Source organism: Vibrio sp. Vb2960 (assembly GCF_033337665.1).
GTDB classification, from domain to species: domain Bacteria; phylum Pseudomonadota; class Gammaproteobacteria; order Enterobacterales; family Vibrionaceae; genus Vibrio; species Vibrio alginolyticus.
Window position 1 is genome coordinate 1 of record NZ_JAWORD010000016.1, and the last position, 57,671, is coordinate 57,671.

General features: G+C 45.2%; 51 protein-coding genes (1 of these 51 running past the window's edge). 29 read left to right on the top strand and 22 right to left on the bottom strand.

Annotated elements, in window-relative coordinates; all coding sequences use genetic code 11:
- Positions 1-100 precede the first annotated feature (100 nt).
- Positions 101-1,924 carry a DUF3413 domain-containing protein gene (locus R7O03_RS14745; RefSeq protein ID WP_047102631.1) on the bottom strand — a complete coding sequence of 608 codons (1,824 nt, stop codon included), beginning with the start codon at positions 1,922-1,924 and terminating at the stop codon, positions 101-103.
- A 252-nt stretch (positions 1,925-2,176) separates the two neighbouring features.
- Between R7O03_RS14745 and recC the strand changes: the two genes are divergently transcribed.
- The 3 genes from recC to recD all read left to right on the top strand — a co-directional run bounded on the left by recC (position 2,177) and on the right by recD (position 11,817).
- Entirely contained in the window at positions 2,177-5,668 is a 3,492-nt protein-coding gene (gene recC / locus R7O03_RS14750) for an exodeoxyribonuclease V subunit gamma (RefSeq protein WP_047102630.1), read from the top strand.
- Positions 5,669-5,995: 327 nt separating this feature from the next.
- Complete coding sequence (recB, locus tag R7O03_RS14755; RefSeq protein ID WP_047102668.1) at positions 5,996-9,670, top strand: exodeoxyribonuclease V subunit beta; 3,675 nt, start codon at positions 5,996-5,998, stop codon at positions 9,668-9,670.
- Complete coding sequence (recD, locus tag R7O03_RS14760; RefSeq protein ID WP_318131809.1) at positions 9,670-11,817, top strand: exodeoxyribonuclease V subunit alpha; 2,148 nt, start codon at positions 9,670-9,672, stop codon at positions 11,815-11,817. Before recB ends, recD begins: the two co-directional genes overlap by 1 nt.
- A gap of 34 nt (positions 11,818-11,851) precedes the next feature.
- On the opposite strand, the gene R7O03_RS14765 is transcribed toward recD, so the two are convergent.
- Positions 11,852-12,040 carry a hypothetical protein gene (locus R7O03_RS14765; RefSeq protein ID WP_005380230.1) on the bottom strand — a complete coding sequence of 63 codons (189 nt, stop codon included), beginning with the start codon at positions 12,038-12,040 and terminating at the stop codon, positions 11,852-11,854.
- A 417-nt stretch (positions 12,041-12,457) separates the two neighbouring features.
- Positions 12,458-13,795 carry an amino-acid N-acetyltransferase gene (gene argA, locus R7O03_RS14770; protein ID WP_012841478.1) on the bottom strand — a complete coding sequence of 446 codons (1,338 nt, stop codon included), beginning with the start codon at positions 13,793-13,795 and terminating at the stop codon, positions 12,458-12,460.
- A 162-nt stretch (positions 13,796-13,957) separates the two neighbouring features.
- Here argA and R7O03_RS14775 point away from each other — a divergent pair, with 162 nt between their 5' ends.
- The 5 genes from R7O03_RS14775 (at position 13,958) to R7O03_RS14795 (ending at position 18,377) form a co-directional block, all read left to right on the top strand.
- A complete protein-coding gene (locus R7O03_RS14775) occupies positions 13,958-14,413 on the top strand; it encodes a DUF2850 domain-containing protein (protein ID WP_005380234.1) in 456 nt (151 codons plus the stop codon).
- Between the two features lie 273 nt (positions 14,414-14,686).
- On the top strand, positions 14,687-15,790 hold the full coding sequence (mltA, locus tag R7O03_RS14780; protein ID WP_005391723.1) for a murein transglycosylase A: 1,104 nt from the start codon (positions 14,687-14,689) through the stop codon (positions 15,788-15,790).
- 99 nt (positions 15,791-15,889) lie between these two features.
- The gene (gene tcdA / locus R7O03_RS14785; RefSeq protein WP_005380241.1) at positions 15,890-16,699 is read left to right on the top strand and encodes a tRNA cyclic N6-threonylcarbamoyladenosine(37) synthase TcdA; all 810 of its coding nucleotides are present in this window, start codon (positions 15,890-15,892) and stop codon (positions 16,697-16,699) included.
- A 19-nt stretch (positions 16,700-16,718) separates the two neighbouring features.
- Positions 16,719-17,147, top strand: a complete 429-nt coding sequence (gene csdE, locus R7O03_RS14790) for a cysteine desulfurase sulfur acceptor subunit CsdE (RefSeq protein ID WP_047102627.1) — start codon at positions 16,719-16,721, stop codon at positions 17,145-17,147.
- A gap of 309 nt (positions 17,148-17,456) precedes the next feature.
- Positions 17,457-18,377 (top strand): GGDEF domain-containing protein, encoded by a 921-nt coding sequence (locus tag R7O03_RS14795; protein ID WP_042521375.1) that lies wholly within the window; start codon positions 17,457-17,459, stop codon positions 18,375-18,377.
- A gap of 33 nt (positions 18,378-18,410) precedes the next feature.
- Here R7O03_RS14795 and csdA read toward each other — a convergent pair whose 3' ends face one another.
- The 4 genes from csdA to R7O03_RS14815 all read right to left on the bottom strand — a co-directional run bounded on the left by csdA (position 18,411) and on the right by R7O03_RS14815 (position 22,014).
- Positions 18,411-19,622, bottom strand: a complete 1,212-nt coding sequence (gene csdA / locus R7O03_RS14800; protein WP_047102626.1) for a cysteine desulfurase CsdA — start codon at positions 19,620-19,622, stop codon at positions 18,411-18,413.
- Entirely contained in the window at positions 19,622-20,221 is a 600-nt protein-coding gene (locus R7O03_RS14805; RefSeq protein WP_006742560.1) for a DJ-1 family glyoxalase III, read from the bottom strand. Before R7O03_RS14805 ends, csdA begins: the two co-directional genes overlap by 1 nt.
- Positions 20,218-21,108: a 2-dehydropantoate 2-reductase gene (gene panE, locus R7O03_RS14810; protein WP_042521379.1), complete on the bottom strand. Its 891-nt coding sequence runs from the start codon at positions 21,106-21,108 to the stop codon at positions 20,218-20,220. The genes R7O03_RS14805 and panE overlap by 4 nt, the downstream gene beginning before the upstream one ends.
- A 108-nt stretch (positions 21,109-21,216) precedes the next feature.
- Entirely contained in the window at positions 21,217-22,014 is a 798-nt protein-coding gene (locus R7O03_RS14815; protein WP_005380251.1) for an outer membrane protein OmpK, read from the bottom strand.
- 323 nt (positions 22,015-22,337) lie between these two features.
- Between R7O03_RS14815 and R7O03_RS14820 the strand changes: the two genes are divergently transcribed.
- Genes R7O03_RS14820 through R7O03_RS14835 form a run of 4 tightly spaced genes read left to right on the top strand, consistent with a single transcriptional unit; the run spans position 22,338 to position 25,574 of the window.
- Entirely contained in the window at positions 22,338-22,934 is a 597-nt protein-coding gene (locus tag R7O03_RS14820; RefSeq protein WP_017636020.1) for an LON peptidase substrate-binding domain-containing protein, read from the top strand.
- Positions 22,931-24,289 (top strand): DUF4397 domain-containing protein, encoded by a 1,359-nt coding sequence (locus R7O03_RS14825; RefSeq protein ID WP_047102625.1) that lies wholly within the window; start codon positions 22,931-22,933, stop codon positions 24,287-24,289. Before R7O03_RS14820 ends, R7O03_RS14825 begins: the two co-directional genes overlap by 4 nt.
- Positions 24,290-24,333: 44 nt before the next feature.
- Positions 24,334-24,918 carry an RNA polymerase sigma factor gene (locus R7O03_RS14830; RefSeq protein WP_017636022.1) on the top strand — a complete coding sequence of 195 codons (585 nt, stop codon included), beginning with the start codon at positions 24,334-24,336 and terminating at the stop codon, positions 24,916-24,918.
- A complete protein-coding gene (locus tag R7O03_RS14835) occupies positions 24,915-25,574 on the top strand; it encodes a ChrR family anti-sigma-E factor (RefSeq protein WP_005380256.1) in 660 nt (219 codons plus the stop codon). The genes R7O03_RS14830 and R7O03_RS14835 overlap by 4 nt, the downstream gene beginning before the upstream one ends.
- Positions 25,575-25,637: 63 nt before the next feature.
- Here R7O03_RS14835 and R7O03_RS14840 read toward each other — a convergent pair whose 3' ends face one another.
- The 4 genes from R7O03_RS14840 to R7O03_RS14855 form a co-directional block, all read right to left on the bottom strand.
- Positions 25,638-26,990, bottom strand: coding sequence for an AmpG family muropeptide MFS transporter (locus tag R7O03_RS14840; RefSeq protein WP_005380257.1), 1,353 nt, complete (start codon positions 26,988-26,990; stop codon positions 25,638-25,640).
- Between the two features lie 71 nt (positions 26,991-27,061).
- Positions 27,062-27,607: a peptidylprolyl isomerase gene (locus R7O03_RS14845; protein ID WP_005380258.1), complete on the bottom strand. Its 546-nt coding sequence runs from the start codon at positions 27,605-27,607 to the stop codon at positions 27,062-27,064.
- Positions 27,607-28,176 carry a YajG family lipoprotein gene (locus tag R7O03_RS14850; protein ID WP_005380259.1) on the bottom strand — a complete coding sequence of 190 codons (570 nt, stop codon included), beginning with the start codon at positions 28,174-28,176 and terminating at the stop codon, positions 27,607-27,609. The genes R7O03_RS14845 and R7O03_RS14850 overlap by 1 nt, the downstream gene beginning before the upstream one ends.
- A gap of 32 nt (positions 28,177-28,208) precedes the next feature.
- Positions 28,209-29,363, bottom strand: a complete 1,155-nt coding sequence (locus R7O03_RS14855) for a methyltransferase (RefSeq protein ID WP_005385302.1) — start codon at positions 29,361-29,363, stop codon at positions 28,209-28,211.
- A 243-nt stretch (positions 29,364-29,606) separates the two neighbouring features.
- Here R7O03_RS14855 and bolA point away from each other — a divergent pair, with 243 nt between their 5' ends.
- From bolA to nqrM, 9 genes are all read left to right on the top strand, one after another.
- Entirely contained in the window at positions 29,607-29,915 is a 309-nt protein-coding gene (gene bolA, locus R7O03_RS14860) for a transcriptional regulator BolA (RefSeq protein WP_005380262.1), read from the top strand.
- A gap of 473 nt (positions 29,916-30,388) precedes the next feature.
- Complete coding sequence (locus R7O03_RS14865) at positions 30,389-31,729, top strand: Na(+)-translocating NADH-quinone reductase subunit A (protein WP_005380264.1); 1,341 nt, start codon at positions 30,389-30,391, stop codon at positions 31,727-31,729.
- Between the two features lie 5 nt (positions 31,730-31,734).
- Complete coding sequence (locus R7O03_RS14870) at positions 31,735-32,979, top strand: NADH:ubiquinone reductase (Na(+)-transporting) subunit B (protein ID WP_005380265.1); 1,245 nt, start codon at positions 31,735-31,737, stop codon at positions 32,977-32,979.
- Complete coding sequence (locus R7O03_RS14875; protein WP_005380267.1) at positions 32,969-33,739, top strand: Na(+)-translocating NADH-quinone reductase subunit C; 771 nt, start codon at positions 32,969-32,971, stop codon at positions 33,737-33,739. Before R7O03_RS14870 ends, R7O03_RS14875 begins: the two co-directional genes overlap by 11 nt.
- On the top strand, positions 33,739-34,371 hold the full coding sequence (locus R7O03_RS14880) for an NADH:ubiquinone reductase (Na(+)-transporting) subunit D (RefSeq protein WP_005380269.1): 633 nt from the start codon (positions 33,739-33,741) through the stop codon (positions 34,369-34,371). Before R7O03_RS14875 ends, R7O03_RS14880 begins: the two co-directional genes overlap by 1 nt.
- Before the next feature lie 7 nt (positions 34,372-34,378).
- The gene (gene nqrE / locus R7O03_RS14885; protein ID WP_005380270.1) at positions 34,379-34,975 is read left to right on the top strand and encodes an NADH:ubiquinone reductase (Na(+)-transporting) subunit E; all 597 of its coding nucleotides are present in this window, start codon (positions 34,379-34,381) and stop codon (positions 34,973-34,975) included.
- Positions 34,976-35,008: 33 nt separating this feature from the next.
- Positions 35,009-36,232, top strand: a complete 1,224-nt coding sequence (nqrF, locus tag R7O03_RS14890) for an NADH:ubiquinone reductase (Na(+)-transporting) subunit F (RefSeq protein WP_005380271.1) — start codon at positions 35,009-35,011, stop codon at positions 36,230-36,232.
- Between the two features lie 155 nt (positions 36,233-36,387).
- Positions 36,388-37,392, top strand: coding sequence for an FAD:protein FMN transferase (locus R7O03_RS14895; protein ID WP_042521391.1), 1,005 nt, complete (start codon positions 36,388-36,390; stop codon positions 37,390-37,392).
- 22 nt (positions 37,393-37,414) lie between these two features.
- On the top strand, positions 37,415-37,648 hold the full coding sequence (gene nqrM, locus R7O03_RS14900) for a (Na+)-NQR maturation NqrM (protein ID WP_005380273.1): 234 nt from the start codon (positions 37,415-37,417) through the stop codon (positions 37,646-37,648).
- A gap of 158 nt (positions 37,649-37,806) precedes the next feature.
- Here the strand turns inward: nqrM and R7O03_RS14905 are convergent, their stop codons facing one another.
- Complete coding sequence (locus R7O03_RS14905) at positions 37,807-39,024, bottom strand: response regulator (RefSeq protein ID WP_005380276.1); 1,218 nt, start codon at positions 39,022-39,024, stop codon at positions 37,807-37,809.
- 187 nt (positions 39,025-39,211) lie between these two features.
- Here R7O03_RS14905 and R7O03_RS14910 point away from each other — a divergent pair, with 187 nt between their 5' ends.
- On the top strand, positions 39,212-39,445 hold the full coding sequence (locus R7O03_RS14910) for a DUF2789 domain-containing protein (protein ID WP_005380277.1): 234 nt from the start codon (positions 39,212-39,214) through the stop codon (positions 39,443-39,445).
- 76 nt (positions 39,446-39,521) lie between these two features.
- Entirely contained in the window at positions 39,522-40,586 is a 1,065-nt protein-coding gene (dinB, locus tag R7O03_RS14915; protein WP_047102667.1) for a DNA polymerase IV, read from the top strand.
- Here dinB and R7O03_RS14920 read toward each other — a convergent pair.
- A complete protein-coding gene (locus tag R7O03_RS14920) occupies positions 40,583-42,508 on the bottom strand; it encodes a RecQ family ATP-dependent DNA helicase (protein ID WP_318131810.1) in 1,926 nt (641 codons plus the stop codon). The genes dinB and R7O03_RS14920 overlap by 4 nt on opposite strands.
- 76 nt (positions 42,509-42,584) lie before the next feature.
- Here R7O03_RS14920 and R7O03_RS14925 point away from each other — a divergent pair, with 76 nt between their 5' ends.
- On the top strand, positions 42,585-43,064 hold the full coding sequence (locus R7O03_RS14925) for a GreA/GreB family elongation factor (protein WP_318131811.1): 480 nt from the start codon (positions 42,585-42,587) through the stop codon (positions 43,062-43,064).
- A gap of 61 nt (positions 43,065-43,125) precedes the next feature.
- Positions 43,126-43,869, top strand: coding sequence for a YggN family protein (locus tag R7O03_RS14930; protein WP_005385316.1), 744 nt, complete (start codon positions 43,126-43,128; stop codon positions 43,867-43,869).
- Positions 43,870-44,005: 136 nt separating this feature from the next.
- On the opposite strand, the gene R7O03_RS14935 is transcribed toward R7O03_RS14930, so the two are convergent.
- Positions 44,006-46,552: an Ig-like domain-containing protein gene (locus R7O03_RS14935; RefSeq protein ID WP_171346134.1), complete on the bottom strand. Its 2,547-nt coding sequence runs from the start codon at positions 46,550-46,552 to the stop codon at positions 44,006-44,008.
- A 378-nt stretch (positions 46,553-46,930) separates the two neighbouring features.
- Here R7O03_RS14935 and R7O03_RS14940 point away from each other — a divergent pair, with 378 nt between their 5' ends.
- On the top strand, positions 46,931-48,295 hold the full coding sequence (locus tag R7O03_RS14940) for a sodium-dependent transporter (RefSeq protein ID WP_171346133.1): 1,365 nt from the start codon (positions 46,931-46,933) through the stop codon (positions 48,293-48,295).
- A gap of 104 nt (positions 48,296-48,399) precedes the next feature.
- Here the strand turns inward: R7O03_RS14940 and R7O03_RS14945 are convergent, their stop codons facing one another.
- The 5 genes from R7O03_RS14945 to tsaA all read right to left on the bottom strand — a co-directional run bounded on the left by R7O03_RS14945 (position 48,400) and on the right by tsaA (position 52,278).
- Complete coding sequence (locus R7O03_RS14945) at positions 48,400-48,591, bottom strand: DUF4250 domain-containing protein (protein WP_005380289.1); 192 nt, start codon at positions 48,589-48,591, stop codon at positions 48,400-48,402.
- A complete protein-coding gene (locus tag R7O03_RS14950; protein ID WP_005391765.1) occupies positions 48,591-48,797 on the bottom strand; it encodes a YaeP family protein in 207 nt (68 codons plus the stop codon). The genes R7O03_RS14945 and R7O03_RS14950 overlap by 1 nt, the downstream gene beginning before the upstream one ends.
- 111 nt (positions 48,798-48,908) lie before the next feature.
- Positions 48,909-49,577, bottom strand: coding sequence for a tellurite resistance TerB family protein (locus R7O03_RS14955; RefSeq protein WP_005380291.1), 669 nt, complete (start codon positions 49,575-49,577; stop codon positions 48,909-48,911).
- 178 nt (positions 49,578-49,755) lie between these two features.
- Entirely contained in the window at positions 49,756-51,471 is a 1,716-nt protein-coding gene (locus tag R7O03_RS14960) for a proline--tRNA ligase (protein ID WP_005380292.1), read from the bottom strand.
- A gap of 111 nt (positions 51,472-51,582) precedes the next feature.
- Positions 51,583-52,278 (bottom strand): tRNA (N6-threonylcarbamoyladenosine(37)-N6)-methyltransferase TrmO, encoded by a 696-nt coding sequence (tsaA, locus tag R7O03_RS14965; protein WP_005380294.1) that lies wholly within the window; start codon positions 52,276-52,278, stop codon positions 51,583-51,585.
- 123 nt (positions 52,279-52,401) lie between these two features.
- On the opposite strand from tsaA, the gene R7O03_RS14970 reads away from it, so the two are divergent.
- From R7O03_RS14970 to R7O03_RS14980, 3 genes are all read left to right on the top strand, one after another.
- Positions 52,402-52,662 (top strand): type B 50S ribosomal protein L31, encoded by a 261-nt coding sequence (locus R7O03_RS14970; RefSeq protein WP_005380295.1) that lies wholly within the window; start codon positions 52,402-52,404, stop codon positions 52,660-52,662.
- Positions 52,663-52,665: 3 nt separating this feature from the next.
- Positions 52,666-52,791, top strand: a complete 126-nt coding sequence (gene ykgO, locus R7O03_RS14975) for a type B 50S ribosomal protein L36 (RefSeq protein WP_005380299.1) — start codon at positions 52,666-52,668, stop codon at positions 52,789-52,791.
- A gap of 229 nt (positions 52,792-53,020) precedes the next feature.
- The gene (locus R7O03_RS14980; RefSeq protein WP_005380301.1) at positions 53,021-54,607 is read left to right on the top strand and encodes an AbgT family transporter; all 1,587 of its coding nucleotides are present in this window, start codon (positions 53,021-53,023) and stop codon (positions 54,605-54,607) included.
- A gap of 106 nt (positions 54,608-54,713) precedes the next feature.
- Here the strand turns inward: R7O03_RS14980 and R7O03_RS14985 are convergent, their stop codons facing one another.
- The 3 genes in view from R7O03_RS14985 to R7O03_RS14995 are tightly spaced (each overlapping or abutting the next) and all read right to left on the bottom strand, a layout consistent with a single transcriptional unit that may run on beyond the window.
- Complete coding sequence (locus R7O03_RS14985; RefSeq protein WP_318131812.1) at positions 54,714-55,787, bottom strand: hypothetical protein; 1,074 nt, start codon at positions 55,785-55,787, stop codon at positions 54,714-54,716.
- A complete protein-coding gene (locus R7O03_RS14990) occupies positions 55,784-56,896 on the bottom strand; it encodes an ATP-grasp domain-containing protein (protein ID WP_005380305.1) in 1,113 nt (370 codons plus the stop codon). Before R7O03_RS14990 ends, R7O03_RS14985 begins: the two co-directional genes overlap by 4 nt.
- On the bottom strand, positions 56,884-57,671 hold the 3' portion of the coding sequence (locus R7O03_RS14995) for a F390 synthetase-related protein (RefSeq protein WP_373921612.1). Its footprint extends 481 nt past the window's final position; the window shows 788 of its 1,269 coding nt (coding positions 482-1,269); its start codon lies off the right edge, out of view; it ends in the stop codon at positions 56,884-56,886. Before R7O03_RS14995 ends, R7O03_RS14990 begins: the two co-directional genes overlap by 13 nt.

Here is a 57,671-nt window from a genome sequence, read left to right on the forward strand (position 1 = left end):
TTGGCGCTGGACTAAACAAAGGCCCCCTTTTAGGGGGCTCACACAAAGCCACCTTCTTTAGAAGGTGGTAATTTACTTCAATCGGCGTCGATGTTGGACACTAGCCTTTTTTGTAAAATCGCGACATCTCATCCAGAGAATGACGAATGATATCGACAGGAACTTTCTGTTCTTTCTCGACTTTTAACTGACGATTCAGTTGCTGAGAGTGCCCGCCAGGGTTGACCACAAGCATCAGTTCTTTGCCGACCAATGCATAGTTGTAGTAGCTGCCTGCAATATACCAATCGCGAGAGGCAGAGCTATCAAACAAGTTATGACCAACACTGTATGAACTCGTTGTGCCTTGAACGTCAAACAGCGTATTCATCATGGTTGGCACGACGTCAAAATGGGTCGTGCGGTAATCAACTTGCTCTGGCTGACGATTTGGCATGTACACGTAAAGAGGCACATGTACTTGAACGTCACTGTAGTTACCCGTGTGGCCCCAATAGTTCATCTTATGGTCGTTAAACTCTTCACCATGATCTGATGAAATCACCACAATGGTGTTGTCTAAGTCGACATTTTTCAGCACATCACCAATCAAGCTGTCGATGTAGTACAACGAGTTCTTGTATCGATTGTGGTAAAGCGAAGCGTCAAAATCGTTGTTGAGCAAAATGTGGTCAACGCGTTCCCAGTATGGTTTGAATTTCGCAAATTCAGGTTCGGGAAATACTGTGCCGTGGGCGGCATCGTAGAACAGAAAACCAAAGTACGGCTTGTCGCTATCCTGCTTTTGGAACTCGATGAACTTGTCTGTTATCTGCTGATCGCGCTCGACAGCTGTTTCCCCAGTTTGTTTCAGGGTCAAGTCCGACACTTTTTTGAATACCGTGCGAGAAAGTGGCGGGCTGGTGAGCGGTGCCGAGCCAAAAATGCCCATGCGGTAGCCTTCTGCTTGCAGCGTATCCATAAAAACAGGAGAGCGTTGACTTGCGTAAAAGCTTTCCCAGTAGGTCGCTGGCAAGCTGTAAAACAGGCTGAAAATACCCGCTTGAGTTGAGTTGCCGCCGCTCATATGTTGTGTGAAATTCACCGTTTTTTCGGCGAACTTGCTGACATTTGGCATGACTTCCGGCGTCGCATCACTGTAGCGCCACGCGTCAACCAAGATAAACAAGACATTGGGCTGTTTCTCTTTGCTTTGCACTTGAATCGGCGCAAGCGGATAGTTGAGTGAGCTACGTTCAATGTTGGTTAACTCTACGCGGTTCTTCGATGCAATGTTCTCATCCACTAGGTCGTGTTTGTAAATAAATTTACGAGCCGTCAGCGGGTAGTAAAGTGGCCAGTTATTCGAAAACTGACTGACTTCATCGTCGTAAAGTGCGTTTTTGTACGCATGAATCATCTGCGTGCTAAGCAATACAGCAAACCAGACGCTGATCAAAACGAACTTAGCTCGGCTTTGTGCCAGTTGATTACTTACCCAAACGGTACAAGCGAGCCCGATCACCAGAACGGCAATTTCACTGATGAAGATTAGCCAACTCATCCACGAAATATCGAAGACATCACCACCACCTTCGAAAAACATACGGATTAATAGAGCGTTGATGTGAAGTTTGTATTGCTGAAAAACGAGGATATCGACTTTAAACATGATCAATAGACAGATCGCGATAGCGATCACGATACCTTTGAATGCTCGAGTCGGTAGAAAAGAGAGCAATAAACTCAACAACATAAATGGAAGAGCGATCAAGCCCAGCCAGCCATATTGAGTCGAAACCAAATAGTAACCTTGCAACAAGGTTAGCGGTTCATTCTGATTGTTAGACAACACAAAAGGATAACAAGCGATCGACAGGTACACTGCAAAGCAAGCAAAAAAAGCAATCAGCCAAGCGCTGTTGGAAGACAGTTTGCGAAACATACTTTTTGTTTGTTTATAAATTATGGGTAGAGGGAGTATAAAACAGTGTTTTTTATTATGGAATAGTTGCGACGAATGTCACATTTTGTATGGAAGTGTCAGACTTGATTGACATGTGAAAATTCAGAAGATTCATACTCTATTTGAGTGATATATAACCTTTTGTTTTTTCCGAACGCGAGATCACTGCGGGTTTAAATGGGGCTGTGCTAAGCTAGCTAACAGTTTCAATCGGCGCTCGGTATTCCCAATTTGTTTACTGTTTATCACTCCAACCAAGTTGACGTTCTTAAATCACTCCTTGTCGAACTGATTCGAATCAGTCCGCTGGAAAACCCGTTCGAAAAAGAACAAATTCTGGTTCAAAGTCCGGGCATGTCCCAGTGGCTAAAAATGGAATTGGCCAAAGAGTTTGGTGTTGCCGCGAACATTGATTTTCCGCTCCCTGCTACTTTCATTTGGGAAATGTTTACGCAGGTGTTGCCAGACGTGCCAAAACGCAGTGCGTTTAACAAAGAAGCGATGACGTGGAAGTTGATGCATCTGCTGCCGGGGCTTCTCAACCAAGAGGTGTTTTCGCCGTTAGCGCAGTACCTCAAAGATGACATTGACCACTCTAAGCTGTATCAGCTGGCTGAGAAAATTGCCGATATTTTCGATGGTTACTTGGTGTATCGTCCGGAATGGATCGCAAGTTGGGAAGCTGGGCAGAGTGTGCCAGAGCTGGAAGATGAGCATCCGTGGCAGCCGATCTTATGGCAAGCGTTGTATGATCACACTGTGTCATTAGGGCAGTCTCCTTATCACCGTGCCAACCTTTATGAGCACTTTATCGACACGTTAGAGAGTTTTAACTGCAATTTTGACCATTTACCCAAGCGTTTGTTTGTTTTTGGCATTTCTTCGTTGCCGCCTCGCTATATGGATGCGCTAAAAGCAATTGGTGAACACATCGACGTGCATCTGATGTTCACTAACCCTTGTCGTTATTATTGGGGTGAAGTTCGAGATCGCAAATATCTGGCTCGTTTGGCGGCGAAACATCGTCAGCACGTTGTGTGGCAGGACGATCACTCGGAAGTGCAAGGTGAAACTGAGCAACTGAAAGGTTCATTGGAAGATAATGTGATCGATGAGCTGCACACCGATGTGGTCGGAAACAGTCTGTTGGCATCCATGGGTAAACTCGGGCGCGACAATATGTATCTGTTGTCTCAGCTGGAATCTCATGAAATCGAAGCCTTTGTTGATGTTGAGCGCGACAGTCTGCTCCATCAATTGCAAGCGGATATTCTCAATCTTGAAGAACATCAAGATGACCAACAGATTGAAAACAGTCATCACAAACAAGTGGTGAGTTTGGGTGATAAATCTCTGAGCTTGCACTCTTGCCACAGCCCAATGCGAGAAGTGGAAGTGCTACACGATCAGCTTTTGGCAATGTTCGATGCCGATCCGACACTGAAACCGCGCGATATTATTGTCATGGTGGCAGACATCAATGCCTACAGCCCTGCGATTCAGGCGGTGTTCGGCAATGCGCCGGGTGAGCGATTTATTCCTTACTCGATTTCAGACCGAACGGCCGATCAAGAAAGCCCAATTTTGGCGGCTTTCATGCAACTTGTTAATTTACCGAATACACGTTGCTTGGCTTCTGAATTACTTGAGCTGTTAGAAACGCCGGCGATATTAAAGCGATTCGACTTAAGCGAAGATGATTTCCTTCAAGCCAAACAATGGGTGGAAGAATCCGGCATTCGCTGGGGGCTAGATAGCCATACCGGCAGCGAATTTGAACTGCCAGAAACACGCCAAAACACATGGCAATTTGGTATTCAGCGTATGTTATTAGGTTACGCGATGCCAGAATCTGCCGGTTTGTTTGAAGCGCAAGAAGGTAGCCTCTCACCATACAATGAAGTGCAAGGCATGGGCGCAGAACTTGCTGGTAAGTTAGCCCATTTTATTCAACAAATTAGCCAATATCGCCGCAAACTTTCTCATGTTCAGTCGATTGATGCATGGCGTGAAACCTTGGTGGCGATGTTGGATGACTTCTTCTCTGTTGAGCTAGAAGGGGAAATGGCGCTTAAGTCGATTCGAGATACCCTGAGCCAACTGAAAGAACAGCTAGCTGATGCGGCATTTGATGATGCGTTATCGCCGTCGATCATCAGCCAATACCTTCAAAATAAATTATCTGGAACACGAGTTAGCCAGCGCTTCCTGGCTGGTCAAGTGAACTTTTGTACCCTGATGCCGATGCGATCTATTCCGTTTAGAACCGTATGTCTGCTGGGGATGAATGACGGCGTGTACCCGCGTTCTATGCCGCCAGAAGGCTTTGACTTGATGACGGGAAGAACCAAGCCGGGCGACCGTTCGCGCCGAGATGATGACCGTTACCTATTCCTCGAAGCAATGCTATCGGCACAGCAAACGCTCTACATCAGTTATGTTGGCCGTTCAATCCAAGACAACACCGAGCGAGTGCCTTCGGTTCTGGTTTCTGAGCTGATGGAATACTGCCACCAAAACTATTGTTTAAGTGGTGATGAAGCGTTGCCCGTTGATGAGTCTGGCGACAACTTATTAAATGCGTTGGTGAATACCCACGCCATGGTGCCGTTTAGCCCAAGTGCGTTCCAAGGCACGCACGCCAGCTACGCGAAAGAGTGGATTCCAGCGGCATTGACTCAAAGTAGTCAATCGCAAGGCTATGTTCGTCGTGATTTTAATCGTGCATTAGACGACTATCTGTTAGGAGCGACGTTCCCACTTGAGCTCGACTTAGTCGAGTTGCAACGTTTCTGGCGCTTACCGGTGCAGTATTTTTTCAATCGTCGCTTAAAAGTAATCTTTGAGCCGCCACTGCCGGTGATGGAAGACGACGAACCCTTTGTTTTAGGTGGTTTGGAAAGTTATCAAATGCGTGATGAGCTGTTAGAAACCTTGCTTGAAACGACATTGATGCAGCCTGAGAAAAAAACAGAGGTGCTTAAACACTTTATGAGTCAACAGCGCGCGCAAGGCAAACTGCCGGTGGGGGCGTTTGGTGATATCGAGTTTGAAACCAACCGAGTTCAGGCGGAAGAGCTGGTGGACAAACTGGCGTTTTTATCTGGTGCGCCTCAAGACGATTTGGAAATCGACCTGACGTTTGACTCCTTATTTGAGCGAAATGAAGGCGAAGAGAAAAACGTTCGCCTGACTGGTTGGCTAACTCAATGCTACCAATCCGGTTTGATTCGCTATCGAAGCGGTAAGATTCGCTCGCAGGATTACCTTGCAGCGTGGATCGATCACCTTGCCATGTCGGCGTCGGGTCATGCTAAGAAAACCCACATCATTGGTTACGATCGTAAAGAAGGCGCGCTGCATTTGATCTACCCAGAAATTGCCGATGTGCATTATGCCAAACATCTACTGACTGAATTAGTTCGCTTATTCTTCGAAGGCATGACTAAGCCTTTGCCTTATTTCCCGAAAACGGCGTTGGCTTGTGTTGAAGCGGGCTTTAGCCGTGGTCAGTGGGTCGATGACGAAGAGAAATCTTTGAAGAAAATGGCTGACGCATTCAATGATGGTTTCATGAGCCCGGGCGAAGGCAATAATGCGTACATCTCTCGAATTTGGCCTGCTTGGAATGATGAGTTGGCCTCAGAAGTTCGTGTGCTGACAGCATTAGTACTGCAAGGTGCGCGCTTAGCGGTTCAAGACGCTGATGATGTAAAAGCGTGATAAAGAAAGTTGGATAAAGAGAAGGAAGAGTAGGGTGGCCGCCAGAAAATCATTATTTTTTGTAGGGCGTTTGCTGTACGGCCACAAGGTCAGAGGGACCATGATACTTTTGTTTAATTCATTTGAGTTGTGCCGCCAAAAAGGTTTGGCTTATCTCGTGGGGCGCATACTAACGGTACGTCTTATGGATAACCGTGAGAAAGATCTCACAAAGCTCTAAATTATCCAACTTGTTAAACATATTAATAGAATTTTTAACTATAGATCACATTTATTAGGTGATACGTCCTAGTAAATAATCCGGAGAGATTCAGCGTTATGGATCAAATGTCAGGTGCAGAGTGTCCTCTACATACGTTAGACCGCACAGAGCAACCTCAACCAACGCCACTAGAACCGATGACGTTTCCTCTGCATGGCGCGAGGTTAATCGAGGCATCAGCAGGTACAGGTAAAACCTTCACTATTGCAGGTTTATATCTGCGCCTTTTGCTTGGTCACGGCTGCGAGGAAACTCGACATCGCGTACCGCTTACAGTCGACCAAATTCTGGTCGTAACCTTTACCGAAGCGGCAACTGCGGAATTACGCGATCGTATCAGGGCAAGGATCCATGACGCGCGAATCGCGTTTGCGCGTGGACAGAGTTCCGATCCGGTGATCCAACCTTTGCTTAATGAGTTTGACGATCACAAGCAAGCCGCAGAAATTTTATTGCAGGCAGAGCGTCAGATGGACGAGGCGGCGGTCTACACCATTCACGGTTTTTGCCAACGTATGCTAACGCAAAATGCGTTTGAATCTGGCAGCCGATTTAATAACGAGTTTGTGACCGATGAAAGTCACCTAAAAGCGCAAGTTGTAGCCGATTACTGGCGCCGCAATTTCTACCCGTTGCCATTTACCTTGGCTGGAGAAATTCGCCAGCTATGGGGCTCTCCATCTGCGTTATTGTCTGACATCAGCAATTACTTAACTGGTGCGCCGTTAAGCCTTTCTGTTCCGGCAATGAAAGGCAGTTTGGCTGATCTTCATACTGAAAATCTGAAAAAAATTGATGAATTAAAAGCACAGTGGCGAGAAAGCCAAGATGACTTCTTAACGCTAATTTCAGATTCAGATATTAACAAACGTAGCTATACCAAAAAGTCTCTGCCGACGTGGTTGGAGGTGGTAAACACTTGGGCGGCAACGGAAACTACAGGTTACGATTATCCAGACAAGCTGGAGAAATTCGCGCAAAACGTCTTGTTGGAAAAAACACCGAAAGGCAGTGCGCCGCAGCATGCGGTATTTGAAGCCATTGAAACATTTCTTGCCAATCCAATCAGCTTAAAAGCGCCACTGCTTGCGCATGCGATTGAGCATTGTCGAGTGATGCTGGCCAACGCGAAAAATCAAAAACAGTGGCTCTCTTTCGATGATTTGCTGACGCAACTTTCTGCTTCTATCGATACGGACGAAAGCGAGCTTTTAGCGGCGCGTATTCGTACTTTGTATCCTGTCGCAATGATTGACGAGTTTCAAGATACCGACCCGCTTCAATACAGTATTTTCAGCCGTATTTATCTGAACAACCCGGAATGTGGTTTGTTTATGATCGGTGACCCCAAGCAGGCGATTTATGGCTTTCGTGGCGCAGACATTTTCACCTATATCAAAGCGCGTAACCAAGTAAGTGCCCACTACACGTTAGGAACCAACTGGCGTTCTAGCGCAGATATGGTGCAGGCGGTGAACCAAGTGTTTGCCTTGCCCGATAGTCCATTTATCTATGATTCGGATATTCCGTTCTTACCCGTTAAGTACAGTCCCAATGCCGAAAAACGCATTTGGACTATGGGTGGCCAAAAGCAACCGGCGCTGACTTATTGGTTGCAAGAAGCGGACGATAAACCGCTACCAAAAGGCGAGTATTTGACTCGAATGGCAGAGGCGACCGCAAGCCAAATCCAAACCATTTTGACGCAGGCTCAACAGGGGCAAGCGTGTCTGGTGAATGGCGAGAAACAGAAAGCGGTTCAAGCGGGCGATATCGCGGTGTTGGTTCGAACAGGTAGTGAAGGTCGAATGGTCAAACAAGCCCTGGCAGACCAAGGCATTGCCAGCGTGTACCTGTCTAACCGAGACAGTGTGTTTACCAGTTCAGTGGCGCAGGATTTACAGCGTTTGCTGCAAGCGGTGCTGACTCCAGAAAATGATCGTGCGCTGCGTGCAAGTCTTGCCTCTGAGCTGTTTGCCCTCGATGCAGCAAGTTTGGATGCGCTTAATAACGATGAAGTCGTGTGGGAAAACGCTGTTAACGAATTCAAAGAATATCGCAAACTTTGGGTTCAACGTGGTGTGCTGCCGATGTTGCGCGCGGTGATCAGCAAACGCCATATTGCTGAGCGATTACTAGAAGAGGGTGGAAGCTCACAGGGTGAAAATGGTGAGCGAGTACTTACCGATTTAATGCACATCGGTGAACTGCTTCAACAAGCCAGTAATGAATTGGATAGCGACCACGGTCTGCTGCGTTGGCTCGCTCAGTCTATCAGTGATGCGGAAAACGGTTTGGGTGGCAGTGATGACCAAATCCAACGTTTAGAATCGGAACGTAACTTAGTGCAGATCGTAACTATTCACAAATCAAAAGGCTTGGAGTATGACCTCGTATTTCTGCCGTTTGTGTTCAGCTATCGAGAAGCCAGTGAAGCCAAATATTACGATGCAGCCAATGACTGCACGGTACTGGATATCACTGGCAACGATGCGTCCATGAAGCAAGCGGACAAAGAGCGTTTGGCGGAAGACTTACGCTTGATATACGTGGCACTAACGCGTGCTGTTTATGCGTGTTTTATCGGTGCCTCACCGTTGCGCAATGGCCGTTCGACCAAAGAGCCAACTGGTGTACACCGCAGTGCGATTGGCTATTTGATTCAAAATGGTCAAGAAGGTGGCATTAACGATTTGCACCAAGGTTTAACAAAGCAACAAGACGAGCTTGATTGTGTCGTTGTGGCCGATCCGCCGCAGCAACTCGAAGAGAAGTACGTAGCGCCACAAGAAGAAATATACGATCTTAGCGCGAAAGAACTGCAAAACCCTATCGACAGAAACTGGCGCATCACCAGTTATTCTGGCTTGGTCAAGCAAGGCTCTCATCACGCCGAGCATGATGCCACGATTGAGATTACAGGTTTTGATATCGACTCATCTGAAGAACAAGACGAAGCGGATTTGGTGGAGCCAGAGCGTTCTATTTTTACCTTCCCTCGCGGTGCGCGTCCGGGGACGTTCCTGCACAGCCTGTTTGAGGAAATTGAATTTACTCAGCCAGCCGCGACGGAAGAGAATACACAAATCATCCTTGGCTTGATGGAAAGCGAACAGCTCGATGAAGAGTGGTTGCCCATTTTACAGCAATTGATTGATACCGTACTCGCAACGCCGTTGGATGGTAAGTCTTTGCTGCTAAATCAAAAAGCACCGTCGCAACGTTTGGTGGAGATGGAATTTTTGCTGCCGATTGAAGTTTTGTCTGCACCGGCGTTAAACCGAGTCATTCAACGTCACGATCCGTTGTCGGCGAAAGCGGGGGATTTAGGTTTCCAAACCGTGCAAGGTATGCTCAAAGGTTTTATCGACTTGGTGTTTGAACATCAAGGTAAATACTACGTGCTTGACTGGAAATCGAATCATCTTGGCGACGATGTGACGAGCTACCATGGTGAGGCTCTGAAATCGGCGATGGCGGATCACCGCTACGATTTGCAGTATCAGATTTATGCGTTAGCACTGCATCGTTTCCTAAGCAGCCGATTGGCGAATTATCAATATGATCATCACTTCGGTGGCGTGTATTACTTGTTCTTGCGCGGCATGGATGGGCAGAGTGACCACGGCATTTTTGCCGCGAAACCAACCTTAGACTTCTTACAAGAGATGGATCGTTTGATTGATGGTCAAGCACTTGAAACGCGCTCAACTCAAGCCGGGCAGATGGAGCTACTTTAATGACGACAAATCACAATCTTCATTCTGACCAAGATAGTCTATTGGTAGTGCTGGAACGCTTGGCGCACAAAGGTGCTATTCGTCAGCTCGACTACCAATTCGCCTGTTTTATTGACTCTCAAACGCATGATGAACAGTCGGATAGCCAAGCACTGGCGTTTATCGCGGGTGTTGTCAGTAGTGAGCTCGGCAAAGGACATATCTGTCTGTCTCTGTTCGATGCACAAGGGCAATCTACGGATTTAGCCAGTAAGCTAGGGCTGTTTGGTGAGTCGGCATTGGCGCTCAATACACAGTTGCAAGGCATAGACTGGATTCAAGTATTACAAAATTCCAACTTGGTCGGCGCGCAAGGAGAAGCCTTGCCGCTGATGTTCGATGGCGAGCGTCTGTATCTGCACCGCTATTGGCATTATGAAGTGACACTGGCGGAAAAGCTCAATCAGTTGGGCGCCGCAGTTAACTTGCAACCACAAGAGTTTGTGCGATTATCGGAGTTGCTCAACCATTTGTTTGCACGCCAATACCATTTTCTGTTTAACGCGTTAGGCAAAGCAGTAGAAGCGGGAAGCAGCAACCAAGTGTTGCGCCAGCAATTGGTATGTGATCACCTTGATGTGGTCGCAAGCGAATCGTTGGATTGGCACGCCATTGATGCAGTGCTTAGCAATGCGCGCAAGGTTCAGGACTTGCAAACACTGAATGAACTTGTGCCACTCTCAGCTTGTGTGAACTGGCAAAAAGTCGCGGCGGCGGTTGCGTTAACTCGTCGATTTGCTGTGATTTCTGGTGGCCCAGGTACGGGTAAAACGACGACGGTAACCAAATTGCTTGCTGCTTTGATTGAACAGGCGACACACGAGAAAAATCTAACCATCAAGCTGGTGGCCCCGACGGGGAAAGCGGCGGCGCGATTAACCGAGTCCATTGGTAAAGCAGTGCAAGAACTGCCAGTTTCTCCGGAGCTAAAAGCCAAAATTCCGACTGAATCGAGTACCTTACATCGGTTGCTGGGCGCGATTCCTAATAGCGCAGAATTTCGTCACAACAAGCAAAATCCACTGCATTTGGATATTTTGGTTATCGACGAAGCGTCGATGGTCGATTTGCCAATGATGTACAAAGTGGTCGATGCCTTACCGAAACATGCGCGGCTGATTTTGCTAGGTGATAAAGACCAACTTGCCTCAGTTGAAGCAGGGGCAGTGTTGGGTGATATCTGTTCGTTCCATGCATTGGGTTATGGCAAAGAGCAGGCGTCAGCCATCACAAAACTGACGGGTTTCGATACTTTAGCCCATACAGGTACCAGTGCATCTAGCATTGCTGATAGTTTATGTATGCTGCAAAAGAGCTACCGATTTGACGCTCGCTCAGGCATTGGTCAGTTGGCAAAAGCGGTTAACTCAGGTTCTGCTGCGAGCGTAGATAACGTCTGGGCGCGTGACTTTTCTGACATCGAACATTTCGCGCTAAGTAGTCAACATTACAACCAAATGATGCAGACGTTGGTGCAGGAATACGGTCGTTACCTCAAACGCATTGGACAACAGGAAACTGATCCTAAAACCGGAGAGCTAGAGTCGCTAACGCACAAAGCCAAAGTGGTGTTAGATACCTTCAACCAATGCCGATTGCTGTGCGCGATCCGTGAAGGTGACTTCGGTGTGGCTGGGCTAAACCAACGCATCGAGAAAGCGCTCGCGGCGCGCAAGTTCATTCAAGTTCAGGATGAAATTTGGTATCACGGCAGACCCGTCATGGTTACGCGTAATGATCACGGTTTAGGTTTGTATAACGGTGATATTGGTATTTGCATGCGAGATGACAGTGAAGAAGAACCGCGTTTGAAAGTCTTTTTTGAGTTACCTGACGGCAGTGTGAAATCGGTCTTGCCAAGCCGAGTACCTGAACATGAAACGGCTTACGCTATGACCATCCATAAATCGCAAGGCAGTGAATTTGATTACACCCTGATGATTTTGCCACCAGACTTTAGCCCGATATTAACCCGTGAGTTGATTTACACAGGCATTACCCGCGCGAAAAAGCGTTTAGCTCTTTACGCCGAACTTAATGTTCTGAAGCGAGGCATTAAGGTGAAAACCACTCGTGCGAGTGGGTTAGTACAGCGGCTTACTAACTAAAACAAGAAGACCGAGCTTATGGCTCGGTCTTCTTTTATGCATGTTTTGCAAACGCATTGGTAAAAGACACGCTGCGTATTTTGTATTGCTGTTGATAAGCAAGAATAAAATCTCGGATAGCGTCATTTACGGGGAAAACACAGTGGACGTCTAGGCCTTCTAAAAACTGATTGTCAGCCATATCCCAGAAGCTTTGAAGCGAATTACAAATGATTGTTCTCATAACAGTGCTCGTCTCGGCTTATTTAAAGTCAGATTAACAACTGTCCTTGGTGTGCAATACGGAGCTAACTAGTTTTTCAATTGCCCAGTATTTTAGGGTGAAGGCTACATTACATCACCTAGATCCATTCGTATTGGTTAAAAACCAATCACTAGCGAGCAGAGTATAGCCAACCAAATGTATATTTAAAAGATAAAATTGGAACGAAAATCAAGCAATGGTTTGCGCATTTCTAAGTTGGGTTTACATGATGACCCGCTAGTCCGGAGTAGGGTTTATGTGTGGCCTTACTCCTAAACAAACTCGTTCCTAAACAAGCTCGATGTGCAGGGTTGAGCGTTAATGAACTAAATCCTGCCCTTTGAGGTTAGTTGGTATAGTGGAACGTTAAGTTTCGCTCCCTGATTTAAGGTTAAGCTATAAATCTAACGCTAAGATTTTGGACTTACGCTGGAAGTTATATAACCCTTGTTTGGCTCCAGGCAAATAGTCGACACTGACTTCGTAAAAACCTTGCTCTCTGAACCAATGCAAACTGTGTGTCGTGAGGACAAAAATCTGATCAATGGTTTCGGATTTAGAACGATGTTTCATGTAGTTGAGCAGTAACAAACCTCGGTTTCCATCACGATAGTCAGGGTGAATCGCTACGCAAGCCATCTCAGCTTTACGCTCTTCTGGGTATGGATAAAGGGCAGCACAGCCAATAATCAAGCCGTCTTTTTCGATGATGGTAAATTTTCCAATCTCTTGCTCTAGCTGTTCTCGAGAGCGCCTAACCAGTACACCTTGTTCTTCTAACGGGCGAATGAGGTCTAAGATACCGCCAATATCGTCAATATTAGCTTGCCTCACTTGTTCAGCACTCGCCATAACAACTTGGGTACCGATACCGTCGAAAGAGAACAACTCCTGAATTAAGGCGCCATCTACTTTATAACTGATCAAGTGGCTACGAGGTACTCCGGCACGGCAAGCGGCAATAGAGCCTTTAAGAAAGCGCAGTGTCCCAGTGTTGTAATCTAGGTCAGGAGACGTATTTTCAGAAAGCGTTTTGATGACATGTTCCGCCTCTATTGGTAGCAACTCGGCGACAGCATTGCCGTTGTCATCAATGACGCCTTGTTCTGAACAGAAACCAATCAGCTTATCCGCACCCAGCTTTATCGCTAGTTGGGTGGCGACTTCTTCCGATAATAAATTGAAGCACTCGCCAGTCACAGAGCTAGCAATGGGACCTAGCAGAACAATTGAACCTTGATCAAGAGTGCGGTTGATAGCATCGGTGTCAATGCGGCGAATGCGTCCACTATGGCAATAGTCCACACCATCATCAACGCCGAGTGGCTGAGCAATGATGTAGTTTCCGCTAACGACATTGAGCTGGGTGCCTGCCATCGGAGTGTTGTTGAGGCTCATTGATAGGCGCGCAGTAATCGCAAGTTGAAGTTGTCCGGCAGCTTGCATAACAACAGATAAAGCCGATTCATCCGTAATGCGGATATTTTTGTGGTAAGGCGTAGTGAGGTCTTGTTTTTCTAGCAGCTGATTAATTTGAGGACGTGCACCATACACCACCACGACTTTGATTCCGAGGCTGTGCATGAGTGCGATATCATTAATAATATTGCCAAAATTTTTGTGTGCGACGGCTTCTCCGCCCAGCATGATCACCATGGTTTTTCCGCGGTGAGCATTGACATAAGGTGTTGATTGACGGAATCCTTTTACGAGAGCAGTACTACGAATTTTCACTACAGCCATTCCTTTGTTTAATTATGTTAAAATAATGCCTTTTTATTCACTTGGTGGCAAGGTGAAATTTTGGAATAAAGCACAAACATATTGAGGTAGGTTCTTGGTCCCGTTAAGAGGGAAGGTTACAATGGTGGCGTCTTTCCTCAATACGTGAACCTCATGTCTTCTGCTGTTAATAAGAATGCTGCGATCACTGCTTCAAATCTGTCAAAAACGTCATCTAAATCAATGCTTCGTAAGTGGCTAGAGCGTTCTCTCATGCTTATAGCGATAGTTGGAACCGTTGTCGTGTGCATGCTGTATAGTGATTTGATTACTCGAACCATTAATCCGCCCATTCCCAAATCGACAATTTATGGTCGCTGGGTTGAGCAAGATGTTGCGCCTTATGCTCGTGAAGAATTTGTGTTGAGTGAGCGCGGTGTTACCGTAAATGGTTCTACAGTGGCGACCAGTTTTGAATTCGATGGGGATTCGTTTTCGTATCGAGTGGGTTCAAATGAGCGGCACTTCAATTTTGTGGGTAAGCAGCATGCAGAAATGAAGCTGGATGCCAATGCACATTATCTACCTGTATTCCGTTTAGAGGGGCGTGCAAGGATTGCGGTAAGATAGTCGTTTTTATTATTGTCTCTTAAGCTGACAGCTTTTTCGTCTGTGAGTCACATGGATGATCACAATTTCATCTCTCAATCAGTAAATCTTACTTTCAAACATAATCCGGACAATTCCGTAATTCTTCCGCTGCTATCATGTTGTATTAACTGAATGAATTCACAACGAGTAAACGGATTGGCTTAGCGTTGAAACATTTTGTCGTTGCTTTTCAATTGCACCGTATGCATTTGTTTGCCATCCTTTTGCTATTCTCTTTTACGGAAAAGACACGTGTTAAAAAAACTCCTTCCTATTATCTCTTTGAGCCTACTCTTTGGCTGTGCTCAACAAAATGATCGTGCTCAGCAATATCTTGATGGTGAGTTTCCTCAGATCCTCAATCAAGTGGATGTGGTTGAGTCTAACAAACCACGCGATTTTACTGAATTTAACAAGCAAGCTGAGCAAGTGGTGATAAAGTCACCATCCATGGCGAAGATATACCAACCGCTATATCAACGATTAAGTGAGTGGGCGCAACAGAGCGGAGACACCAGTGCGTTGAGTGCGTTTGGCATTCAAGCCGCGCAATTGGGTGGTGGTGATAAAAAAGGTAATGTGCTGTTTACCGGATACTTTTCTCCCGTGATGGAGCTGCGTCATACACCAAACGACATTTTTAAGTACCCAGTTTATGGCAAGCCAAACTGCTCATCAGATTGTCCGACTCGCGCGGAGATCTACAACGGGGCATTAGATGGCCAAGGTTTGGTGCTAGGTTACGCGCCTAATCGTATCGACCCATTTATGATGGAAGTGCAGGGCAGTGGCTATGTGCATTTTGAAGATGATGATACGTTGGAGTACTTTGCGTACGCGGGTAAAAACAACAAAGCTTACGTCAGCATTGGCCGCATTTTGATTGAACGTGGTGAAGTGCCGCGTGAAAAAATGTCTCTCAAAGCGATTAAAGAGTGGGTAATGGACAACGACGACGCAACAGTACGCGAGTTGTTGGAGCAAAACCCTTCTTACGTCTTCTTTGCGCCAAAAGCGGAAGCGCCAGTAACGGGGTCGGCTGGTATTCCTTTGTTGCCAATGGCCGCGGTCGCGGGTGACCGTTCTATCTTACCAATGGGCACACCAATCTTGGCGGAAGTACCATTGCTGAATGCGGATGGTACGTGGAGCGGTGCTCATCAACTGCGAATGCTGATCGTTTTAGACACTGGTGGTGCGGTAAAACAGAACCATTTGGATCTGTATCATGGCATTGGTGCGAGAGCAGGAACGGAAGCAGGGCACTACAAGCATTTTGGTCGAGTTTGGAAACTTGGGCTGGAAAACTCACCAACTCAAGCGCCTTGGGCTTTGCCGCCAGAAAAGCTACAATAGCGACCCAAGAAAGAGGAACACTCTCTTATCTAGACATTTCATCAAAGAGTGCGTATAAATCGCACTCTTTGTTTTTCTATCGATCATCTGGACTTCAATATGCGTGAACTCGATACCCCAGCATCTGACAGCTACAATCAACGCTTTGGCGGCACTCGTCGTCTTTATGGCAACAGTGAAGTAGACATTCTTCGCGCTGCACACGTTTGTGTGATTGGTATTGGTGGCGTAGGTTCATGGGCGGTGGAAGCGCTGGCTCGTACGGGGATCGGTGAGTTGACTCTGATTGATATGGACGATGTTTGTGTCACGAATATTAACCGCCAAATTCATGCGATGACGGGCACCGTTGGCCAAAGCAAAATTGAAGTGATGGCCGAGCGTGTCAAATTGATCAACCCAGAGTGTAAAGTCAATCTGATTGATGATTTCATCACGCCAGACAATCAACATGAGTACTTAAGCAAAGAGTTTGATTACGTGCTAGATGCGATTGACAGCGTAAAAGCGAAGGCGTCTTTGTTGGCGTATTGCCGCAGCAACAAGATCAAAGTGATCACTACGGGGGGCGCTGGTGGTCAGGTTGACCCAACGCAGATCATGGTCGCTGATTTAACGAAAACGATCCAAGATCCTCTAGCGAAGAAAATCAAAGACACCTTGCGCCGTCATCATAACTTCCCTAAGAATCCGGCTCGTAAGTTTGGTATTGATTGCGTGTTTTCAACCGAGCAGCTGAAGTACCCTCAAGCAGACGGTTCAGTGTGTGGTGTGAAGTCGACAGCGGAAGGCCCAAAACGTATGGATTGTGCTAGCGGTTTTGGTGCGGCGACTGTTGTAACTGCAACGTTTGGCTTTGTCGCGGTATCGCGAATCGTTGAGAAGTTGATTTCAAAATATAAGAAGTAAACTAGAAGAAGAGCGCATCATGACAGATTTTCCCGTTTCTCCATTTGGTACAGATATCACCAGCGAAGACATTGTAGCGACTATGCAGCAATTTCAAGGCTGGGAAGATCGTTACCGTCAGGTTATTCAGTGGGGTAAAAAGCTGCCACAAATGCCAGAAGAGCTGAAATCAGAACAAGTTACCGTTTCGGGTTGTGAAAGCTTGGTGTGGTTAGTGAGCAAAGAGCAAGATGGCGTTTGGCATTTTTGTGCGGACTCCGATGCGCGTATCGTCCGTGGATTGATTGCCTTGGTGATGGCAGCTTATGACGGTAAAACGGCCGATCAAATTCAAGCATTTGATATTGATGCTTATTTTGAACAACTGGGGCTTGTCTCCCATTTAAGCCCGTCACGTGGTAATGGCTTGAAAGCTATTGTAGAGCAGATTAAGCAAACCGCCGTGTAACGAGTCATTTTCCCAATTCTTAAAAAACGCCGAATAGCCTAGCTGTTTGGCGTTTTTTGTATCTGAGTTGAGATATTTTTTGCAAATGGATAAAAAATATGCAAATGGTCGACTATTTTAGCGTTAATTAACCATTCTATTGATCCTGGTTCATTATATTGCCCACTTGGTTTTTATAAACTCAATTGTATTTAAAATTTGTCTATATTAGATAGTAGACATATGCCTCATTCGCTCCTGTTCCCCAATGCTGACAAGCATTTGGAGGCGATTGGGATATTTAGGTACAAACGCTAGGAACCTCCCTATATGCAATTCACCTTGGAACATGCGCAAGACGTGTTATCCGGAATGCCAGACCCCACTTTTATTCTGAGTGAAGATGGTATCTATATTGATGTTTTTGGAGGAACAGATAAAAAAGCCTATCACGATGGAAGCAATTTGATAGGTAAGACACTTCACGGCGTACTTGAAAAAGATAAAGCCGACTGGTTTATCGAACAGATAAATCGGTCACTGAAACAAGACAGTATTGTGACGATCGAGTACAAGATGTGCGCCGACAGCATTCAGGGAATAGATGCTAACAGTGGGCCAAGAGGCGACCTATACTACGAAGGCAAGATCTGCCCACTCGCTATAAAATACCGAGGTCGTCGCGTTGTCCTTATTCTTACACGCAACATCTCCAATCGCCACCGAGTTGAAACCCTTCTTCGCCATCAAAGCCAAATTGATGCTCTTACCAACATCTACAATCGACGTGTCTTTTTCGAAAAGCTCACAGAAGAGGTCATTAAAGCTCAAGAGCCGAACTATCACTCCGCGTTGTTATTGTTTGATTTGGACTTTTTTAAAGTCATCAATGATAAACGTGGTCATGATGCGGGGGATTATGTCTTAGAGACCTTAGCTGATTTGGTTTCTCACTTACTCGTCAAAGACGAAATTTTTGCAAGAGTCGGAGGGGAGGAGTTTGCGATTATTTTGCCAGAAACTTCTCTGTCGGCGGCGAAAGAGGTAGGAGAGGAAGTACGTTCCCACATTCAAAATTGTCAGTTCGAATTTGAAAAGATTGAAATTCCGGTCACGGTGAGTGTAGGCGTGGTGGAAATAGGCAGAAATGAAACCACCAAACGTTTGTATGCGCATGCAGATAAAGCGCTTTATGCTGCGAAAAGAAATGGCAGAAATTGCGTGGCGACTCTGGATAGGCAGATGGAGTAACCTTGTTGGTTACTCCAAATCAAACTGTTGGCGTTATAGCATGTCGACGGCTTTTTCTACGGCGGCGATGAGTCTATCCACATCTTCAGCCGTGTTATAAATACCAAAAGAAACGCGTACCGTGCCTTTAACGTTTAGCGCATCCATCAATGGGTGAGCGCAGTGGTGTCCTGCTCGTACCGCAATGCCTTGTTGATCGAGCAGCGTCGCCATGTCTTGGTGATGAACGCCGTCCATGACGAACGTCAGTACAGAGGCATTCAGCTGATAGCCTAGAATATGGATGTCATCCAACGCGCTTAGTGCTTGGTAGGCCTTATCCTGAAGCGCATGGAGATGATCCTCTACTTCGTGATGGTCAAAACCTTGGTACCACTCAATGGCTTTCGCTAGAGCAATCGCGCCCGCAACGTTTGGTGTGCCCGCTTCAAATTTACCAGGAAGTGCAGAAAACGTCGTTTTCTCGAAAGAAACACGTTCAACCATTTTACCGCCGCCGTGCCATGGTGGCATGGCTTCCAAAAGTTCAAGCTTGCCGTATAAAACCCCAATGCCTGCTGGTGCATAAAGTTTGTGACCTGAGAAAACGTAGAAATCGATATCTGATGCCGATAAATCAAGTTGCTCATGTACGATGCCTTGCGCGCCATCAACTACAATAACCGCGCCAACGTTGTGCGCCAGTTCAGTGATTTTTTCGATAGGTTGGCGTGTGCCTGTTACGTTGGTTATTTGTGCGCAAGCAACAATTTTACAGCGGTCAGACAGAAGCACCTTAAATGCGCTGATGTCGAACTGGCAATCTGATGTCATTGGAACTTTTATGACTTTGGCGCCCGTTTGCTCTGCCACGATTTGCCAAGGCACGATGTTAGCGTGGTGCTCCATCTCGCTAATCAAGATCTCATCACCCGGTTGTAACGTGCTGCGGGCGTAAGTCTGAGCAATTAAGTTCAGTGCTTCGGTTGCGCCCCGTGTCCAAATGATCTCTTTAGAGCTGTTTGCACCAATAAAGTTTGCCACTCGTTCTCGTGCCGCTTCAAATTGGCTGGTGGCATTAGCCGTTAAACTATGACTGCCACGGTGAACATTGGCATTTTGCGCACTGTAGTAATGACTGATGACATCAATCACACATTGCGGTTTTTGCGTTGTCGCTGCGCTATCTAGATACACTAAGGGCGTATCGTTGACGGATTGATTTAGAGCGGGAAATTGCTCACGTACAGCATTTACGTCAAACATTATTCTTCACCAAGCTTGTGGTAGTGCAGAGTAGGCAGAGGGATCATTGGTTCAGCAACTGACCATGCGTGTTTTTTACCTGAGAGTTGAATGATTACTTCCATCGCGAACTCTAAAGCTGTACCCGGACCTTGACTAGTGATCAGGTTGTGGTTGATATCAAAGGTCACGCGTTTGCTGCGCCACTTCTCTTCCGGGATATGTGACTGAAAGCTCGGGTGACAGGTCATCAGTGATTGTGGGAAAAGATCATGGTGTTGCAATACCAACGCTGGTGCTGCGCAGATAGCAGCGACCAATTTTCCCTCGTAGATGTGCTGCTTAAGGATTTCTATCATCACCGTGCTATCACGAAAAATTTCTGCACCACCAACACCACCAGAAAGCGCTATGGCGTCAAACTCATCATCAGCGATATCGACCAGTTTACAATCGGCTGTTAGTGTGACTCCGCGAGAAGCTTTCATCGTCAATGAGCCATCAAAAGCAGCACTCGCTACCGTAACGTCATAACCCGCGCGAACCATCATGTCGATAACGGTGACGGCTTCCATTTCTTCGGTGCCCGGAGCGATTGGCACTAAGATTTTCTTACTCATTGTTCTGTCCAGCTTTGTTCTATTTGTTTGATGCGTTGGTAAAGTTTTAAATTCTCAGGCGTATTGATGCGATGTTTCTCGGCAGCCTTTAACAGGTATCCGGTTATAAAATCAATTTCCGTTCGACGCTGATGGAATACGTCTTGTCTCATTGAAGAATAGTTCTCAGCTGTGGCGTTCACCACTTGCATTACCGTATCGAAAAGAGAGCGAAACTCGATAGCAATACCTTCTTTACTCATTACTTCAACCAGTTCTTGAGTGATGCTTTCGAGTTGTATCTTAAACTCGGGCTGCGCAAGCTCACCATTCTTACACTGCTGAATCGCAGTCAGTGGGTTAATCGCGCAGTTAATTGCTAACTTAGTCCATAACGCAGATTGGATGTGTGGATTCCAAATGGCCTCTGGAAGAGCATGATGCATAACATCTTGCAGAAAAGCGCACTGCATTCCTTTGTCATTATAACCACCCACTTGCGTTGTTCCGTGACCGGTATGCAGTACGTGTTGGTTATCTGGTTTGTATGCGCCGTGCGTCGTTGTGGCGAGCACGATAGGATTGTTTGGCAGAGCCTTCTCCACGTCAGAGGCGGTACCCATACCATTGTGCATCAGCATGATAATCGTGTCTGCGTTGATATGAGGCAGTAAAGGCTGAATGGCGTCTTCCATTTGCCAAGCTTTTACCGTTATCAAAATGAGATCTGCTTTATTTACGGAGGAAATATCTTGATTACTGAATACGATTGCGGGTGTGTCATCCAACTGAAGTGATTGTTGGCTTTCAGAACTTCTTCCCCACAATGAAACATTGTGCCCGGCAAGCTTAAATTTTGTTGCCCAGAGTGAGCCCACCGCACCTGGACCGAGGATAAGGATATTCACCAAACGCTCTCATTAAAAAGGTTTGCTGCAAGGATAATGAGGGAAAAAAGGAAAGCAAATAAAAATGGCGCAGAAAGGCGCCATTTTTGAGCAAACTTAGTGGTTCAATTAGAACTTGTAAGTTACAGCAAGGTAGTGGCCAAAGCCAGTTGACTTGAACCCATCAGTATCTTTGATACCGTACACGTCTTTGTAACCTTTTAGACCGTAACCCACTGCGAAGCGGTCTGAGTGCCAGTAGATACCGTTGAACATTGCACCACCGTTTGACGCGGTTGAACCAAACTTGTTACCAGCAGCATCATCCATACCGAATTGGTAATCGATGTAGCCTTGGTAAGAAATGAATGAACCGTTCTCGAAGAAGTAGAATGGTTTGAACCAGTTAGTCGAGATTTGGAAACCGTTCCAATCCTTTTTGTTGCCGTCGTAAGTGCCGTATAGGTTAACACCAACTTTACCAAACCAAGGAACCATTACGTCAGAACCTAGACCGATTTTTTGAGAGTTAACACCAGAGTTACCACCCCACTCGATTAGAGTTGCAACGTATAGCTCTTGAACTGGACCGAAAGATAGGTCTTTACCAGTTACCGCATCTAGAGACATACGTGGAGCGAATTTCATAAAGATCTTCTCTGCGCCAGCTTTGTCGCTACCTGGATCAGAAGTTAGGTTGAATACATCAACGTAGCCGTAAAGGTCGAAGATACCAGAGCGGCCGCCGAATTCCATTTCTAGGTAGTCGTGTGAAGACTCACCTGGAAGTTCGTCAAATGCACCCATTAGGTTAAATTGCATCCACTTGTAATCGTTTTTGTGAATATCGCCGTCAGAGTAATCTGCCGCCATAACTGGAGCTGAAGTAGCCGCTAGAAGGCTAAGAGCTAAAAGTGATTTACGCATAAGGGGACTCTCTATGTTTGTAATGATTCAGAACACGCAATCTGTGCTGCGCTTTCCAATTGGCGGGAATAATAGCGATAAAAATCCCAAATGAAAGTGATAAAGGGTGCAAAATGAAACGTTTTTAGTGAGTTGCATCACGAAATTATCTTTATTTACGGAACTTTTTGTTTGTTGCATTTGATTGCAATAAATGTGTGATTTGGATCGTTTGCGTAAGCGATTTTATGACTTTTTAAGCCAGTCGATTAACCAACATAAATCGTTAGTGATCGGAGTGATAAGGGATTCGTATGTATCCGTGAATCAAAGAGGACGTTTGAATGAAAGAAGTCATGTTATTCCCACTCACTTCAGTTGTACTCCCTGAAGGTAAAATGAATCTGCGCATTTTTGAGCCACGATATAAGCGAATGGTAAAGGAATGCAGCCTACAAAATGTGGGCTTTGGAGTTTGCCTAGTAGGAAGTGAAGGTGACCCTAAAGACGTGGGTAACGTTTCATCTATCGGAACTTTGGTCAGGATCGTTGATTTTGAAACACTCAGTGATGGCCTTCTTGGTATTACAGTTGCTGGTGAGCAACGCTTTGTTGTCAAACGCGTCCGTGCAGATGCGGATGGCTTACGTCATGCAGAGGTTGAATGGTTAGACAATTGGCAACATCTAGACAACTCACCAGATTTCTTCTTTTTAAGCCAGCAGTTATCCCATGTTTATGAAGAGTTTCCTCAACTTGGAAGCCTCTACCAGCATCGTTTTTACGATGACTCTGCTTGGGTTACTCAGCGTTGGCTTGAGTTACTACCCCTAGACTGCAATCTGTTCGAACAGCTAGTCGGCGCAGAGGACTGTATTCCGGCGTTGCAATTTCTGACAGAAGCCATAGAAGCCCCGACTAACAAAGAGGCAAGGATATGAAAGGATTTAATAAAGCTGCGCTAACTATTGTTGCGACATTAGGACTGGCGGCGTGTGGCTCCGACAGTGACACTATCGAGTATTCCAATTTACAAGCAGTGCACGCTTCTTCTGATGCGCCGCTTGCAAATGTGTGGATCAACGATAAACCATCATTAACGAATGTTGATTATGGTGTGGGATCTGGCTACGTTAAATTGCGAGAGGGGATGAATTCGATTCAGGTCGATGTTCAGCTCCCAGGTAATGAAACCGCGACCGTAATACCTAAAACAGAACTAGACCTTGATTCCGACCTCAATTATAACGTGTTCGTTGTTGGCGATGCCGATGGTTCGCCAAACCCAGTTGAGCCTTTAGTCGTGACTCGCAGCTCCGATTCAATGGCTGATGCCAATAGTCTAGATGTTCAAGTTGTTCATGCAGCTTCAGGCGTTCCTGCTGTTGATCTTTATGTCACTGAGCCAGGTGCTGCTCTTGCTAGCGCGACTCCAATAACTAACCTTGCTTACAAAGCTTCTACCGACGTATTGAACATCCCAGCTGGTGAGTATCAAGTTCGACTTGCCGTAGGAGACAGCGTTGCTTTTGACTCGGGCACAGTATCTCTTGCGGCTAATTCCAACTTGACGATTGCCGCTATCGGCACAGGAGATTCGAATAGCACGTCACCTGTCAAACTCTTGGTGTTGGACGGTTCGGGCTCTTCTATAATTGAAGATATGGGCAGCCAAGCTGAAGTAAGAGTCGGACACCTTGTCGATGGAGCGCCTGTCGTCGATGTTAACGTTAACGGGGCGGCCTTCGCTCCTCTTGCCGACTTAGCGTTCAAAGAGATTCGTGGTTATTTGGATCTTGCTGCTGGCGCTTACGATATTGACGTTTACGTGGATGGCACAACAACCAATCCGATCATAGATGTTGACGGGTTAATGGTTGCAGGTGGAATGGATTACAGTGTTTATGCAGTCGGTGTTGTTAGCCCAGCGATTGATATCGAAGCTCTGGTTGTTGAAGATATGAGACGCGCTGTGGCGACTAGCGCGACATTGAATGTGACACACGCGGCGGCTAATCCTATAGCGGAAATGGTGGATATTTACCTCACTACGAGTGCAGGAATAGATGGAAGTGATCCAACTATTGCTAATTTTGCGTATAAAAATAGCGTACAAGGATTATATGTCGCTGAAGGTACATATTATGTAACGGTAACAGTGGCTGGTAACCCAAGTATTGTTGCGGTTGACTCAGCACCAGTCAATGTAATGAACGGTGTTGTGTACCAAGTCGTTGCCATTGATGATGGGAACAACGGTGGTTTCAACTTGTTGGTCGATGACGTGACCGATTAGGACGAATGGGAGGAGGAAACTCCTCCCACAAATTAAGGCCGATTATGATGAGTGATAGCCCGAAAAAACTGGGGCGCAGTGATTGGAACGATTACATGGATAAAGTGAAGGATCGAGACAAAGATGCGTTCGCTTTTGTATTCCGTTTTTACGCACCCAAGCTGAAGCAATTCGCTTACAAACATGTTGGTAATGAGCAAGTTGCTATGGAGATGGTGCAAGAGACCATGGCGACAGTTTGGCAGAAAGCGCACCTCTATGATGGTGAAAAGAGCGCGTTATCGACTTGGATATATACCATAATCCGAAACCTTTGTTTTGATCTGCTGAGAAAACAGAAAGGTAAGGAATTACACATTCATTCTGATGACATTTGGCCGTCAGAGTATTATCCACCAGATCTTGTTGATCACTATTCACCAGAGCAAGATATGTTGAAAGAACAGGTGGTTAAGTTTTTAGATATATTACCGAAAAACCAAAGAGATGTTTTACAAGCGGTATATCTTGAAGAGCTACCTCATCAACAGGTCGCGGAATTATTTGATATACCCCTCGGTACCGTAAAATCCAGGCTGAGGCTTGCAGTAGAAAAGCTAAGGCATTCAATGCATACGGAGCAACTATGAACAAACACCCAGATAACAGCTTGTTAGAAGCATACGCTTCGGGAAGCATTGATGCAGTTTCTGGTCTTGTGGTCGCAACCCATTTAGAAACATGCACCAAGTGCCGAGCTTATGTGAACCAAGTCGAAGCAAGTCAAGCGAACATCGTAAGTGACATACCTTCTGAGTATGTTTCTGAATTTGACGACATGTTCAATGACATCATCAACGCGGAGCCAGCGACTGATAACATCGTGATCCGCGACTCTGCTGCTGTTAATGTGGCAGGAAAAAGCTTCGCTCTTCCTAAAACCTTAGCGCGTTTCTCTGACCTCGTAGGGTCATGGAGAAGTTACGGAGGCAAGGTTTTCAGTGCTCAGATTGATCTAGGGGAAGACGCTCGTGTCAGCTTAATGTACATCGGGGAAGATGTGCAAATCCCTCAACATACGCACAAAGGCCTGGAGTCTACATTGATCCTACATGGTGGATTTAGTGACGAGGATGGCCAATATGAAGAGGGCGATTTGATGATTAGAGACGCATCAGTGAAGCACAGCCCTTACACTAAGGCCGGAGAAGACTGCTTGTGTTTAACTGTATTGACTGAGCCGATGATCTTTACTCAAGGCGTGGCACGTATATTTAATATGTTTGGTAAAGGGTTATACCCATAGACCTCTTATCTTATATCTCGCAAAACAAAAACCACCGAATTCGGTGGTTTTTTATATGTTTCGTTAATGCTTGTGACGTGCTTTTTCCAATAGAGCATCAAAGTAATGTCGTAGCGAGTACAACATAATCAAGCTTGGCACGACCATGACAGCGGTAAGCACGAAGAATGTGCTCCAATCATTGAGATAATCCACTAGCTCGCCACTGAAAGAAGCAAGAGTCGTCCGTCCGAAGTTTCCTAGAGAGGCAAGCAACGCATACTGAGTTGCCGAAAATGCTTGCCCGGTTAGAATCGTCAAAAATGAAACAAAAGCGACAGTTGAGAAAGCAGTCGTAAAGTTATCGACAATAATCGTGGCTAAGTACAAGTGCTCGTTTGGGCCTACCGAAGCAATCCAAGCAAACATCAAGTTACTGGCAGACATAGCAATACCGCCGATCATTAATCCACGTACAATACCAAACCTAACGTTGAACATGCTTCCGACAAAAGTAAAGAAGATGGTGGCTCCCCAACCGATCAGTTTGGAGTAATAGCCAATTTGTTCATTGCTAAAACCAATATCTTTATAGAACGCGATCGACATCCTGCCCAAAAACGCTTCGCCAATTTTAAATAGGAAAACGAACAGCAACAGAGTAATCGCGACACGGACGCCATTGCGATTAAAGAAATCAAGGAAAGGTTCTACAACAGTCACGGTAAACCAAGCTACGACTTTTGAACCAACCACTTCTTTGTGGCGTTGTTCTGCGGCAGACTGAAGTTGTTCGCGTTGAGTCTTCGGTTCACCGACTAAAATCGTAAAGACCATTAGAATGCCGACTATCACCGCCATCCCGTAATACACACCATTCCAACCGACACTGTCAGCATTAACAAACGCTAAATAACCCGGTAGTGAATAACCTGTCCACCAGCCAATGACCGCCATTGCAGAAGCTTGAGGCAGTTTAGACTCTTCTGACTTTGGGAAAGTATCAATACGAAAAGCATCAATTGCGATGTCTTGTGTCGCTGAAGCCGTTGCAATGCACAAGGCGAGTAGTGACGCAAACACCAAGTTTTCCGCTGGATTAACGCCGGCAATAAATAGGGTAGCGACGAGTACGATACTTTGGCAAAAGAAAATCCAGCTACGTCTTTGCCCCAGCAGTCTAAAGAGGACTGGCAGCTTCACGCGGTCAACCAGAGGTGCCCACAGAAAGTTGATCGCATAGACCGCAAAAACGCTACCAAAATAGCCAATTGCGGAGAGGGTCAAGCCGGCATCTTTTAGCCAACCTGACATGTTTGAACCGATAAGAACCCACGGAAAGCCGCTAGAGCAGCCCAGCATGAAAACCCACATGAGTCGTTTATCGAGGTAACTTTTTACCGTTTCCAACCAAGTGATGGAAGGTAATGAAGACATAAATCAATCCAATAAAATGAAGCCGTTGAAAGAGAAAGCCCTTCGATTATTCAAAGGGCTTATCGTTTTGGCTATTTAAGTAGTGTAGCTTTGGTGATGACGATTTGCGTCTCTGGTACATCACGCATTCGGCCTACTGTCGTGGTCGGCTGCTGAGCCATTTTCTGGATAACGTCGAACCCCTCAGTAACCTCACCAAATACAGCATAACCTGGTGGTCGAGCGCCATAGTTGAGAAAGTCATTGTCGACTAAGTTGACGAAAAACTGACGAGTTGCAGAGTTTGGTGCATTAGTTCGTGCCATGGCGATGGTAGCACGGTCATTGTTTAGACCATTATTTCCTTCGTTTTTGATTGGCGCGTATGTTTTCACCATCTGCATATCTTGGTTAAAGCCGCCACCTTGCGCCATAAAGCCTGGGATAATACGATGAAAAATAGTACCTTCGTAGCTCCCATCTTCTACATATTTCAGAAAATTAGCGACAGTGATAGGTGCTTTCTCTTCGTTTAACTCAACCGTAAATGAACCAAGGGTCGTTTCAAACGCTACTTTTGGCCCAGCCCAAACGCTGCAGCTGAGTAATGCTAAAGACAGAATCGCTTTGCGTAACATTAGAAACGCTCCTGCATGTATTGACGAAGCTCAGGGTCATTGGCAATCTCTTTAAGCGTCAATGTCACCACATCATTCAATGTCTCTTCAATATCGGCATCAGAAGCACTCAATGTGCCAGATCGCTTTGCTGTACCTGTATAAGTTTTGACTAGCTTGCCCTCAGGTGTCTCTGCTGTGATTTCCAGCACAACTTTAGCATCCATCTCATTTTCCATCACCGAATGCTTCACGTTGACCAACGCTTCTTGAACGCTCAATTCAATCGCGTTGTTGCTGTTTAGATCCGCATGGAAACCTTGAGATGAGAATTGCTTCTCTAATGCTTCTTCTAACGCAATACGTAAATTCTGTTTAGCATGAAGAGGAAGAATGTTCGAACGGCCGTTATCCACCAACGCCACGTACTGCGCTGCACGTACATCTTTGCTGGTCAAACTGTAAGTCTTGCCTTGAACAATTGGATTGGTGCTCAATGTGCTTTCTGGCATCAGGTTCAGCTGAGGTTGTTGAGGGGCTGAACACGCAGCAAGCAACGCAACCGAAGCCGCAAGTACCAATTTTCTCATTTTATTATTCCTTTTAACTATTTTGCTAAAGCTTATTTTGCGCTTAATTTAGCAGGATTTTTTGTAGCCTGTAAAATCACAAACTTATTGTTGGAAGCGATAAGTTTCACATTTTTATCGCCAAACAGACGTTTGAGTTTTGCGTCGTACCCGAGGTGACGATTTCCGATAACCAGTAAACGGCCATTTTCACTTAATACTTGTTTAGCATCGCAGAACATTTGCCAAGCAATATGATCGGTGATTGCCTGTTGTTGATGAAACGGTGGATTACACATAACCATAGAGCTGCTGCTGTGTTTAAAACCGTCCAAGCAATTGTTCGCTATGCACTGTATGTCTCTATTTTCACCAAGGTTGTCGCGTAGGTTCTGTTTTGCTGATTCAAGCGCCATAAAGCTTTCATCAACACATGTTAGCCGAGCATTTGGATTCAACTGACCAAATTTAACAGACAGAACACCATTGCCGCAGCCGAGGTCGATGACATTGTCTATCGAAGGGTCTTGAGGCAGGTGCTGCAGCATAAAGCGTGCACCTAAATCTAAACTTTCTCCTGAATAGACATTTGGCATGTTCTTGAGTTCGATATCTTCGCCATCAACGCGCCAAGTCGTGAAAGGCATTACTTCAATCGGAGGCTCAACTGTTGCTTGAGAAAACACCAATCTGTGCTTTTTCCAGGCCAAAGATGTTTTTGTTTCGCCTAAGTATTTTTCAAACAGTTTTAGCGTCGAAGTATGAATGTCTTTCGCTTTATTGACTGCAATGACGGGGCAGGAAGCCGGTAGCGCCTTTCTTAATTGGCTTAGTATCCACACTAGATGGCGGTTACTTTTGGGCAGTTGCAGCAAGACAAGATCAATATTGGCAGGAACGAGGTCCATCGTGGTGGCAAACGCTACTTTATTGCACTGGTTTTGCTCGAGATTTTGCTGTGCACCTTTATGTGAGATGAATGAATCACTCATTAGCGTTACATGGTGCTTTTCCGAAAACCAGCAGGAGAGGGCACCAAAGCTGTCATTAATCACGAGGATGTTTTGATTGTCTGGCAAAGCAAGCTCTTCAACATGATTAATAAGATACTCATCACCGGCATCCCACGCTTGTAGCGTTTCGTTACTTCGTTTTGGGAAACGATGAAGTGTTAAGCTTCGCTCGTGAAGGTTCAGTTCGGTTTTCATAGCTAAATGTAAGTTGATTTAGAAATTAAGTGTTATTGTCGCAAATGATGACGTGTCGAGATACAAAAAGCTGTCAAATTTTACGAGTTCAGTGATGGCTGCTCTCTAGGCATGTTCATGGAGTCGAGCGCCTTGAGACAATATGTCTACAAAGTGCGTCAATAATGAGAGTGACGTTTGAGTGATGCATGTCTGCTTTACTTAGGTATATACTTATGGAATTCGCATCAATGAGGAACGAATATGATCCAAGAAATCATAGAGAAGAAACTACACAGTGAGCTGCAACCCAGCTATCTCAAAGTCATTAATGAGAGCTACATGCATAATGTGCCACCAGGCTCAGAGAGTCATTTCAAAGTGATTGTTGTGAGTGATTCGTTCGCGGGACAGCGTTTGATTGGGCGCCATCGTCAAGTTCATCAAATTTTGGCAGATGAACTGGACAACCACATTCATGCATTAGCTATTCATACATACACTGATGAAGAGTGGAAGCGTGAACAAGATGGCGCCCCTGATAGCCCGATGTGTATGGGTGGCGGTCACTAAAAACGCAAGATATAAAGGTGCAGAGAAAGGTGGCTTAAGGCCATCTTTTTTCGTTTTACATTCTTTAGGGACGTTAACGTGGCACAAATTCTGGTTAAAAAATGTGTTAACAGTGTTTCAACAAATGAATGGAAATTGCAGAATATTTCAGGCGATGAATATCACTTTTCCATAAGATATGTATGGAATATGGCATTTGTGCGATGGGTCAAAGTTATGACTATTCTTTGACCTTTTAGACCTGATCCTACCGAAATAACCCCTCTATTCTAATGATTGATCATGGCATCAAGTTCCTAAAAAATGCTAGACTACGGCACCTGATAAATCTCGCGTATTCCTTGTGACGAGATTTTTAATAGGATGTTGCGATTTTGATGTTTAAAACAACATCAAAACCGGACACTGATGTCGTGTCTAAAAGTTACGCAATCAAAAGAATCTTTTTCCCGATAAAAGTAGTGCAAGTGCGTATGATTACAATAAAGAAGGGCTTGGATCTTCCTATCGCAGGAACTCCATCCCAGGTGATTAATGATGGTAAGACCATCAAAAAAGTCGCCTTGCTTGGCGAAGAGTACGTTGGCATGCGACCTACCATGCATGTCCGCGTTGGTGATGAAGTGAAAAAAGCGCAAGTTCTTTTTGAAGATAAAAAGAACCCAGGCGTGAAATTTACTGCACCAGCAGCCGGTAAAGTGATCGAAGTTAACCGTGGCGCTAAACGTGTCCTTCAATCTGTAGTGATTGAAGTGGCAGGTGAAGAGCAGGTGACATTTGATAAGTTCGAAGCCGCTCAACTTTCAGGTCTAGATCGTGAAGTGATCAAGACTCAGTTGGTTGACTCTGGCTTATGGACCGCTTTACGTACTCGTCCGTTTAGCAAGGTTCCTGCAATCGAGTCTTCTACTAAGGCTATTTTCGTAACTGCAATGGATACTAATCCACTAGCAGCTAAGCCTGAGTTGATCATTAATGAGCAACAAGAAGCATTCATTGCTGGTCTAGACATTCTTTCAGCCCTGACAGAAGGCAAGGTTTACGTATGTAAATCTGGCACTAGCTTGCCACGTTCTTCACAGTCTAACGTAGAAGAACACGTCTTCGATGGCCCTCACCCAGCAGGTCTTGCTGGCACCCACATGCATTTCCTATACCCAGTAAATGCAGAGAATGTGGCATGGAGCATCAACTACCAAGACGTTATCGCGTTCGGTAAGCTGTTCCTAACTGGTGAGCTATGCACAGATCGTGTTGTGTCTCTAGCTGGCCCAGTTGTGAATAACCCTCGTCTAGTTCGTACCGTAATGGGTGCAAGCTTAGATGACCTAACAGATAACGAGCTGATGCCTGGCGAAGTTCGTGTGATCTCTGGTTCAGTACTAACAGGTACACATGCAACTGGTCCACACGCATACCTTGGCCGTTACCATCAACAGGTTTCTGTATTACGTGAAGGCCGTGAAAAAGAACTATTTGGCTGGGCAATGCCTGGTAAGAATAAGTTCTCGGTAACTCGCTCTTTCCTTGGTCACGTATTCAAAGGTCAGTTGTTCAATATGACAACGACGACCAATGGTAGTGATCGTTCAATGGTTCCAATTGGCAACTACGAACGCGTAATGCCTCTAGATATGGAGCCTACTTTGCTGCTTCGTGATCTATGTGCCGGCGACACAGACAGTGCTCAAGCACTGGGTGCGCTTGAACTGGATGAAGAAGATCTAGCATTGTGTACCTTTGTATGTCCAGGTAAGTACGAGTACGGTACGTTACTTCGTGAATGCCTAGATACTATCGAGAAGGAAGGGTAATTTTCATGGCTCTTAAAAAGTTTCTTGAAGACATCGAGCATCATTTTGAGCCTGGTGGCAAACACGAAAAATGGTTTGCCCTGTACGAAGCTGTAGCAACAGTTTTTTACACACCAGGTATCGTAACAAATAAAAGCTCGCACGTTCGTGATAGCGTTGACCTAAAACGTATCATGATCATGGTTTGGTTTGCGGTATTCCCAGCAATGTTCTGGGGTATGTACAACGCAGGTGGCCAAGCTATTGCAGCACTTAACCACATGTACGCTGGTGACCAACTAGCGACAGTTATCGCAGGTAACTGGCACTACTGGCTAACAGAAATGCTTGGCGGCACTATCGGTGCGGAAGCGGGTGTTGGCAGTAAGATGCTACTAGGTGCGACTTACTTCCTGCCAATCTACGCAACAGTATTTATTGTTGGTGGTTTCTGGGAAGTGTTGTTCTGTATGGTGCGTAAGCACGAAGTTAACGAAGGTTTCTTTGTAACTTCTATCTTATTCGCACTTATCGTTCCACCAACGCTACCTCTATGGCAAGCGGCGCTAGGTATCACATTTGGTGTTGTTGTAGCAAAAGAGATCTTCGGTGGTACAGGTCGTAACTTCCTTAACCCTGCACTTGCAGGTCGTGCATTTCTATTCTTCGCTTACCCAGCGCAAATTTCGGGTGACGTAGTATGGACTGCAGCTGACGGCTTCTCTGGTGCTACTGCTCTTAGCCAATGGGCTCAAGGTGGTAACGGTGCTCTAGTTAACACAGTAACTGGCGCTCCTATCACTTGGATGGACGCGTTCATCGGTAACATCCCTGGTTCAATTGGTGAAGTATCGACTCTAGCTCTAATGATCGGTGCAGCGATGATCGTTTACATGCGAATCGCTTCATGGCGCATCATTGCGGGTGTGATGATCGGTATGATCGCAGTATCGACTCTGTTTAACGTGATCGGTTCTGACACTAATCCAATGTTTAATATGCCATGGCACTGGCACCTAGTTCTAGGTGGTTTTGCATTCGGTATGTTCTTCATGGCAACGGACCCAGTATCAGCGTCATTTACTAGCAAAGGTAAATGGTGGTACGGCATCCTGATTGGTGCAATGTGTGTGATGATCCGTGTAGTTAACCCAGCGTACCCAGAAGGTATGATGCTGGCGATTCTATTCGCGAACCTATTCGCACCTCTGTTCGACCATGTAGTGATTGAGAAGAACATCAAGCGGAGACTAGCACGCTATGGCAAGTAATAACGACAGCATTAAAAAGACGCTGGGTGTTGTTATCGGGTTGAGCCTTGTTTGTTCAATCATCGTATCAACAGCAGCAGTAGGTCTGCGTGATAAGCAAAAAGCTAACGCTGTCCTAGATAAGCAATCAAAGATCGTTGAAGTTGCAGGCATTGACGCAAACGGTAAGAAAGTACCAGAGCTATTTGCTGAGTACATCGAACCTCGTCTAGTAGACCTTGAAACAGGTAACTTTACTGAGGGTAATGCATCTACGTACGATCAACGTGAAGCATCAAAAGATGCAGAACGTTCAATCGCATTGACACCAGAAGAAGACGTAGCTGATATCCGTCGTCGCGCGAACACAGCAGTGGTGTACCTTGTAAAAGATCAAGATGAAGTCCAAAAAGTTATCCTGCCTATGCACGGTAAAGGACTATGGTCGATGATGTATGCCTTTGTAGCCGTTGAAACTGATGGTAACACTGTGTCTGCTATTACTTACTACGAGCAAGGTGAAACTCCTGGACTTGGTGGTGAAGTAGAGAACCCTTCATGGCGCGATCAATTCATTGGCAAGAAATTGTACAATGAAGATCACCAGCCAGCGATTAAGGTCGTGAAAGGCGGCGCACCGCAAGGTTCTGAGCACGGTGTTGATGGCCTATCAGGAGCGACGCTCACTAGTAATGGTGTTCAACACACATTTGACTTCTGGTTAGGTGATATGGGCTTTGGTCCTTTCCTAGCAAAAGTTCGTGACGGAGAACTTAACTAATGTCTAGTGCACAAAACGTTAAAAAGAGCATTCTAGCGCCAGTATTGGATAACAACCCAATCGCGCTACAAGTTCTTGGTGTATGTTCTGCTCTTGCAGTAACAACTAAACTAGAAACAGCTTTTGTAATGACACTAGCGGTAACATTTGTAACTGCGTTGTCTAACTTCTCTGTTTCATTGATCCGTAACCACATTCCTAACAGTGTGCGTATCATTGTTCAGATGGCAATCATCGCATCGTTAGTAATCGTGGTAGACCAAGTGCTAAAAGCTTACCTATACGATATCTCTAAACAGCTATCTGTATTCGTTGGTCTGATTATCACTAACTGTATCGTAATGGGTCGTGCTGAAGCATTCGCAATGAAGTCTGCGCCAGTACCATCTCTTATTGACGGTATTGGTAACGGTCTAGGTTACGGCTTCGTTCTTATCACTGTAGGTTTCTTCCGTGAGCTATTTGGCTCAGGCAAACTATTTGGTCTAGAAGTTCTACCTCTAGTGAGCAACGGTGGTTGGTACCAGCCTAACGGCCTAATGCTACTAGCACCATCAGCATTCTTCCTAATCGGCTTCCTTATCTGGGTAATCCGTATTCTGAAACCAGAACAAGTAGAAGCGAAGGAGTAAGGACGTCATGGAACATTACATTAGTCTGTTAGTTAAATCGATTTTCATCGAAAACATGGCTCTGTCTTTCTTCCTAGGTATGTGTACTTTCCTTGCCGTATCTAAGAAGGTTAAGACCTCTTTCGGCCTAGGTGTTGCAGTTGTGGTAGTTCTGACTATCGCTGTTCCTGTGAACAACCTGGTATACAACCTAGTTCTGAGAGAGAACGCGTTAGTTGAGGGCGTGGACCTTAGCTTCCTAAACTTCATCACCTTTATCGGTGTAATTGCAGCACTTGTACAGATTCTAGAGATGGTCCTAGATCGTTTCTTCCCACCTTTGTACAACGCGCTAGGCATCTTCCTACCGCTGATCACAGTAAACTGTGCAATCTTCGGTGGTGTATCTTTCATGGTACAACGTGACTACAACTTTGCTGAATCGATCGTTTACGGTTTCGGCTCTGGTGTGGGCTGGATGCTAGCAATCGTTGCTCTTGCAGGTATCCGTGAGAAGATGAAGTACTCTGACGTACCTCCAGGTCTACGTGGTCTTGGTATCACATTTATCACTGTAGGTCTTATGGCGTTAGGCTTTATGTCTTTCTCTGGTGTTCAACTGTAAGTCGGGTAAACCGCAACAATTAAGGAATAGTCAATGGACATTATTCTTGGTGTAGTGATGTTTACTCTGATCGTACTTGCACTAGTACTAGTGATTCTTTTCGCTAAGTCTAAGCTTGTACCAACAGGTGACATTACAATTTCTGTGAACGATGACCCTTCTCTGGCGATCGTTACACAACCAGGTGGTAAGCTACTGAGTGCTCTAGCAGGTGCTGGCGTATTCGTATCTTCTGCTTGTGGTGGCGGTGGCTCATGTGGTCAGTGTCGCGTAAAAGTTAAATCAGGTGGTGGCGACATCCTACCAACCGAGCTTGACCATATTACTAAAGGTGAAGCGCGTGAAGGTGAGCGTCTAGCGTGTCAGGTTGCAATGAAAACTGACATGGATATCGAGCTTCCTGAAGAAATCTTCGGCGTTAAGAAGTGGGAATGTACTGTTATCTCTAACGATAACAAAGCGACATTCATCAAAGAGCTTAAGCTACAAATTCCAGATGGCGAATCAGTACCTTTCCGTGCTGGTGGTTACATCCAGATTGAAGCTCCTGCTCACCACGTGAAATACGCAGACTACGATATTCCTGAGGAATACCGTGAAGACTGGGAGAAGTTCAACCTTTTCCGTTACGAGTCTAAAGTTAATGAAGAGACCATTCGTGCATACTCTATGGCTAACTACCCAGAAGAGCACGGTATCATCATGCTTAACGTTCGTATCGCAACTCCGCCGCCGAACAACCCAGACGTACCACCAGGCATCATGTCTTCGTACATCTGGTCTCTAAAAGAAGGCGACAAGTGTACTATTTCTGGTCCATTTGGTGAGTTCTTTGCGAAAGATACAGATGCAGAAATGGTATTCGTTGGTGGTGGTGCTGGTATGGCTCCAATGCGCTCACACATCTTCGACCAACTTAAGCGTCTGCACTCTAAGCGTAAGATGTCTTTCTGGTATGGCGCACGTTCTAAGCGTGAAATGTTCTACGTAGAAGATTTCGATATGCTACAAGCTGAGAATGACAACTTCGTATGGCACTGTGCACTGTCTGATCCACTTCCAGAAGATAACTGGGATGGTTACACTGGCTTTATTCACAACGTTCTTTACGAGAACTACCTACGTGATCACGAAGCGCCAGAAGACTGTGAATACTACATGTGTGGTCCACCTATGATGAACGCTGCTGTAATCGGCATGCTGAAAGATCTAGGTGTAGAGGATGAAAACATCCTACTAGATGACTTCGGTGGTTAATTCCTCCAAGTGATTGAATCTATGGCTAGCTCTCCAAGAGCTAGCCATTATTTTTTATAGACATAAAACTGATATTCAACAGTTGATATAGGTAATCGGATTGAAAGGATTGGTCCTATTTCCCATATCAATTCAACAACATTGGGAGTTAACAAGTGAAAAAGTGGCTTGTTGCATTCGCTTCTCTATTGATTTTGGCTGGCTGTGAGCAGCCTGCAGATCAAATTCATTTAAGTGGCCCTACCATGGGGACTTCTTACAACATCAAGTATATCGAGCAAGATGGTATTCCAACGCCAAAAGCGATGCAGACAGAAATTGATCGCTTATTGGAAGAGGTTAATGACCAAATGTCGACCTATCGTGACGACTCAGAGTTAAGTCGTTTTAATCAGCATCAAACGAGCGAGCCATTTACAGTTTCGACACAAACAGCAACGGTAGTGAAAGAAGCAATTCGCCTTAACGGTCTTACTTTAGGTGCATTGGATGTGACGGTCGGCCCTCTAGTTAACCTGTGGGGGTTTGGTCCAGAAGCTCGTCCAGATGTAGTTCCAACCGATGAAGAACTCGCTTCTCGCAAAGCAAATACCGGTATTCACCACCTATCTGTTGATGGTAATACACTGTCCAAAGATCTTCCTAACTTGTACGTCGACCTATCGACGATTGCGAAAGGTTGGGGGGTTGACGTGGTTGCTGACTACCTTCAATCTGAAGGGGTACAGAACTTTATGGTCGAAGTCGGTGGTGAAATGCGTCTCAAAGGTGTCAATCGTGAAGGTGTGCCTTGGCGTATCGCAATTGAAAAACCGACCGTTGATGAACGTTCAATTCAAGAAATTATTGAACCAGGCGACATGGCAATTGCAACAAGTGGTGACTATCGTAATTACTTTGAGAGTAATGGTGTGAGATACTCTCATATTATTAATCCACGAACAGGCAAACCAATTCATCATAAAGTGGTGTCTGTAACGGTATTAGATAAATCGTCGATGACTGCTGATGGTCTTGCAACTGGTCTTATGGTGCTAGGTGAAGACAAAGGCATGGCAATTGCGAACGAAAATAATATTCCTGTTTTCATGATTGTGAAAACGGAAGATGGTTTTAAAGAGTTGGCTTCGGAAGCATACAAGCCATTCATGAAGAAATAACAACAGAAGTGAGCATGTTTTTATGAATACATTTCTAATTACCTTTGCTGTGTTTGTCGCGGTAATCACTGCAATGGCTGTCGGATACATTTTCCAAAAGAAAGTCGTGAAAGGTAGCTGCGGTGGCCTAGGGGCAGTTGGCATCGAAAAAGTGTGTAATTGTCCAGAACCCTGCGATGCGCGTAAAAAACGTGAAGCGCGCGAGGCTGCGCGTGCTGAGAAATTGGCGGCGTGGGAAAAAGATAGAATTGCTTAGTATTGGTTAATCGTACTAAGAAAGTGATAAAGCTCAGCGTTCTGCTGAGCTTTATTTTTAGGTAGCTAACCAAAACTCAGATGTCCGAGAAAGAGCCTAATACCATGTTTTGTTGTTTCTTTCTCTCATGTTACAGAGCAAGACCACACCGATAGTCATTAGGACGAAGAAATGATTTGGTTACGTCCGTTCTCTTTGGCCATGTAAAGTCGCTCATCCGCCACTTTTATTTGTTGTTCCAGCTCCCCCTCGATGTTGCTTACACCAATACTCGCGGTCACAAGAATGTTTTTGTCCAAATAAGTTATTGGCGTTTTTTCTATGCGCTGTCTCATTTGTTCTAAGCGTGTTAGAAAGCCGTCATAGTCGCCACTGGCTTGAATACAAAACTCCTCGCCACCAAGCCTAGCGACAATATCATTTGGAAAATAGATTTTTAGAATATTCGCTATCATGACTAACACTGCATCGCCGCCCTCATGTCCGTGTGTATCATTTACTTGCTTAAAGAAATCGATATCAAGCATCGCGATGTTTCTTTGAGCGTTTTCTACATGGGGTTGCTCAAACAGAAAGCGGCGGTTCCATAAGCCCGTTAGCGCATCTTGATTTGCCATTTTAAACAGTTCAGATGTTGCGTCTTTGATATCTAACAGTTGGTGAATACGGCAAAAAAATTCTTCTTGATTAAATGGCTTGTATAAAAAGTCATTGGCCCCTGCTTTTAGAAACCTAGCCGTCATGGTCTTAGAGTTACTACCCGACAAGCCGAGAATGGCTAATTGATTTTTATCCCACTTCCGACGTAATTCACGCACCATAGTAATGCCATCTTTAACGGGCATATCATGGTCGGTTAAAACGAGAGTGATATCTGGATTTTGCTCGACAAGCTCTAGGGCTTTTTGCCCATTGTCAGCTTCCAACGTCTGAATATATTGATGCTCCAAAAGTTGGGCAATGTGTCTTCTTACGGTGTGTGAATCATCAACGACTAAACATTTGTGTTGTTGATTGTTGGTTAGTCGCTTGAGGAGTGGTAATAGATAGGAAACGGACGCCATGCTGTCTTTCAAAATATAGTCGAGGACACCTTTTGCAAGCATCTTTTCGCGAGTGTCTTCTTGAAATCGAGCCGTTAAAACAATGACACGATGACCATGTTCCAAAACGAGGTCAATAATCTCGCCATCTTGAGCATCCGGTAAACAATAGTCTAAAACCGCACAGAAGAGGTCCTGTGCTGAAGATAACAAGTTCTTTGCCTCCGCGTAGCTTTCCGCTGCGATGACCTCATAACCAGCTTGGCTTATTGTTTGGCAAAGAAAGTTTTTAAATGCACGACTATCTTCAACAACCAGAATCTTATTACTCAAGCGCAGTCCCCAAAATTAATTGTTTAAAATCAATGATAACTAAAATTAAACTTATCGCCATCAAAAAACACATGTCAACCAAAAGTAGAACAACTACCCAAATGTTTGACACGCATCCGTTAACATCACATCATTATTCCTGTCTTAGTTATATAATTATGTTTAGCTAACGTAGGGAGAAAGTAGTATGGAAATGCATCAACATGGTATGGCTGAGCTATTTCAACAACTGGGCCTCGGTAGCTCTCCTCAAGAAATGAAAGATTTTATTAATCAACATCGACACAAAAGAGATTCTGCGCCTTTACATGAAGCTAGCTTTTGGACGATGTCACAGGCGAACTTTCTAAAACAAGCCATCGAAGAAGATGCAGATTGGGCCGAATTGGTCGATCAATTGGACGTAATGCTTCGAGATTGACGTTCGTTTAAACACACCCATTTCTCTTCAGGTAGATTTGATTTATACTGTTTTTTTGAACAGTGCTTTGATGGCTATGTCAAATCGAATTAGAAAAATTATTCATGTCGATATGGATTGTTTTTATGCTGCCGTCGAGATGAGAGATAACCCCAGTTACCGTGGCATTGCACTCGCTGTTGGCGGACATGAAAAGCAGCGTGGAGTGATTAGCACCTGTAATTATGATGCGCGTAAATATGGTGTTCGCAGTGCAATGTCAACGGCGCGCGCGCTGCAACTCTGTCCTCATTTGTTGGTTGTGCCCGGTAGAATGCATGTATACAAACAAGTCTCTCAGCAAATTCGTGCTATTTTTGAGCGTTATACGCCTATCATTGAACCTCTCTCATTGGATGAAGCATACCTCGATGTCACGGACTCGACAGCTTGCCGTGGCTCCGCAACGTTGATCGCAGAGTCAATTCGCCGTGATATCTGGAGTGAACTTGGGTTGACGGCATCGGCGGGCATTGCTCCGATTAAGTTTCTTGCCAAGGTCGCGTCAGACATGAACAAGCCCAACGGTCAGTTTGTGATTCCGCCAGAGAAAGTCCAAGAGGTTATCGATAGTCTTCCGCTAGAGAACATTCCTGGTGTGGGAAAAGTGAGTCTTGAGAAGCTCCACCAAGCCGGTTTTTATCGATGTGAGGACATTAAAAACAGTGACTATCGAGAGTTGTTGAGGCAGTTTGGTCGTCAGGGTGCCTCCTTATGGCAGCGAAGCCATGGAATTGATAATCGAGAAGTCGTTGTTGAGCGCGAGAGAAAGTCCGTCGGTGTGGAAAGGACATTCAGCCAGAACATCGCAACCTATGGTGAATGTTGGCAAGTGATTGAGGAGAAACTTTATCCTGAACTCGAGAAACGTTTAGAGCGTGCAAGCCCAGATAAGTCGATTATTAAACAAGGCATTAAAGTCAAATTTGCCGACTTTCAACTGACAACAATTGAGCACATCCATCCGCAATTAGAGCTTGAGGACTTCAAGATCTTGCTAAGAGATATTCTTAAACGCCAAAATGGACGGGAAATTCGCCTTTTAGGCTTGAACGTGATGCTCAAGCCCGAAGACCAAGCGCGTCAATTGAGCTTTTTTTAGGCCCTTACCGTTTCTACCTGCGTTAATACCTGCTCAAAACTTACGTTTGCCATTGCACCATAACCTGCTAGCTTTGAGGCTTTTAGCTGACTAATCAAAGGAGTGCTGATTCCGCACAAGAAGCGAGCAACGGAATCATTACTGATGGCCGATGGGGAAAGCTGAATAAACTCCTGCGCCCATATCGATACTTGAGATTGTTCAATATCTTCAGGTTCTGGTGCTGTGAATGTGGCGACGTGACCACGACACACGGAGCAGTGACCACATTGCTTTGGTGCATCGTGATCCGCAAAGTAGTTCGCCAATTGTGAGCTCAAACAGTGCTCGGACTGGAACAAGTGCAGCATGGTGTGGATTCTTTCGATATCTTTGCTTTCTTTGGATTGGAACAGTTCAGACAGTTGTTGGATTAAAACATCCGAGCTCTGTTTGGTTGGCATAACTGAGTACACGTCCGTCAGTTGTTTGCTCTCTAGTTCTATCCAGCCGTTCTGGTGAAAATAGTCGAGCGCTGCGACAACTCGGCTGCGTTCCGATTGATAGTTCATCCATAGCGCTTCTAGATCAACTTGGCACCACACTTTGGCTTTTTGTGAGCAGGAAAAAATAGCCTCCACAAATTGACGTCGCTCGCCTTGAAATTGATTCACAATAAACTGCTGATCGTGCAAAAACTTAAACCGATATTCCGCAAAGTAACTGTACTTTGCTTCAATGACGTTATGTAGCTCCAAATAAACCAACAAGGTTTTGAGTGGCAATTGGCGGATATTACTTTCACGCGACAAACGCAGTGGCACTACCTCCCATTGTGGAGCATGTTCTTTCGCTTGCTCGACTACATAGTTAATTGACGTAAATTCTGGTGTGTCACCATAGACAAAATTCTCCAACACCGTTAAGCCGGACGTATTGCCTAGCAGAATGCACTCAGAGCGTTGCCCGTCCCTGCCTGCACGTCCAATCTCTTGTGCGTAGTTCTCGATTGATTTGGGTAAGTCGAAGTGAATGACGCGTCGAATATCAGATTTATCGACCCCCATACCAAATGCAATCGTTGCAACAATACAGTCAATTTGGCCATCCATGAACTGCTGTTGGATTTGTTCACGAACGTCGCTTTTCATGCCAGCGTGGTATGCGTGAGCGTTAATGCCAATATGGATTAATGACTTTGCTACTCGTTCTGCTGTTTGCTGCTGCGTCACGTATACGATGGTCGGAAGCTTAGGTGAAGAGGCGATGATCTCACTGAGCTGTTCTTGTTTCTTTGTTTCCTCACACGGGATCACCGAGATATCCAGATTAGAGCGGTAGAAGCCTGTAACGGTAATATGTTCACTGGCAATATCGAACTTTTTTTGCATGTCTTCAATAACTGCAGGCGTTGCCGTTGCGGTGAGAAGTAAAGACTGTGGGATGTTCAGTTCACGTTGATATTGCGGTAGTTTGAGATAATCTGGACGAAAGTTATGCCCCCATTCGGAAATACAGTGCGCTTCATCAATGACCATCAAAGAAATCGGTACTTGGCGAATGAATTCACGAAAACGCTCATTTTTTAGTCGCTCAACAGAAATCATCAAGATTTTGATTTGTCCATTCTTCACGCCAGCCATGACCTGTTGTGCTTCTTCTCTACTTTGACTGCTATCGATAGAAGCGGCCGCGATTCCTTTACTTTGTAAAAAGCTCAGTTGATCCTTCATTAACGCCAACAACGGAGAGATCACCAACGTAAGGTTGGGTAATATGGTTGCAGGTAGTTGATAACAGAGTGACTTCCCCGAGCCTGTAGGAAAGATTGCCGCAGCAGAGTAACCATTCATAACGGCTTCAATAACGGGTTGCTGACCTTGGCGTAATGAGTCAAAACCAAATACAGATTGAAGTGTTTGATGCAGCGAGTCACTTTGCATAATAGGGAAACCTTTCTTTGATGGTAAACTTGGCTACATTAACACACTCCGAATACTAAACGCGCGTCCTAAAAGTATGAACAAAGCCGACTTAGTCCAAATTATCATCCAACATCTGGAAGAAAAACTTCAAGTTTCCCATGCATCGGCTCAGCGAGCGATCGATGCCGCGACAGATGAAGAAACTGTTCCCGAGCACAAGTACGATACATTGGCACTTGAAGCCGCGTATCTTGCTCATGGACAAGCCATGCGAATCCAAGATAGTGAAGAGGAATTGCGTCAATATCGTTCTTTAGTGACTCGCGACTTTAAGAATGCGCCTGTTGGTGTTGGCGCTTACGTTGTTCTCGCAGATGAGAATTTGATCGAAAAGCACTTCTTTGTAGGCCCTTGCTCTGGTGGTTTGACTGTTCAATATCAGGCTCAGGAAGTCTTTGTCTTAACAGCTAAATCTCCTCTGGGTCGAGCGTTGTTCGGAAAAGAAGAAGGTGATGAGGTTGACGTGAAAATAGGAGATAAAACAACTTGTTACGAAGTCGTGACGATTTGCTGACATCTCATGTATCACTCAGTGTTATGTTTAACACGAGTAATGTTAAATAAAAGAGAATGACATGAAAAAGCTTTTTACACTCTCATTGCTGATGGTCAGTGCTACTGGTTATGCAGCGCAGTGTCGTGTGGACATCAATAATGAAGTCCGTATGGATGGGCAAAGCTTGGAAATTCGCCAAACGACAGGTGATAAAGCTGTCGTGGATGAAGATAACAATCTATTCATCAAAGGTGAGTTAATTGAACTCAATGCCGACCAAAAAGCGGCAATTGAAGACTATCGCGAAAAAATGAACGCGTATATTCCACAAGCAAAGCAGTTGGCGAGTGATGGTTTAGCGCTTGCAAATGACATCATCGATGATGTCGCGGAAAGCCTAGACGCACCTGGCGCGTTTGATAACGTCAAAGTCGCAGTACAGGACTTTTTCGCTGATGTTGAATCACGTTACTACAAAGATGGCGATTTCATTCTACCAGCGGAAAGTTTTGAGTCCATGACACAAGGGTGGACTGAAGACTTTGCAAAAGCACAAGAGATCTTCAATAAAGAGTTTTTAGCGAGTTCGTTGGATGCTTTATCGAAAAAAATGAAGGAAGAGGGGGGGATAAACCTCACTGCATTATCGGAGAGTATGGCTGAACTCAGCGCGAAAGTAGAAGAGCGTTTAGCTGAGCATTCGAAAGAGGTAGAACAACAAGCAGAAGACTTGTGCGATTCGCTGGATGACATGGCAGGACAAGAAGACGATCTGTTGAAGAAAATCCCTGAGCTAAAAGATTACCGAGTATTTACGATTTAATTACTCATTAAAAAGTAAAAAACTCAATGAGATAAAGAAAGAGAGCACGATTGTGCTCTCTTTTCGTTTTTACATACTTGAATAAGTAATGGAAACAAGACGATATTTGCGTTTTACTCGCTTGTTCTTTGATAGCTTATTGCGTATTCATCTCGGTGAGTTTATCGCCGACAGGTTTTGAGAAGTTAAAGCCATCATGCTGATCCCAGTTGATAGACCATGTCATTACCCCTGCATAATTCGGGTAATGGTACGCTGGTTTAACGGTGCCACATGAAGTGCCTTTGGTTAAACAATCTAGTGCGTTGATAATATTCTGTGTTGGAGCCTGCCCTGAATTTGCCGAGCTAGGACCTGAAGGTAAACCGATTGCGACTTGATCATCGCGCAATGGTGCAAATTGAGTGCCGTCGGCCAACTCAAAACCTTCGATAAGCATTTTAGATTGCGCTACCATCATATCCACAGAGCCTTCTGGTGCACTGCCTGGCAGGTATGGGTTTGGCAAACCGCCGTTGTTATATAACTGGACGTGAAGCAAGTCGAGCGTGCTGCGTGTCTCGTTTATCACAGGAATGTAAGCTCCCCAAATACCGCTGTAAGCCACATAGCCGCCTTGAACATAAGGGTGCTCAGGCGCCATGGTTAGGTACATATCGCCACCCATGTTTTGCTCTATTTGAAGCAAAGCACGACCAAGGCGAGCTTGAATTTGCGAGCCATGAACTAAGTTAGAACCACTCTCTAAATCCACATCTAGACCATCAAAGCCCCACTCAGCGATAAGACCTGTTAGGCTAGAGACAAAGTTGGCTTCATCTTGGTCGGTATTCAGCGTAATCGTGCCTTCTGCGCCGCCAAGAGAGAGAACAAACTTCTTACCTTTAGCTTGAAGCGCTGCCATGTCCTGCTTGAATTGTGTTGGATCGAGTGCTGGACAATCGCTGTAAATATCGCCTGAATATAGATTAAAGTGCACGGTGCCATCACTGTTGCGATCATTTTCAGCAAAGGCAATATCAATCACATCCCAAGCATCTGCCATATCTGCTAGACGAATTGGACAGCCCGCTCCATTTACAAAATTGTGCCAGTAACCGATGAGTTTATGGCGTTTATCTACTTGCTCAACCACCGTTATTGCTGCGGCGTCAGACAATGCATTGCTTCCTGACAAATCCACAGCTTGGGCGCTAACTGTAAAGTTACCAAGTGCAGTTGGTGTCCAGTTGGCTGTGTAAGGTGCCGTGGTATCGGTTGCAACAATAGAGCCGTTGATCATGAAATCAACGTGTTTAATGCCTGAAGTTAAAGACGTTGCATCGGCGCTTAATGCGAGGCTTTTGCCTAATCCGGTGGTCTGACCGCTGCTTGGTGAAGTCAGAGAGACGACCAAATCTTTATCGCTGACTTCCACACCAACCAGGGACTCTGACGTGTTGTTATCATTATCGGTTGCGACGGCTTTAAGCTGGTTAGCGCCAATAAGTGTGGCGTTCCAAGTAACGGAATATGGCGCTTGAGTGGTGACCCCTAAGCTGGTGTTGTTCGCAAAAAACTCAACTTGCGTGACTGTGCCATCAGCATCGCTTGCGTTTGCCGTGATTTCGTTATTGCTGCCAGCGAGCACGACTTGTCCATCCGTTGGTGCCGTAATGGTAACTTGCGGTGGTGTCGAACAAGCACCTAGGCCACTCCAAGCATCTTGCCAGTATAGCCCTTCACCAGGCTCGTAAGCCCATGTCGCATCCGAGGAGCACCAACCAGCAACATCACAACGATATTTTTGGTTGAAGTGAGAAACCAGGTCGCCAGCTTGATAACTTGTGCCTGCCACATAAGGTACTGCATCTGGACATCCGCCCGTTCCGGTTTCTGAATTACTAATAACCAGCGCTACTTCTTGGCTCATCGTTGCGAGGTTTGTATCATCAGTCGCTTGTGCTTTGAACGAGTATGTACCTGGACTAGCGGTCCATTGATATTCGTAAGGTGCGCTAGTATCAATGGCGACAGATTGATTGTTTACGAAGAACTCAACTTGTGTGACCACACCATCAATATCGTCAGCTTGAGCGGCTACGGTTAGGTTATCGCCTACATTAAGCACTTCTGTGCCTACTGGGCTTGTCAATGAAATGCTTGGTGGCGGTAATTCGACTTGTGGTTGAACTTGGATAGAAATCGTCGTGGTGCTAACAGCTCCCTCATTATCTGTCGCAATTGCGGTCAATTGCGAGATCCCTTCAATAGCTGTCCAAGAAGCTTCGAATGGTGCTTGAGTTACCACAGCAACGGTTTGGTTGCCTGCAACAAACTCAATTTGTGTGATTTGGCCATCTTCGTCAGCTGCGTTGGCTAACAAAGTGATCGCACTGCCTTCGGGAATTTGTGCGTTGTTTATTGGAGAGGAGAACGACACCGTTGGTGATAAATTGTTGCTTCCACCATCACATTGCCCTAACGCTTTCCATGCTTCCCAAGATCCTGAGTTGGTCACGGGATCATTGCCTTGCGTCCAATATGCAGCCTCATAAGCGGCTCCTTGCGTTTTTACTAAAGCGCCCGATGTATAAGTCGCAGTGCTGTCCCAGTCGGGTAGACTTTGACAGTTATAGGCTTGAGCTTGGTAGCTGGCGCTGAGTGCTACAACCATCGCTCCGTGAAGTAGGGTGACCTTCATTTTCCTCTCCTTGAATCATGGGTATAAATGAGAACAGAGTAATAACTAGCTGATAAATAGACATTAGGGGGAAAAAGCGAAGCACAATATTCTGCTTTTCGACACAGTATCACGAGGAACAGTTCGTCCCTTACACCAGAGCTCATTATTTTTCGGCTCACTTCACGGCAGAAGGATTGGTAAAATTCAGCCACGTAAAACGAACAACAGTCGCGAGGCTTTTGAGCGATGAATATGAGATGTACGTTAAAATTTACAAGCTGAATGACTACAAATTGTTTCAACTGTCGAGGATTTAACCGAGGTGCTCTTGTTGAATAGTGAATATTGCTATAGTGTACTAGTTAGCTAGTTCAATGATATTTTTGTGTGAGTAGTATGACACAGCAAACCTCTTCTCAGCCTCGCGAGCATTTTGGCTCTCGTCTCGGGTTCATCTTAGCTGCCGCAGGTGCCGCAGTTGGCCTTGGCAATATTTGGGGCTTCCCAACTCAAGCAGCCAGTAATGGTGGCGGTGCTTTCCTATTAGTTTATTTGGTGATGATTCTTATCGTCGCATTTCCGATGCTGGTGGTTGAAATGGCGATTGGTCGCCATGGTCAAGCCAACCCTGTAGACAGTATGCGTGCAATCACAGATAACCCTACCAGTAAAAAGCTCGGCGGCATTGTGGGTTGGATTGGTTTAAGCGTACCAAGCGCTGTCTTAGCGTTTTATTCAATTGTTGGTGGTTGGTTGATCTGCTTTTTACTGGGTGCAATCACAGATCTAATGGGGTTAGAAGCTGCAACTCATTGGCTAAAGGGCTTTAGTGTTGAACGTAACTTGTTCGGAACCATTACTTTTTATGTACTGACGATTCTCATCGTACAAGGTGGCGTAAAACAAGGTATTGAGAAGTGGTCCACACGTTTGATGCCAGCATTGTTTGTTCTGTTTGCTCTGCTATTTGCTTACATCATGACGCAAAACGGTGCGATGGAAGGTCTGAAACATTACCTAGTGCCGGATTTTGAAAAGGTATGGGACCGCAAGTTGATTCTTGCTGCAATGGGACAGGGCTTCTTCTCGCTTACGATCGGTGGCTGTTCAATGCTGATTTACGGATCTTACTTGAGTAAGAAAGAAAACCTACCAAAGATGGCGATGAACGTGACCATGGTAGATACTGCCGTTGCTTTCATTGCAGGGTTAGTGGTGATGCCAGCGATGTTTGTAGCAATGCAAAAGGGCGTTCAAATCTATGCAGAAGATGGCTCTCTCTTAAGCTCAGATACGTTAGTGTTTACGGTATTGCCACTAATGTTTGATAGTTTAGGTTTGCTTGGTCAATTATTCTCTATTGTGTTCTTCTTATTGTTGACGATTGCGGCGCTAACGTCTTCCATTTCAATGTTAGAGTGTCCAGTGGCTTTAGTGAGTGAGCGCTTCAATACTAAGCGCAGCGCAACGAGCTGGGTTTTAGGTGGTCTCATTGCTTTGTTCAGTGTGGTGATTGTTTATAATTTTGGTGCTCTATTTGGTATGGTCGCGACGGTTGCTACTCAGTATCTACAACCAACCGCTGCGCTCTTATTCTGCTTATTTGGTGGTTGGGTATGGAATCGCAACTCAAAAATCAAAGAGCTTGAGCAAGGTTGCCCGGAGTTTACGCAAGGTTGGTTTGGTAAGTTATGGCCTGCGTATGTGAAGTTTGTATGTCCAATTCTTGTGGCGACAGTCATCTGGGCTTCATTTGGCTAACCGAGACGTCTATCGAATAAAAGAAAAGGGCTTGATGGTAACTCATCAAGCCCTTTTTCATATTGGTTATTCTCGTTTCGGTTATCCGCCAAGCATGGTGTGGATTAACGGAATTGTCCTGCTTCTGGAAGAAAGTCAAAACCAGCAGAAGCCAGTTTTGTCTCCAGTGCTGTGCGCTCGATATCGAAGAAAGCCACCAGTTTGTCCAGATCACCTCCGAAGTCATCGCGTAGCTTCATATTCACAATGCTCATCAGCATGACAGGGTCCATGGATTCAAAGTTCGCTAGATTCATTACTTATCCTCAAAATCTGAAATCAGTAGGTTTGCCGCAGCAAATGCCGCTTTTTCACGCACTTCTTTAGGCAGGGACTCATCCGCTGCAACATCGTTCAGTGCTTTAACTGCACATGAAATTGCTTGGGGAATATAAGCTTGATCGCCACTACCAATCTGAGCATAAAGCTCACGAACCAGTTCACAACAGCCGTATACTTGCATGTTTTCTTTCCACTAAATGATAACTTATCTCAATATACACACAGCGGATTTGAAACTCAAAGTACAGAGTTGTTTTGGCTCAAGTTGAAGGTTTGCTTGAGCGAGATTTAATCACTGCATTTGTGCTTCTAACTGCTGAGTGACTTCTGGTGAAAGTTGAAGTTGTTTTGCTAGTTCTTGCAGATACGCTTTTTCCATAAAGTTTTGTTCATCAGCGACGATCAAAGACGCCAGGTAAATTTCTGACGCTTGTTGAGGAGAGGTCGCCTGATTAGCAATTTCAGCAGGATCAAGCGGTTTGTTTAACTCTTGCTGAACGAGGTGACGAACGTGCTCATCTGCGCCCATATCCGCGAGAGCTTGTTCAATGCGAGCCATTTCCTCTTCATCAACGTGACCATCAGCTTTTGCAGCTCCAATCATTGCTTTTAAAATTAAGACACTGTGTTTACTGTCATCGGGGTCAAAGGTTTCTTGAACACCTTGACCGGATTGCTTGGCTTGCCAGTCGTTATACACTTTGTAGGCCAAGGCTCCAAGCGCAGCTGCGCCACCGACTTTTAATGCGCTTGACCCTATTTTTTTAGTCATTTTTTTACTTTTCTTTGAGCCCATCAGCATACCGATGAGGCCTCCGCCTACAGCACCTGCTCCTAGCGTTTTTAGGCTACTTGAATTTGATGAGGATTTGATGTTGTTGGTTTGTTTGCCCAATGCATCTGCACCTTGCTTAAGTAAGTCTGATTTGAGTGCTTGGTTTAGAAGACTTTTTAAATCCATAACTGACCTCCTTTAGATGATGAAATCAGTTTAATAGCAAGAAGCTGAACCAAAGATTAACAAAGTGAATAGTTCGAAAAAGGTGGAGGGGGGGCGTTGAGCTGTAATAAAAAGGGCTGACCGAAGCCAACCCTTTTTAACTATTTGAAACTACTTCAAATGCGAACTCGTCTAGTGCTTACTTTAGTTGAGCTTTTACGTGCTCAACAATGTCAGTCATTGCGACTGCTGTTTTCTCACCAGTAGCACGGTTCTTGTATTCGAAGTTGCCTTCTTTCATTGAGCGGTCACCGATAATAATGGTATGCGGTACACCAATAAGCTCCATGTCAGAGAACATTACGCCTGGGCGTTCTTTACGGTCGTCAAATAGCACTTCGATGCCCATTGCTGTTAGCTCAGCGTACAATTTCTCAGCGGCTTCTTTCACTTCTTCTGACTTGTGCATGTTCATTGGAACGATCGCTACCTGGAATGGTGCGATTGCATCTGGCCAGATGATGCCGTATTTGTCGTGGTTTTGTTCAATAGCAGCCGCTACTACGCGAGTGATACCGATACCGTAACAACCCATTTCTAGGATGACGTTCTTACCATCAGGACCCAGTACACCACAGTTCATCGCTGCGGAGTAAGCGTTACCTAGTTGGAAGATATGGCCAACTTCGATACCACGCTTAAGCTGGATAATGCCCTTGCCACATGGGCTTGGGTCACCTTCCACAACGTTACGTAGGTCTTCAACTTGGCCAAGCTCTACATCACGACCCCAGTTAATACCGAAGTAGTGTTTGCCATCGATGTTCGCGCCCGCACCGAAGTCGCTCATTACCGCAACGCTGCGGTCAACAATGAACGGCAGTTTAAGGCCAACAGGGCCAAGTGAACCTGGGCCTGCACCGATAAGCGCACGAATTTCTTCTTCAGATGCCATTTCCAGTGGAGCTGCAACCTGAGGAAGGTTTTCTGCTTTCACTTCGTTCAGTTCATGATCACCACGAATAATAAGCGCGATGATTGGCGCATCAACTTCGTCAGATGCTTTCACAAACAGTGTTTTCACTGTTTTTTCAATTGGTAGTTCGAACTGCTCAACCAATTCAGCGATTGTTTTCGCGTTTGGCGTATCAACCAACGTCATTTCTTGTGTTGGTGCCGCAGCCTCAGAGGCTGGAGCTAGTGCTTCTGCTTTTTCAATGTTTGCCGCGTAATCTGACTCGCTAGAAAATGCGATGATATCTTCGCCGCTTTCAGCCAGTACGTGGAACTCTTGAGAGCCGCTACCACCGATAGCACCGCTATCTGCAAGTACAGGACGGTAATCCAGACCCATGCGATCGAATGCTTTACAGTAAGCATCATGCATTGCGTCGTATGACTTTTGTAGTCCGTCTTTATCAATGTCAAAGCTGTATGCATCCATCATTGAGAATTCACGTGAACGCATTACGCCAAAACGTGGGCGTCGTTCGTCACGAAATTTAGTTTGGATTTGGTACAGGTTTAGCGGAAGCTGTTTGTAAGAGCTCACTTCATTGCGAACAAGGCTAGTGATCACTTCTTCAGCGGTTGGGCTAAGTACAAACGGACGAACATGACGGTCAGTAAAGCGAAGTAGCTCAGGGCCCATCTTTTCGCTGCGGCCTGTCTCTTCCCATAGTTCAAACGGCTGAACAACGGGCATCAAAGTTTCGACTGCGCCTGCATTGTCGATTTCTTGACGAACGATGTTTTCGACTTTACGCAGTACACGTAGACCAGTAGGTAGCCAGGTGTATAAACCTGAAGCCAGCTTACGGATCATACCTGCACGTAGCATGAGCTGGTGGCTCACTACTTCTGCGTCGTTTGGAGTCTCCTTCAGAGTAGAAAGAAGATAATTACTGGTACGCATTAAATTTATCCGTTTATTTAAGTTAGATACCCAAGCTTGAATAAGCAGGAGTATGGGAGTTCCCGAAAGGGAAATTTGTTAGCCGTCTATAATATCAGCCAATTGCGTTTGTCAAAAGCTTTCAATAGCGGTAACCGTTATTAAGTTGCTTGTTGCTGTGAACTTTACGTTCAAGTCGAACAAATTTACCGCATATTCTTTGTCGTCCGGCTTGTTTTTCTTATATGCAGGGCGAGGATCTTGTGCCAGAACTTGTTCAATGACTGATCTTACATAGTCAGTATCGGATCGATTTTCTATCGTTGCTAATGCTTGAGCAGAAAAGGTGACTTGTGACTTTTCTGGCTCTTGGTCTGCGTATCCGCCTTGTGCTTCCGAAATAGAATCCGAATAGGGGATATAAGGCTTAATATCCACAATCGGTGTCCCATCCACGAGATCTACACTGCCTAAATCAAGATAGATTTGATCGCCTTGCTTAGTGACTCCTTTCACTTCAACGGCTGACATTCCGATTCCGTTTGGACGGAAAGTCGAGCGCGAGGCAAAGACACCAATTCGTTCATTGCCGCCTAATCGTGGCGGACGTACAGTTGGTTTCCAACCAGCTTCCAGGTTCTGATCAAATAGAAACAACAACCAAACGTGAGAGAACTGTTCTAGCCCACGCACTGCTTCAGGGCTATTTGCTGCACCTAACAGTTTTACGCGTGCTTTAGCCTCTGGTACTAAGCGTGGTTGGCGCGGAACTGCAAACTTTTCTTTGTACGGTGTCTCAATGACGCCGATGGGTTCGATGGAATACATAGTGGACATCTTTAAGAATTCATTGAGATGAAAAGTATCACAAATTTCTCTTGCTTTTCTTGTTGATAATGATTATTAATTAAAATGTTATAACATAACAATTTAATTGAAAGGAAAAGTATTATGAAACCAGGAATCCACCCTGAATATCGTCCTGTGGTGTTCCACGACACCAGTGTAGATAAGTACTTTGTCGTTGGTTCTACATTGAAAACGGAGAGAACCATCGAATGGAAAGATGGCAAAACTTACCCTTACTTTACGTTAGATGTGTCGTCAGCTTCTCACCCGTATTACACCGGTAAACAGCGCGTTGTACAAACCGAAGGTCGCATTGCGAACTTCAACCGTCGTTTTGGTCAATTTAAGAGCGAAAAGGAATAAATCATGAAGGTAGTAAAATCATTAAAAAGTGCAAAAAGTCGTCATCCGGATTGCCAGATTGTAAAACGGAGAGGGCGTCTTTATGTCATTTGTAAAACGAACCCGAGATTCAAAGCTGTGCAAAAGTAATTAACCTGCATATATCTAACTTATGGTTTTGTTTAATTGATAATGTTGAGTTAATTATCTTACATGGATGAAATATCTACATTTTTATTCAATGTTGGTTATAAATGCCTCTGTTCGTCACAGTTTGTAACATTTAGGGCTTTTATTTGACCTTCTACTCAAGTACCCTTCGCACGCTTTTTGACATTTTTGTCACATTTGCATAGGAATAAAAACAAGGAGGGAACAGATGAGTTCATCTGATTCAATTAAACAAAACTCGCCTAAGAAGCCGCTGTTTACGCGCTTTTTGGATACTGTCGAATATTTGGGGAACTTATTACCCCACCCGATCACACTATTTGCCATTTTCTGTTTAGCCATTCTGGTGATGTCGGGTATTGCAGGATACTTCGAAGTTTCCGTAGTTGATCCTCGTCCTGAGGGTGCAAAAGGTCGTGCCGCGGATGGCATGATTCATGTCGTTAGCTTGCTTAACGCTGATGGCCTTGAACTAATCGTTACCAATCTAGTGAAAAACTTTGTCGGCTTTGCACCTTTGGGTACGGTATTGGTTGCGATGTTGGGTGTTGCTATTGCTGAATACTCAGGCTTGCTATCTGCAGCAATGCGTGGCTTAGTCATGGGTGCATCACAACGCATGGTAACAGTGACGGTCGTTTTCGCGGGTATCATTTCAAATACGGCATCAGAGCTTGGCTATGTGGTACTTATTCCACTGGCTGCAATGCTGTTCCATTCTTTAGGTCGTCACCCACTTGCCGGTCTTGCTGCGGCGTTCGCTGGTGTATCTGGTGGTTACTCAGCAAACCTACTTATTGGTACGGTTGACCCGCTGTTGTCAGGCATTACTGAAACGGCGGCGCAAATGATCGACCCAACTTACACTGTTGGTCCAGAAGTTAACTGGTACTTCATGTTTGTGTCGACATTCTTCATTGCAATCACAGGTGCGTTTGTTACTGAAAAAATTGTTGAGCCAAAGCTTGGCAAATACAGTGAAGAAGAAGCCTCAGAAGATTTGTCGAACGACAAAATGGGTGGCTTAACAGACATTGAGAAGAAAGGCCTAAAACTAGCAGGTGTTGCTGTACTGGTTGTTTCAGCGCTGCTTGCTTGGACGGTTGTTCCAGAAGACGGCATTCTACGTTCTGATGCAGGTACAATTGCAGGTTCACCATTCCTGAAAAGTATCGTGGCATTCATCTTTGTGTTCTTTGCTATTCCAGGCTTTGTGTTTGGTAAAGTTGTTGGCACGATGAAGACGGATCGCGATGTAATTGATGCAATGGCGAAATCTATGTCTTCTATGGGCATGTACATTGTATTAGTTTTCTTTGCGGCTCAGTTCGTTGCTTTCTTTAAATGGACTAACTTCGGTCAGGTATTCGCGGTTGCTGGCGCTAGCTTCCTGCAAGAAATTGGCTTAACTGGTCCAATGTTGTTCTTTGCCTTCATCCTGATGTGTGGCTTTATCAACCTAATGATTGGTTCGGCATCGGCACAGTGGGCAGTAACGGCTCCGATTTTTGTTCCTATGTTGATGCTTGTTGGTTATGCACCGGAAACGATTCAGGCTGCTTACCGAATTGGTGACTCGACGACAAACATCATTACTCCAATGATGAGCTACTTTGGTTTGATTCTTGCCGTAGCGACTCGTTACATGAAGAACTTAGGTATCGGTACGCTGATCGCGACCATGCTACCTTACTCAATCTGCTTCATTGTAGGTTGGAGTGTGCTGTTCTACCTATGGGTATTCGTATTTGGTTTACCAGTAGGCCCTGGCGCAGCAACATACTACACACCGTAGAAAACGGTTACCTCACACAGCTCCATTATAAAAAGCCTGCGAACGTCGCAGGCTTTTTTATCGATTGAGACTGTGTACGCAGGCTTACCTGATTATAGATGTCGATTTATAGCTGAAAACGCATCAACAAAGGGCGATAAAAGTGCTGAGTGAGCCAGCATAAGCTTTTCCAAATTATGCGTTTGTACCAAGGTAAGTGCGCAATATACACATAGCTAAATTCAATTTCTGGCCGGGCTTTTCTGTTGCGTTTAAAAGCTGGAGCGCCTGAGCTCATATTAAAGCGACGCTGGTATATCATTGCATGGCGGATGGTATAGGCCGATATTCGACGATACAATGCGAGGCGTTGTGGCTTATTGGTATCGTAGCCAAAAATTGGGCAAGTCATATCATTATCAATTTCTACAATGCCTAACGTAGCCAGCATCTCTTCTTGATAAAACAGTCCCACTAAATGTACTAATTTGTTCTGGCTCGCCTGTTTTAAATATTGGCTTGAAAACTGGATGTTATTGAGGCTGTATTTATCAAGGTAAAGCATGTCATATAACTCTTTGGCACGCTGAAATTCTTCATCAGTGGTCAGTGGCCTAAACTGCCAATCTTTATCATTAAGCAGTTTGAAGTCTTTCGTTAAATCTCGGTTGAAGCTGAACGCTTGCCAATCATCAAGTAAATACACTTGTCGTGTTACCAAGCTTTGCCATTTTGGCTGCTTCAATCGCTGAATTAAGTGTAAATGCTGACGCTGGTTGAGGGAGCGAAGCACCAAGGGAAAGGTGGGATGTTTATCGAGTGCGACGCGACGCAGTTCATCGAGATTTAAGGATTTCCATTGTTCGTTATACATATTGGTGGACAAGCACTGATTGTTGAGCGTTTGGACTTGATCCAATCCAGCCAATGATAAGACTGGCTTAGTCATATTAATAAGTCGCTTACATACCCATCGAACAGCCATATTTTTGACTTTGTGAAGCTCTTCTTCGGCGTAGCCACTAAGCAGTGTCATAGGGGACACGGTATAACAGTTGTTTGGTATTTTTGGTGTTACGGAGTAGGGAATGGCAACGTCATCGATATAGTAGCAACCAAAGCTTGCGGTGCATTCATCAATAGGATTTGACTGCATAAGAATGATAAAGGTTTGATGCCATTCTTGAGAGGAAAGCGTCATGAGTTCAATGCCTCTCCATTCCACTCAATATCAACGGTAGAAGCGTCGCTCCACTTCGTCTTGTTCTGCCTAGCCAACCGGAGTAATTCAAACACACTCTGGATTTGGCTCCCTACCGGCAAGTTATGCTGTTGCATTACATTTACTCCAGACCACCAATCTTGCCAAGTTCGAGCCTTAAATAGGGATAATCCACCTTCCGCGATGAGTGTTATTGGACCTAAATGATGCAATCGCTGCTCGGAAGGACTGGTAAACTCCATATTAGGAAGCCGTTGGTTGCATCGAGACGAGAGTAGGTGCAAACCACTGGTGGCTCTTGGGTTACATTCAATCACGTAGAGTTGATCTTGTGATTTGATGAAGTCAAACGACACTTGCCCACGATAAGTATGACGTTTACCAAAAGCTGCGATAAATCTATCTAGTCGTTCGCACGAGATCGGCTGAAAAGCACTGGCGGCCGAGCCGTTTACACAGTATTTCGGCACATAAGCTTGGTGTGCTTTAAGGTCACCATGTTCAAAAATGGCATAGTTACACACCGGAGTCCCATGGATTTTTTGTTGCTGAACCCAAGGGTAAAGGGGCGATATCGTGGCGGCAGAAATAGACTGAGTCGTCACATCTCTTATGACTTGCCCGCCAAACCGAGAGTAAACGGGCTTTAGAACGGTTCTCTTATTAATTTCAATCTCACTTTTATCAGCGACCAAACGAGTTTTTGGAAGTGTGATTTCTGGCAAACCTTGAAGCTGTTCAAAGACGGTCAACTTGTTGTGCAGGGCATTGAGTAGTCCCACATTGGGCAGAAAAAAATCTACTTCTGGGCATTGTTTGGCAACATGAGCCAAGTAATACACTTCTTCACAAGTGGGTATCACCATATCAATACGCATCTGGGTAATGATTTTTAGGATCTGCTGTTGATAGTTGGGAAACGCAAATCGAGGTGAAGCGGTGGGTATATAAGACTCGATACCTCGCAAAAACGATCCCAGAGGCTTTTTTAGCGAATCGGTGAGAATTACTTCATGCCCATGATGCATACACATGGTTGCCCACTCTAGTGCAACTGGTGCTCGGGCTCCGGTGATTAAGACCCGCATATGTTCACCACACGTCGTTGTTTATTCATTGGCGTCCAAATAGGCGCAGGGCGGTAACTAAATCTGACAGGATCAAGCCGCAATTGGTCAAACAACTTTATCAAGGCTTGGTGTATAACCCGATGGTGGTGAACATCCGCTTCAATTTGAATGGCTTGTGACCCTGTTTGGGTGATTCGGTAATCCACGCGACCTTTGGCAGATAGTGTTATAGCGCGGTAGATGAGATCTGGTAACACCGTCACTGGGACGTGGTTTGCGTTTAGCGTGAGGCGATCACCACATCGTCCGGCAATCGCGCCAAGAGGTTCAAATACGCCATTATCCTGTTTATTCTCAATAATATCGTCGAGCTGATAACGAATAATGGGCTGAGTTTTACGACGAAAATCGGTGATAATTGGGCTGTAATGAGTACGTTCGGTATTCAGCCAATGTTTTTCGATGTAAACAACATCCTGATTCCAGCGCATTTGTCCATGCTGATCAGTACATGCAAGAAAACCTTCAGTACATTGATAGACTTCATGGAGTTCGCTGTCGAACCGTTGAGAAATAAAGTGACGGTCACTCTCAGTTAGGACTTCTGCACCAGAAATGATCCGCTGTGGTTGAATTGCGGGTTGACCAAATTGACCGCTGAACTGGGCGCAGAGCTGAAGAGCTTGCGCACTACCAACCAAAAGCGTGGGTTGGAACTCATCCAGCTCTTTTATCCATTCTTGGTAAGGTTTGGTTAAATCGGCATAAAAAAATGTTACAGGCCCTTTCGCGA

What these genes read in the sequence shown, in the direction of transcription:
- R7O03_RS14775 (WP_005380234.1), top strand. Translation starts at nt 13,958, where the DNA reads ATGTCTTCTGCTGTTAATAAGAATGCTGCGATCACTGCTTCAAATCTG.
- csdA (WP_047102626.1), bottom strand. Translation starts at nt 19,622, where the DNA reads ATGTTTGACGTAAATGCTGTACGTGAGCAATTTCCCGCTCTAAATCAA.
- R7O03_RS14765 (WP_005380230.1), bottom strand. Translation starts at nt 12,040, where the DNA reads ATGAGAACAATCATTTGTAATTCGCTTCAAAGCTTCTGGGATATGGCT.
- R7O03_RS14955 (WP_005380291.1), bottom strand. Translation starts at nt 49,577, where the DNA reads ATGGATTTAAAAAGTCTTCTAAACCAAGCACTCAAATCAGACTTACTT.
- R7O03_RS14795 (WP_042521375.1), top strand. Translation starts at nt 17,457, where the DNA reads ATGCAATTCACCTTGGAACATGCGCAAGACGTGTTATCCGGAATGCCA.
- R7O03_RS14945 (WP_005380289.1), bottom strand. Translation starts at nt 48,591, where the DNA reads ATGAATCTAGCGAACTTTGAATCCATGGACCCTGTCATGCTGATGAGC.
- bolA (WP_005380262.1), top strand. Translation starts at nt 29,607, where the DNA reads ATGATCCAAGAAATCATAGAGAAGAAACTACACAGTGAGCTGCAACCC.
- recB (WP_047102668.1), top strand. Translation starts at nt 5,996, where the DNA reads ATGTCAGGTGCAGAGTGTCCTCTACATACGTTAGACCGCACAGAGCAA.
- R7O03_RS14910 (WP_005380277.1), top strand. Translation starts at nt 39,212, where the DNA reads ATGGAAATGCATCAACATGGTATGGCTGAGCTATTTCAACAACTGGGC.
- R7O03_RS14935 (WP_171346134.1), bottom strand. Translation starts at nt 46,552, where the DNA reads ATGAAGGTCACCCTACTTCACGGAGCGATGGTTGTAGCACTCAGCGCC.
- R7O03_RS14840 (WP_005380257.1), bottom strand. Translation starts at nt 26,990, where the DNA reads ATGTCTTCATTACCTTCCATCACTTGGTTGGAAACGGTAAAAAGTTAC.
- R7O03_RS14825 (WP_047102625.1), top strand. Translation starts at nt 22,931, where the DNA reads ATGAAAGGATTTAATAAAGCTGCGCTAACTATTGTTGCGACATTAGGA.
- R7O03_RS14875 (WP_005380267.1), top strand. Translation starts at nt 32,969, where the DNA reads ATGGCAAGTAATAACGACAGCATTAAAAAGACGCTGGGTGTTGTTATC.
- csdE (WP_047102627.1), top strand. Translation starts at nt 16,719, where the DNA reads ATGACAGATTTTCCCGTTTCTCCATTTGGTACAGATATCACCAGCGAA.
- R7O03_RS14835 (WP_005380256.1), top strand. Translation starts at nt 24,915, where the DNA reads ATGAACAAACACCCAGATAACAGCTTGTTAGAAGCATACGCTTCGGGA.
- nqrE (WP_005380270.1), top strand. Translation starts at nt 34,379, where the DNA reads ATGGAACATTACATTAGTCTGTTAGTTAAATCGATTTTCATCGAAAAC.
- R7O03_RS14985 (WP_318131812.1), bottom strand. Translation starts at nt 55,787, where the DNA reads ATGACGCTTTCCTCTCAAGAATGGCATCAAACCTTTATCATTCTTATG.
- R7O03_RS14820 (WP_017636020.1), top strand. Translation starts at nt 22,338, where the DNA reads ATGAAAGAAGTCATGTTATTCCCACTCACTTCAGTTGTACTCCCTGAA.
- R7O03_RS14920 (WP_318131810.1), bottom strand. Translation starts at nt 42,508, where the DNA reads ATGCAAAGTGACTCGCTGCATCAAACACTTCAATCTGTATTTGGTTTT.
- tcdA (WP_005380241.1), top strand. Translation starts at nt 15,890, where the DNA reads ATGCGTGAACTCGATACCCCAGCATCTGACAGCTACAATCAACGCTTT.
- recD (WP_318131809.1), top strand. Translation starts at nt 9,670, where the DNA reads ATGACGACAAATCACAATCTTCATTCTGACCAAGATAGTCTATTGGTA.
- R7O03_RS14960 (WP_005380292.1), bottom strand. Translation starts at nt 51,471, where the DNA reads ATGCGTACCAGTAATTATCTTCTTTCTACTCTGAAGGAGACTCCAAAC.
- R7O03_RS14805 (WP_006742560.1), bottom strand. Translation starts at nt 20,221, where the DNA reads ATGAGTAAGAAAATCTTAGTGCCAATCGCTCCGGGCACCGAAGAAATG.
- R7O03_RS14950 (WP_005391765.1), bottom strand. Translation starts at nt 48,797, where the DNA reads ATGCAAGTATACGGCTGTTGTGAACTGGTTCGTGAGCTTTATGCTCAG.
- R7O03_RS14925 (WP_318131811.1), top strand. Translation starts at nt 42,585, where the DNA reads ATGAACAAAGCCGACTTAGTCCAAATTATCATCCAACATCTGGAAGAA.
- R7O03_RS14880 (WP_005380269.1), top strand. Translation starts at nt 33,739, where the DNA reads ATGTCTAGTGCACAAAACGTTAAAAAGAGCATTCTAGCGCCAGTATTG.
- R7O03_RS14990 (WP_005380305.1), bottom strand. Translation starts at nt 56,896, where the DNA reads ATGCGGGTCTTAATCACCGGAGCCCGAGCACCAGTTGCACTAGAGTGG.
- R7O03_RS14940 (WP_171346133.1), top strand. Translation starts at nt 46,931, where the DNA reads ATGACACAGCAAACCTCTTCTCAGCCTCGCGAGCATTTTGGCTCTCGT.
- R7O03_RS14845 (WP_005380258.1), bottom strand. Translation starts at nt 27,607, where the DNA reads ATGTTACGCAAAGCGATTCTGTCTTTAGCATTACTCAGCTGCAGCGTT.
- R7O03_RS14870 (WP_005380265.1), top strand. Translation starts at nt 31,735, where the DNA reads ATGGCTCTTAAAAAGTTTCTTGAAGACATCGAGCATCATTTTGAGCCT.
- R7O03_RS14745 (WP_047102631.1), bottom strand. Translation starts at nt 1,924, where the DNA reads ATGTTTCGCAAACTGTCTTCCAACAGCGCTTGGCTGATTGCTTTTTTT.
- R7O03_RS14815 (WP_005380251.1), bottom strand. Translation starts at nt 22,014, where the DNA reads ATGCGTAAATCACTTTTAGCTCTTAGCCTTCTAGCGGCTACTTCAGCT.
- nqrF (WP_005380271.1), top strand. Translation starts at nt 35,009, where the DNA reads ATGGACATTATTCTTGGTGTAGTGATGTTTACTCTGATCGTACTTGCA.
- ykgO (WP_005380299.1), top strand. Translation starts at nt 52,666, where the DNA reads ATGAAGGTAGTAAAATCATTAAAAAGTGCAAAAAGTCGTCATCCGGAT.
- R7O03_RS14970 (WP_005380295.1), top strand. Translation starts at nt 52,402, where the DNA reads ATGAAACCAGGAATCCACCCTGAATATCGTCCTGTGGTGTTCCACGAC.
- nqrM (WP_005380273.1), top strand. Translation starts at nt 37,415, where the DNA reads ATGAATACATTTCTAATTACCTTTGCTGTGTTTGTCGCGGTAATCACT.
- R7O03_RS14855 (WP_005385302.1), bottom strand. Translation starts at nt 29,363, where the DNA reads ATGAAAACCGAACTGAACCTTCACGAGCGAAGCTTAACACTTCATCGT.
- R7O03_RS14850 (WP_005380259.1), bottom strand. Translation starts at nt 28,176, where the DNA reads ATGAGAAAATTGGTACTTGCGGCTTCGGTTGCGTTGCTTGCTGCGTGT.
- R7O03_RS14830 (WP_017636022.1), top strand. Translation starts at nt 24,334, where the DNA reads ATGATGAGTGATAGCCCGAAAAAACTGGGGCGCAGTGATTGGAACGAT.
- tsaA (WP_005380294.1), bottom strand. Translation starts at nt 52,278, where the DNA reads ATGTATTCCATCGAACCCATCGGCGTCATTGAGACACCGTACAAAGAA.
- R7O03_RS14930 (WP_005385316.1), top strand. Translation starts at nt 43,126, where the DNA reads ATGAAAAAGCTTTTTACACTCTCATTGCTGATGGTCAGTGCTACTGGT.
- R7O03_RS14980 (WP_005380301.1), top strand. Translation starts at nt 53,021, where the DNA reads ATGAGTTCATCTGATTCAATTAAACAAAACTCGCCTAAGAAGCCGCTG.
- dinB (WP_047102667.1), top strand. Translation starts at nt 39,522, where the DNA reads ATGTCAAATCGAATTAGAAAAATTATTCATGTCGATATGGATTGTTTT.
- R7O03_RS14865 (WP_005380264.1), top strand. Translation starts at nt 30,389, where the DNA reads ATGATTACAATAAAGAAGGGCTTGGATCTTCCTATCGCAGGAACTCCA.